Source organism: Pseudomonas sp. ML2-2023-6, from assembly GCF_037055265.1.
In the GTDB taxonomy this organism is placed as follows: domain Bacteria; phylum Pseudomonadota; class Gammaproteobacteria; order Pseudomonadales; family Pseudomonadaceae; genus Aquipseudomonas; species Aquipseudomonas kulmbachensis.
In genome coordinates this window covers 297,890-354,325 of sequence record NZ_CP146347.1, presented here as the reverse complement: position 1 = coordinate 354,325, position 56,436 = coordinate 297,890, and the positions used below count along the sequence as shown (strand labels likewise).

Here is a 56,436-nt window from a genome sequence, read left to right as displayed (position 1 = left end):
AAAGACATGGAATAAGCGCGATTCCTGTAGCCGCTGCCGTAGGCTGCGATAAGGACCGAAGGGCCTTCAGATTCTGGGGTTGCCTGCAGCCCATCGCAGCCTTCGGCAGCGGCTACACACGCTGTCTGCGCTGCTCTCTACGGAAATATCAAAGTGATCAAACAAAAAAAAGTCCAGTGGCCCTGGCACGTATTGACCGTGCTGGTGCTCATCGGTCTGGCGGGTGCGCTGTATTACGCCACCTCGCTGATGTCTTACGAATGGCGCTGGAACCGCGTCCCGCAGTACTTCGCCTATCAAGCCGAAGAAGCCCAGCGGGCGACTGAAGCCTCGACCGTGATTGAGTTGGTGCGCAAAGGCGATACTGCCGAAGTCGTACTGCGTGGCGAAGATGGCAAAGAGCAACGCGTGACTGTCGCCGACAACAGCCTGCAGTTGGCTGAAGGCGATGATGTTGCTGAAGGCGATGTGATTGGTGTTAACTGCCATTGGGCCGCCGGGCCGCTGCTCTGGGGCTTGTGGACCACGGTTTGGCTGTCGTTGGTGTCAGGCGTACTGGGTTTGATCATCGGGCTGGCCACGGGCCTGTGCCGACTGTCGAATAACCCGACCCTGCGCGATCTCTCGACCCTGTACGTCGAACTGGTGCGCGGCACGCCGCTGCTGGTACAGATTTTCATCTTCTACTTCTTCATCGGCACTGTACTCAACCTGTCCCGCGAATTTGCCGGTATTGCCGCGCTGTCGTTGTTCACCGGTGCGTACGTGGCTGAAATCATTCGTTCGGGTGTGCAGTCCATCGCTCGCGGGCAAAACGAAGCGGCTCGCTCGCTGGGCCTCAACAGCAGCCAATCGATGCGCCATGTGGTGCTGCCGCAAGCGTTCAAGCGTGTACTGCCGCCGTTGGCCGGGCAATTTATCAGCTTGGTCAAGGACACCTCGCTGGTGTCGGTGATTGCGATTACCGAGTTGCTCAAGAGCGGCCGTGAAGTCATCACCACCTCGTTTTCGCCGTTCGAGATTCTGTTCTGCGTAGCGGGCCTGTACCTGTTGATCAACCTGCCGCTGTCGCATTTCGCCAGCCGGCTTGAGCGGAGGCTCGCGCAAAGTGATTGAAGTTCGCGAACTGGTAAAAGTCTTCGACACCCGCGGGCATATTGTTCGCGCCGTGGACAACGTCAGCACCACTGTCGCCCAGGGCGAAGTACTGGTGGTGATCGGCCCCTCGGGCTCTGGCAAGTCGACCTTTCTGCGCTGCCTTAACGGCTTGGAAGATTTCGACTCAGGCTCGGTCAGCATCGACGGCCTGGATCTGGCCAACCCCAAAACCGATGTGAACGCCTATCGGCGTGAAGTCGGCATGGTGTTTCAGCATTTCAACCTGTTCCCGCACATGACCGTACTGGAAAATCTGTGCCTGGCGCAGAAGGTGGTACGCAAGCGTGGCAAGGCCGAGCGCGAAGCCAAGGCCCGGGCGTTGCTGGAGAAGGTCGGTATCGGGCAGAAGGCCAACGAGTACCCGTCGCGCCTCTCGGGCGGTCAGCAACAGCGCGTGGCGATTGCCCGTGCGCTGGCGATGGAGCCCAAGGTGATGCTGTTTGACGAGCCCACTTCGGCGCTGGACCCGGAAATGGTCGGCGAAGTCCTGGACGTGATGAAGACCCTGGCCCGCGAAGGCATGACCATGGTCTGCGTGACCCACGAAATGGGCTTTGCCCGCGAAGTGGCGAACCGCGTGCTGTTCTTCGACCACGGCAAACTGCTGGAAGACTCCGCCCCGGAAGACTTCTTCAACTCGCCTAAAGACCTGCGCGCCCAGGCGTTTTTGCGCCAGGTGCTTTGACGGCAGCTACAAGCAGAAGCAGAAGCAGATCTGCTTCTGCTCTGAACTTGCCACTTGCAGCTGCTGTTAAACCTTAAACCGCCCCACCAACGTCTGCAAATGTGTACCCAGGCGCGCCAGCTCAACGCTGGAGGCCGCCGTTTCTTCACTGGCGGCGGCGGTTTGCTCTGATACATCTCGCACATTCAACACGCTGCGGTTGATCTCTTCTGCCACCGCGCTCTGCTGTTCGGCAGCCGCTGCAATCTGTTGGTTCATGCCCTGAATGGTCGACACTGTACGGGTGATGTTGCCCAGTGACTCGCCTGCGCGGCGGGTCAGTTCAACGCTGTTGTCCGTCAGGGCGCGACTGTTGTCCATACTGCTGGACACCTGCTGAGTGCCGCTTTGCAGGCCGGCAATCAGCTCTTCGATCTCTTCCGTGGATTTTTGCGTGCGCTGCGCCAGGCTGCGTACTTCGTCGGCCACCACCGCAAACCCGCGACCGGCTTCTCCAGCCCGTGCAGCTTCGATGGCAGCGTTCAGCGCCAGCAGGTTGGTTTGCTGGGCAACGGACTTGATCACGTCGAGCACGCTGCCAATTTTGTCGCTTTCACGCTTGAGATGGCCCATGGCATCGGTGGAATGGCCGACCTCAATCGCCAGCTTCTCGATCTGGGCGATGGCCTGCGCAACCACGCTGTCGCCTTCGCGGGCCTGCTGGTCGGCAGCAATTGCAGCTTCAGAGGCTTCTTCGGCGTTGCGCGCCACTTCCTGTACGGTCGCCGCCATTTCATGCATGGCGGTGGCGACCTGATCTGTCTCGACTTTCTGACTGTTGACCCCGGCACTGGTCTGCTCGGTGACCGCCGAGAGTTCTTCGGCGGCGCTGGCGATTTGCGTCACGCCGTCACTGATTCCGCCAATCAACTCGCGCAGGCCTGCGGTCATCCGTTGTATGGCTTGCTGTAGCTGCCCCAGTTCGTCGCGACGGTCGGTTTGATGGTCGTGGGTCAGGTCGCCTGCCGCGATTCGCTCAACGGTTTTCAGCGTGCGTTGCAGCGGGATAACGATCTGGCGAGTAATGGCCCAGGCCGCAATGATGCCCAGTACCAGTGCCAGCAACGTACAGCCGATCAGCAGGGTGGTGGCCTGCCGGCTGTCAGCGTCGCGCTTGGCTGTTTGCAGAGCCGAGAGTTTTTGGCTCTGCTCGATCAGGACAGTGCCCTGGCGGTGCATGCGCTCAATGGCTTGTTCACTGGCTTGAGTGCCTTGAATCAGGTCGGCGAAGGCGCGTTTGTACTCGGCCACGGCGTTGAGTTGCTGTTCGACCAGTGTCAGCTCGTCGGGAGCTACCAGCTGTTTGCGTGCTCGCTCCAGGCCGTTGTCCAGTTCGCTCAGTTGGTGAGTGACTTCGGCTAGGGTGTTTTCGCCGGGTTGGCGTTCATATTCAAGGCGGGCAATACGCAGGTCTTTGGTCAGGCCGATGATTTTCGAAATATTGGCCAGCTTGTCACCCTGGTCGATGACGGACACCAGACCATTCCAGCCCGTTGCGGTGATCAGCAAGGTCAGCATCAGCACCAGCCCGAAGCCCAGACTGAGTTTACGATTGACGCTTATATTGCCGAGCCGTTGGGCCAGCCGATGGAACATGGTGATACTCCTTTATTGACCGAGTTACGTAACGGTCTTCATGGGTTATCAGGGCATCGGCGCGCAGGGGGATAACTGAAGTGCGCAGGTTGAATGTGTGACGAACGTCAAGAACCTGTAGCCGCTGCCGCAGGCTGCGATGGGCGCGCGGAGCGACCCTGATTTTCAGGCGAGAAGCGAAGGTCCTGCGGACCTTATCGCAGCCTGCGCCAGCGGCTACAGGTTTGGGGAGGTCAGAACAATCGGGCGAGAAGGGCGGTGACGGCGGTTTCGACCCGCAGGATGCGCGCGCCCAGTTGCACCGGCTGCAAGCCTGACTTGGCCAGCAAATCGATTTCGTAAGGGATCCAGCCACCTTCCGGGCCGATGGCCAGTGTGACCGCTTCGTCCAGCCCGCGCGGGCAGGCCGGGTAATCGCCCGGATGACCGACCAGGCCCAGGGTGCCTTCGACCAGCGCAGGCAGGCGGTCTTCGACAAACGGCTTGAAGCGTTTTTCGATGACGATCTCAGGCAGTACGCTGTCGCGTGATTGCTCCAGGCCCAGAATCAATTGTTCACGAATGGCTTCGGGTTCCAGAAACGGGGTCTGCCAGAAGCTTTTCTCTACCCGGTAACTGTTGACCAGAATGACCTTCGGCACGCCCATCGAGGCCACGGTTTGTAGCACGCGGCGCAGCATTTTTGGGCGCGGCAAGGCCAGCAACAGGGTCAGTGGCAGTTTGGCCGGTGGCGGCTGGTCCAGGCTGTGGATAACCAGCTCGGCTTCTTGTGCTTCAAGGCGCACCAGCTCGGCGCTGCCCATCAACCCGCCAATCCGGCCGACGCGCAGGCTGTCGCCGACGACGGCACGGTGAACTTCCTGCATGTGAGTCAGGCGCCGATCGCGCAGGATCACGCGGTCGGCGGCAATGAAATCAGCCTCTTCGAGGAGCAGCAGGTTCACGCTTGTGGCGCTGGCGGTTGGGCGTCGTTGTCAGCCGATTGTTCGTCCGGGTGTTCGCCGCGTTTGTTCTTGCTGACCAAACTGCCAAAAATAATGCCGATTTCAAACAGCATCCACATCGGGATGGCGAGCAAGGTTTGCGAGAAGATGTCGGGCGGAGTCAGGATCATGCCGACTACGAAGCAGCCGATGATCACGTACGGGCGAATCTTGCGCAGGTATTTGACGTCGACGATGCCAATCCAGACGAGCAATACCACGGCCACCGGGATTTCAAAGGCCACGCCAAAGGCAAAAAACAGGGTCATGACGAAATCAAGGTAGCTGCTGATATCGGTCATCATCGCGACGCCTTCCGGGGTAGCAGCGGCGAAGAACTTGAACACCAGCGGGAACACCAGGAAGTAGGCGAAGGCCATGCCTGCGTAAAACAGGAAGATGCTGGAGACCAGCAGCGGCACGGCTATGCGCTTCTCGTGCTTGTACAGACCGGGAGCGATAAACCCCCAGATCTGGTGCAGGATTACCGGAATTGCAATAAACAGCGAGACCATCATGGTCAGCTTGAGGGGCGTGAGGAACGGCGAGGCCACGTCGGTGGCGATCATCGTCGCGCCTACCGGCAGGTATTCACGCAACGGCGTGGAGACCAGGGTGTAGATTTGCTGGGTAAAGGCGAACAACCCGGCAAAGATGATGAAAATCGCCGCGATGCAGCGCAACAGGCGGGTGCGCAGCTCGGTGAGATGCGAAACCAGCGGCATTGGCTGGTCGTGATCAGGCTTATCGCTCATGCGCTTAAGGGGCTCGCGGTGGCAGGGTAGGGTCGTGTGGCGCTGCCGGTTGAGGCGCAGGGTCTTTGCTCAGGCTAACGGGGGCAGTGTTCGCAGGCTCGACAGGCGCAACTGTTGGCTCGGTCGGGGTCAGCGGCTTCACGGCGTCCTGCAGAGGGGCCAGGATCTTCTTGGCTTCCTCTTCCATCGACAGGATATGTTCGTTGTGCAGCTGCCGACGTATTTCGTCGGCGCCGATTTCACGTTCAACTTCCTGTTTGATCGCATTGAAACTGCGTTTCAAGCGCCCGATCCACAGGCCCGCCGTGCGCGCAGCACCTGGCAGTCGCTCGGGGCCGAGCACCAGCAGGGCCACAAGGCCAACGAGCAGCAGTTCACTGAAGCTGATACCGAACATTAGTTTTGGCTCACACGTCTTTGCGGGTCGGCTCTTCGACTTTTTGTGCCTGCACGTCAATGGTGTGCGGCTCGTTCAGGGTCGAAGTGGTGTGTGGTTGTGGTGCAGCAGTTGGCTGCGCAGGCGGAACCACGGGCTCGGCAGGTTTTTCGTCGTCGTTCATGGCCTTGCGAAAGCCTTTGATCGATTCACCGACATCGGTGCCCAGATTTTTCAGTTTTTTGGTGCCGAAGACCAGGACTACGACTACCAGAATGACGATCCAGTGTTTCCAGTCAAAAATGCCCATGATGTGTTCCTTAGCAAAAGTGATTTAGGCGGACGGCCGGGAGGCTTTTTCCACGTGGCCGGAGGTGCCGATACGCCGCTCCAGTTCATCCAGTACTGCCTGAGGATGCTGCCCCAACTGGGCCAGCATGATCATGCTATGGAACCATAGATCGGCTGTTTCGTAGATAACATCGCTGCAATCACCGCTGATGGCGGCGTCTTTGGCGGCGATGATGGTTTCGATCGACTCTTCGCCGACTTTTTCCAGAATCTTGTTCAAGCCCTTGTGGTACAGGCTGGCGACATAGGAGCTGTCGGGAGTTGCGCCTTTGCGTGCTTCGAGCACTTGGGCTACGCGGCTCAAGGTGTCAGTCATGGGAGTGCCCTGCGTGGTAAATGGCGTGCGGATCTTTGAGCACCGGGTCGACGGTTTTCCACTCAGCGTTTTCGTACACGCGGTAGAAGCAGCTCTGGCGACCGGTATGGCAGGCGATATCACCGATTTGTTCGACCATCAGGATGATCACATCGGCATCGCAGTCCAGGCGCATTTCATGCAGCTTTTGCACGTGGCCGGACTCTTCGCCCTTGCGCCACAGCTTGCCACGCGAACGTGACCAGTAAATGGCACGGTTCTCGGCGGCAGTCAGGCTCAATGCCTCGCGGTTCATCCAGGCCATCATCAGCACGCGCCCGGTCTTGTGGTCCTGGGCAATCGCCGGCACCAGGCCGTCGTTGTCCCATTTGATCTCGTCCAGCCAGTCTTTCATGTTCGACTCCGACAACCTGCCTCAACCCTGTGGCTGAGGCCTGGTGAATTCACAGTTTGCCAGCCTCTTCCGGAGCTGGCTATCGGCGCACGATCAGATACAAGCCTACGGCCAGCATGATTCCTGCTGGCCAGTAGCCCGCAGTGTGCAGGGGGCCGAGGCTGGCCAGCAAGGCCCCTGCGGCCAGATGCCCGGCACCGATCAGGCGCAGGAACCAGCCATCACGGGATTCGCGCACGATCAATTGTTTGTTATTGGCATGGGGTTGCGACATGCGTTCGAGCAAGTCGCGAGTCATGCCGGCCAAATGCGGGATCTGCTCGACCTGGCTGTGCAGGTTGCGCAGCAGGGTTTTAGGGCTAACGCGCTCACGCATCCAGCGCTCGAGGAACGGCTGGGCGGTGTTCCACAGATCGAGGTCGGGGTACAGTTGGCGCCCCAGGCCTTCGATATTGAGCAGGGTTTTTTGCAGCAACACCAACTGCGGCTGGACTTCCATATTGAAGCGTCGAGCCGTCTGGAACAGGCGCATCAGCACCTGGCCAAAGGAAATTTCCTTGAGTGGTTTCTCGAAAATTGGTTCGCACACGGTACGGATAGCGGCTTCAAACTCGTTGAGTTTGGTATGCGCTGGCACCCAGCCTGAATCAATGTGCAACTGCGCCACACGGCGGTAGTCACGCTTGAAAAAAGCGAACAGGTTGCGTGCCAGGTAGTCCTGATCCTCGGGGGTCAGGCTGCCGACGATGCCGCAGTCGATGGCGATATATTGCGGAGCCCACGGATTGACGGTGCTGACAAAGATGTTGCCGGGGTGCATGTCGGCGTGAAAGAAGCTGTCGCGGAACACTTGGGTGAAGAAAATCTCCACGCCGCGCTCGGCCAGCATCTTCATATCCGTGCGCTGATCCGCAAGGGCCTCCAGGTCGGTGACCTGAATCCCGTAGATGCGTTCCATCACCAGCACTTTGGGGCGGCACCAGTCCCAGTAGATCTGCGGCACGTACATCAGCGGCGAGCCTTCGAAGTTGCGCTTGAGCTGGCTCGCATTGGCCGCCTCGCGCAACAGGTCGAGTTCGTCGTAAATGGTTTTTTCGTAGTCTGTGACTACGTCCACCGGGTGCAGCAGGCGGGCGTCAGCGCTCAGGCGCTCGGCGGTACGGGCCAGAATAAACAGCCAGGCCAGGTCAGAACCGATGATCGGCTTGAGCCCGGGGCGCACAACCTTGACCACTACTTCTTCGCCGGTCTTGAGCTTGGCCGAGTGAACCTGAGCCACCGACGCTGAGGCCAGCGGTTCGATGTCGAAACGGCTGAACACTTCGCTGATTTTGGCACCGAGCTGCTCTTCGATCAGCTTGACCGCCACTTGCGGGTCGAACGGCGGTACTCGGTCTTGCAGCAGCATCAGCTCATCGGCGATGTCGGCGGGCAGCAGGTCGCGGCGAGTTGAAAGGATCTGGCCGAACTTGATAAAAATCGGCCCCAGATCCTGCAACGCCAGACGCAGGGCCGCGCCGCGGCTCAGCTCCAGTTTTTTACGCGGGAACCAGCGCCACGGCAGTGCGTAGCGCAGGGACAGCATCCACCAGGGCAAAGGCAGGGCGAACAGCAGGTCATCCAGTCGGTAGCGAATGACGACGCGCTGGATACGAAACAAACGGCGTATGGCAAGCAGCTTCATGCGTTATCGCTGGAATTGAGGGATCGGGAAAGGCGCTCAAAGCGCGCCTCAAGGCGATCCAGGTCGAGTTTGAGTTGGTCGAGTTCGTCAAAGCGCGCTTGCGCTTCGTGTTCGCCGACCAAGGTGCGGGCTTCTTCGCTCAGGTATTCGGCCAGATTTTGATTGAGGCTGGCGAATCCTTGCTGATACCAGTTGGCGCGGCTGCGCAGGTGACCACCGATCAATGCCGTGGCCACTGGCCCGATCCAGTTCGAGAGTTCGTACTCCCAATCCAGTTCCAGGTCTTGCAGCACCGCTGCCAGCTCCATCAGCACCGCGCTGTCGCCTTCAAGCTCGACTTCAGGGCTGTGCAACACGGCGCTTTTGTCCTTGCTCAAGGCCAGACGCAGCAGGCTGGTGGCGGGTGCACGCAAGGTGCAGTCAGGTTCGGCCGCCCATTGGCTGGCCAGCAGCAGGCCTTCATCGCTGGGCAAAATAAACAGGCGCAGCGAGGGGCTCGCGCATTCGACGGCAATCAACTTGCCGGTCAAGGGACGCAAGCGCGCCAGAGCCGTGCTGTCCAGCCGCAAAACGCGGTTGATGCCGTTTTCGACGCTGGCGAGAAGGCCGCGCAGCAACATCAGGGCTTGATGCCGCGGTGTAGAGCGACGATGCCCGAAGTCATGTTGTGATAGGTCACGCGGTCAAAACCGGCCTCGACCATCATCGACTTCAGTGTCTCTTGGTCAGGGTGCATGCGGATCGATTCGGCCAGGTAGCGATAGCTCTCCGGGTCGTTGAGGATCAGCTTGCCCACCAGTGGCATAAAGGCGAACGAATAAGTGTCGTAGACCTTGGACATCAGTGCGTTGGTCGGCTTGGAGAACTCCAGCACCAACAGACGGCCACCCGGCTTGAGCACGCGCAGCATGGAGCGCAGGGCGTCTTCCTTGTGGGTCACGTTGCGCAGACCGAAGGCGATGGTCACGCAATCGAAATGGTTGTCCGGGAACGGCAGCTTTTCAGCGTCGGCCTGAACGAACTCGATATTGCCGGCCACGCCTTTGTCCAGCAGGCGGTCACGACCGACCTTGAGCATCGAGGCGTTGATGTCGGCCAGCACCACTTGGCCGGTCGGGCCAACCAGATGGGAAAACTTGCGGGCCAGGTCGCCAGTGCCGCCAGCGATGTCCAGCACCTTGTTGCCAGGGCGTACGCCAGACAGCTCGATAGTGAAACGCTTCCACAGACGGTGCATACCGCCCGACAGAACGTCGTTCATCAGGTCATATTTACCGGCTACAGAGTGGAAAACCTCGGCGACTTTCTCGGCCTTTTGGCTTTCCGGTACGTTTTTGAAGCCGAAGTGAGTGGTGGGTTCGGCATCGCTGCCTTTGCGCTGATCAGTCATATCGCTGTCACCAAAAGAGAATGCTGGCCATTCTAATCCCGGTGGCCGGCTTTGTCTTGGCGAGGGTGAATGTATAGTGGCGGCTTTATTTATCAGGAGCGACGCCATGGCGCGTATCAGCGTTGAACGTACCCATAACCTTGGCCTTGAGGCCGCACGTGAAAAAGCTCAGCCATTGGTCGAGAAGCTGGCCAGCCAGTACGGCCTGACCCCTACCTGGGCTGGCGACACCGTGAAATTGAAGCGCTCGGGCGTAAACGGCACCCTGGAAATCGGCGAGAAAACCGTCAAGGTCGATGTGGAACTGGGAATGTTGATGTCCGCGATGAGCGGCATGATCCAGTCGGAAATCGAACGGTCGCTGGACAAAGCACTGTCGTGACCTTCTTGCGGCTCGTGCAGCAGGCTAATTCGCTATGAGCCGCCTTGATACAAGGCGGTTTAGCGTCTAAACCTGATGCAGGTGAGCACGTTGTTCATCTTGATGATTCGACGCCCTTGCTCACTGGCGTCGCAACTGAACATTGAGGGAAACACGATGGCTGCTAAAAAGTCGACGACCAAAGAAAGCAACTCATGGGTAGGCAAGGTTGAAGAGTACTCACGTAAAATCTGGCTGGCAGGTTTGGGTGTGTATTCCAAGATTGATACGGACGGCAGCAAGCTGTTCGACACCCTGGTCAAAGATGGCGAAAAAGCCGAAAAGCTGGCCAAGGACGCGGGCCACAAAGTGGCTGAGGGTGTTAAGGCGTCGACCTCATCCGCGCGTTCTCGGGTTGAAGACGTGAAGGATTTGGCATTGGGCAAGTGGAGCGAGTTCGAAGAAGCTTTCGATAAGCGTCTCACCAGCGCCATTTCACGCTTGGGTGTCCCCAGTCGTGAAGAAGTCAAAGCGTTACACGCCCAAGTGGACGTATTGACCAAGCATATTGAAAAACTGACTGCGGCCGCTGCAAAAGTCACTGCGACCAAACCACCTGTAGCGAGCAAGCCTGCAGCGGTCAAGGTTGCGGCAAAACCTGCAGCAGCCAAGCCAGTTGCGAAACCAGCGTCCAAGGCTGTAGCTGCGAAGCCTGCGGCAAAACCTGCAGCCAAGCCAGTAGCAGCCAAAAAGCCCGCAGCTCCGAAAAAGCCTGCAGCACCTAAAAAACCGGCCGTAGCCAAGGCCCCTGTAGTAACTGCGCCACCGGCGTCGGTGACGACAACGTCATGACTGCTTTGTGAGCAAGCCCGGCTCCCACGGAGAGCATCTGCGGGAGCCCGACTGCGTTACAACATCAGTTTGACGACCGACACCGAAGGGTCGCGCGACTTGCCGGCCTTTTTCAGCTCGGCCAGATAGTCAGCCCATAATTCTTCCTGGCGCACGCCAAGCTGGTGGAGGTATTCCCAAGTAAACAGGCCGCTGTCGTGACCGTCATCGAAGGTCAGTTTTAGCGCGTACTGGCCTGCGGGCTCTACCTTGCTCAAGCCGACATTGATTTTGCCGAATTGCAGGATCGGATTGCCGTGACCCTGGACTTCTGCGGAGGGGGAATGCACGCGCAAAAACTCGGCAGGCAGCTCGTATTGCTCGCCGGACGGGTATTTAAGAGTGAGGGTTTTCGAGGCTTTGTGCAGGTTGATGGCGCTGGGGATCATGGTCGTAACCTTTGGTCATCGCACAAACAGTGTAGCCGCTGCCACAGGCTGCGATCACCAACGTAGTTGGCGCAAGATCCGGAGATCGTTGAAGGCCTTCGCCTTATCGCAGCCTGCGGCAGCGGCCACAGGTGTTCGGTTTACAAGATGTAGCGCGAGAGGTCTTCGTTCTCGGCCAGTTCGCCCAGGTGGCTGTTCACGTATTCGGCGTCGATACGAATCGGCTCTTCATTCTGTGTGCTGGCAATATCACCGGCACTGAAAGATACCTCTTCAAGCAAACGCTCAAGCAGCGTGTGCAGGCGGCGAGCACCGATGTTCTCGGTTTTTTCGTTCACTTGCCAGGCGATTTCAGCCAGACGCTTGATGCCTTCGGGCAGGAACTCGATGTTCAGGCCTTCGGTTTTCAGCAGCTCGCGGTATTGCTCGGTCAACGAAGCGTGTGGCTCGCTGAGGATGCGCTCGAAGTCGCCAGGGGTCAGGGCCTTGAGCTCGACACGAATTGGCAGGCGGCCTTGCAGCTCAGGCACCAGATCGCTTGGTTTGCTCAGGTGGAACGCACCGGAGGCAATAAACAGGATGTGGTCGGTCTTGACCATGCCCAGCTTGGTATTGACCGTGCAACCCTCGATCAGCGGCAGCAGGTCGCGCTGTACACCTTCGCGGGACACATCGGCGCCGCCGACATTGCCGCGTTTGGCAACCTTGTCGATTTCGTCGATAAACACGATGCCGTGCTGCTCGACCGCTTCCAGGGCCTTGGCCTTGAGCTCTTCGTCATTGACCAGGCGACCGGCTTCTTCGTCACGCACCATTTTCAGTGCTTCTTTGACTTTCAGTTTGCGGCTCTTGCGCTTGCCTTTGCCCATGTTGGCAAACAGGCTTTGCAGCTGGTTGGTCATTTCTTCCATGCCTGGCGGCGCGGAGATATCGACGCCAACAGCATCGGCGACTTCGATTTCAATTTCCTTGTCATCCAGCTGGCCTTCACGCAGGCGCTTGCGGAACAGCTGGCGCGTGTTGGAATCCTGCGGGGTGGCGGCTTCTTCGCCGAACGTGCGGGCAGGTGGCAGCAGGGCGTCGAGGATACGCTCTTCAGCGGCGTCTTCAGCGCGGTGGCGAACTTTTACGATTTCCTGCTCGCGCAGCAGCTTGATCGCAGCGTCAGCCAGATCACGAATGATCGACTCGACGTCACGGCCTACGTAGCCGACTTCGGTGAACTTGGTCGCTTCAACCTTGATGAACGGCGCGTTAGCCAGCTTGGCCAGGCGACGGGCGATTTCGGTTTTACCGACACCGGTTGGGCCGATCATCAGAATGTTTTTTGGCGTCACTTCAACGCGCAGTTCTTCGGGCAGTTGCATCCGGCGCCAGCGGTTACGCAGCGCGATGGCGACGGCGCGCTTGGCGTCGTCCTGGCCGATGATGTGGCGATTGAGCTCGTGGACAATTTCGCGGGGAGTCATGGACATGATAATTGGCGTTCCTCTAGCTGAAGTAAGGTTCACAAACGGGCTGGCGGGCCAGCCTGGCAGGCGTCTTACTCAGCGAGGTCCTGCTCCTCAATAGTGATGTTGTGGTTGGTGAATACGCAAATGTCGCCAGCGATACCGAGTGCGGTTTCGGCGATTTCGCGGGCCGACAGGTCGGTTTTCATCAGCAGGGCGCGAGCCGCTGCCTGGGCGAATGCACCGCCCGAACCCATGGCGATCAAGCCGTCTTCTGGCTCAACCACGTCACCGTTACCGGTGATGATCAGGGAGGCGTCTTTGTTGGCAACGGCCAACATGGCTTCCAGGCGGCTCAGCGAGCGGTCGGTACGCCATTCTTTGGCCAACTCGACAGCGGCGCGAACCAGATGGCCTTGATGCTTTTCAAGCTGGCCTTCAAAACGTTCGAACAGGGTAAATGCATCAGCGGTTGCACCGGCGAAACCGGCGATAACCTGGCCGTGATAGAGGCGGCGGACTTTTTTCGCGTTGCCTTTCATCACGGTATTGCCAAGAGAAACCTGGCCGTCGCCAGCCATAACGACTTTGCCGTGGCGGCGTACTGAAACGATGGTGGTCAAGGGAGAGTCTCCACGCAGCGGGGCGAAAATGCCTGATGGAAATACATATGGGGGTTGTAGCGGATTTTTCAACAGCGGGAAGGGAATGGGGATGAACGGGGAGGAGGGATCTGGTGGGGGTGTTGTGGGAGCGAGCCTGCTCGCGACGAGGTTTTCCTGTTGAATCGCGGTGATGTCATCGCGAGCAAGCTCGCTCCCACAGAGGCTGTATTGCCCGTGGGAGCGGCTGTTATCAGCGCCGCTGTTGCAACAACAAGTTATTGAACCCGCCGCCCGCCAATTGCTTTTGGGCCACAGTCAGTTGGTCGCGGTTGCTGAACGGCCCTACGAGAACCCGGTACCAGGTTTCGTCTTTTACCGTACCGGCTTCAACCGTAGCGGTCTGGCCCAACAGGATGATCTGTGCCCGCACCTTTTCAGCATCGGCCTGTTTGCGGAACGAGCCCGCTTGCAGGAAGAACCTGGTCACCGGTGCCGCTTTGACGACCGGAGGTGCAGGTGGAGGGGTGAGGCCGTTCAACGCAGCCTGAGCACGTACCGTGTCGATTTTGGCAGCTTCAGCCGGAGTGACCGGTGCCAGCGGCGCGGTTTGCGGCGTTGGCAGGGTCTTCTCGGGCACGGCTTCTGGCGGCACGATCACTTCAGACTCGGGCAGCAGGGTATAGAAGTCGTACTTGGGCTTGACCGGTTGGGTTGGGCTCGGCGCTGTTTTGTTGGCTTCAGCCGCTTTCGTGGCTTTGAGCTGCTCTTGCTTGACCCGTTTGACGTCGTCGCCCTGGCCAGGCTCGAGCTTCATCAGAAACACGATAAATGCGCCCACGGTCAGGCCGATGGCCATCCATAGCCAGCCCGGAATCGGTTTTTTAGCCGGTGCCTGATAGCGACTGGCGCCGCGCTTGGGTGCAGGTTTTTTCTTCGCGGCCAACTTACATGCGCTCCAGAGTTTCCAGACCCAGCAGTTCCAGGCCTTGCTTGAGAGTACGGCCAGCCAAGGCGGCCAGACGCAAGCGGCTTTGTTTTTGCGCTTCGTCTTCTGCACTCAGGATCGGGCAGTTCTCGTAAAAGCTGGAGAACAGACCGGCCACTTCGTACAGATAGGTGCAGAGGGTGTGCGGTGTGCCTTTTTCAGCCACGTTGTTCAGCACTTCACCGAACTGCGCCAGTTTTGCTGCCAGCTCTTGCTCTTGCGGTGCTTCAAGCACGATCTGCCCTTGCACCTCTTCAAAGCCCTTGCCCAGCTTGCGGAACACGCCCGCGACGCGGGTGTAGGCATACAGCAGGTAAGGTGCGGTATTGCCTTCAAAGTTCAACATCAGGTCGAAGTTGAAGCTGTAGTCGCTGGTGCGGTGCTTGGACAGGTCGGCGTATTTCACCGCGCCAATCCCGACAACTTTGGCAATGGCGCGCAACTCTTCTTCTGCCAACTCCGGGTTTTTCTCTTTCACCAGGGTGTAGGCGCGTTCTTTGGCTTCGTTGAGCAGGTCGATCAGTTTGACCGTACCGCCATCACGGGTCTTGAATGGACGGCCATCGGCGCCGTTCATGGTGCCGAAGCCCATGTGTTCCATTTCCATCGGATGGGTGACGAAGCCAGCCTTGCGGGCCACTGCAAACACTTGCTGGAAGTGCAGAGCCTGACGTTGATCGACGAAGTACAAGGCGCGATCAGCTTTCAATACACCACTGCGATAGCGGATAGCCGCGAGGTCGGTGGTGGCATACAGATAGCCACCGTCAGCTTTAACGATGATGACCGGCAGCGGCTCGCCTTCGGCGTTCTTGAACTCGTCAAGGAACACGCACTGGGCGCCGTTGCTCTCGACCAGCATGCCTTTGGCCTTGAGGTCGTTGACTACGTTGATCAGGTCGTCGTTGTAGGCGCTTTCGCCCATCACGTCGGCCATGGTCAGTTTGACGTTCAACTGCTCGTAAATTTTCTGGCAGTGCGACAGCGAGATGTCCTTGAATTTGGTCCATAGCGCCAGGCAGTCAGGGTCGCCAGCTTGCAGCTTGACCACCAGACTACGGGCGCGATCGGCGAATTCCGGCGACTCGTCAAAGCGTTTTTTGGCTGCGCGGTAGAAGTTCTCGAGGTCAGACAGCTCGTCGCTGGTGATCGGGTTTTCTTCCAGGTAGGCCATCAGCATGCCGAACTGGGTGCCCCAGTCGCCCACGTGGTTCTGACGAATCACCTCATCGCCGAGAAATTCCAGTACCCGTGCTACGCCGTCGCCAATGATGGTGGAGCGCAAGTGGCCCACGTGCATCTCTTTGGCCAGGTTGGGTGCCGACATGTCGACCACGGTACGCATGGCCGGGGCCGCTTTGCGCACGCCGATTTTCGGGTCGGCCAGTGCTGCGTCCAGGCGCGCGGCCAGGGCCTGGGTGTTCTGGAAGAAGTTCAGGAAGCCGGGACCTGCGATCTCGGTCTTGCTGATTTGCTCATCGGCCGGCAGGGCGGCGATGATCTTTTCAGCCAGATCGCGGGGCTTCATGCCTGCAGGCTTGGCCAGCATCATGGCGATGTTGCTGGCGAAGTCACCGTGGGTTTTGTCACGGGCGTTTTCCACCTGAATCGCTGGCGTCAGGCCTTCAGGCAACACACCTTCTGTGACGAGTTGAGCTAGGGCTTGTTGAATCAGCAGGCGAATGGTGTCTTTCATGGTCTTCTCTTTCGACCGCAAGCGCGGTAGCGCTTCAGTGCGCAGGTGGAAAAACTGGGCATTATCCGTTGCCGGGCGGGCCTTGCCAACCTTAGCAGGCAGGTTATGGATATGTGGTGTACGGTTATTTCCTAATATTCTCCAAATCTGTGGGAGCGGGCTTGCTCGCGATAGCATCATCGCGGTCTTCCAGAGACAGTGCGTCGTCTGCATCGCGAGCAAGCCCGCTCCCACAGGGGATATTTGGTGCCTTAATAAAGGTCTACCGGGTCAACGTCCAGCGACCAACGTACCTGGCGACCGCTGGGCATTTGCTCAAGGGCTAGCAGCCATTGGCTGAGCAAACGATGTAGCGGCGCGCGGGCGCTGGCTTGCAGCAATAACTGCGCGCGATAGCGTCCGGCGCGGCGCTCCATCGGTGCGGGCACCGGGCCGAGCAGTTCGATGCCACCCAGGTTCAATTCGCCCAGCAGGCGTTCAGCCTCGCTGCAGGCTTCGTCCAGGAAACCTTCCGCTTGCCCGGGTTTATGGGCTTCGGCACGCAATAGCGCCAAATGCGCGAAAGGCGGCAGCCCAGCGGCCCGGCGCTCGCTCAAGGCCTGTTCGGCAAAGGCGAAGTAACCCTGTTCAGTCAGTTGGATCAGCAGCGGATGGTCGGCCAGATGGGTCTGGATAATCACCTTGCCCGGCTCTTCAGCGCGACCGGCACGGCCTGCGACCTGAACGATCAACTGGGCCATGCGCTCGCTGGCGCGGAAGTCGCCGGAGAACAAGCCGCCATCGGCATCCAGAATCGATACCAGCGTCACCCGGGGGAAGTGATGGCCTTTGGCGAGCATTTGCGTACCGATCAGAATGCACGGCTGACCCTTTTGGATCGTGGCAAACAGCTGGTTCATCGCGTCTTTGCGCGAAGTACTGTCGCGATCAACCCGCAGTACCGGGTAGTCGGGGAACAAAATCCCTAGCCGCTCTTCTGCGCGCTCAGTTCCTGCGCCCACTGGCCGCAAATCAACCTTGCCACATTGCGGGCAGTTGCGAGGCACGCGCTCGACGTAGCCGCAGTGATGGCAGCGCAGCTCGCCGGAGCGCTGATGGACGGTCATGCGCGCATCGCAACGCTGGCACTCCGACATCCAGCCGCAGTCATGGCACAGTAAGGTGGGCGCAAAGCCGCGACGGTTCAGAAACACCAAAACTTGTTGGCCCGCTGCGAGGGTCTGGCCGATGGCTTGTTGCATTGGCCCCGAAATCCCGCTGTCCAACGGACGGCTTTTTACATCCAACCGCAGGAAGCGTGGTTGTTTGGCCCCGCCTGCGCGTTCATTCAAGCGCAGTAGGCCGTAGCGGCCGGTGTAGGCGTTGTGCAGGCTTTCGAGAGATGGAGTGGCAGATCCCAGGACTATAGGGATGTTCTCCTGACGGGCGCGAACCAGAGCGAGGTCGCGGGCGTGGTAGCGCAAACCTTCCTGCTGTTTATAAGAACCGTCATGTTCTTCATCGATGATGATCAGTCCCGGGTTTTTCATCGGGGTGAACAGTGCCGAGCGGGTGCCAATAATAATGTCGGCTTCGCCGTCCCGTGCGGCCAGCCAGCTTTCGAGACGCTCGCGGTCGTTAACCGCTGAATGCACCAGCGCGATGCGCGCATTGAAACGCTGTTCGAAGCGGGCCAGGGTTTGCGGGCCCAGGTTGATTTCAGGGATCAACACCAGTGCCTGCTTGCCCGCCTGCAGGGTTTCGCGGATCAGTTGCAAATACACTTCGGTCTTGCCGCTGCCGGTCACTCCGGCCAGCAAGAAAGCATGGAAGTGGTCAAAACCTGCGCGAATCGCCTCGTAGGCGGCACGTTGTTCGTTGTTAAGCGGCAACTCGGGCTGGGCCAGCCAGTGCTCATGGCGCTCGCTCGGCGCGTGGCGGCGGATTTCCACCGTCACCAGTTCCTTGGCCAACAGCAGGTCGAGGCTGTCCTTGCTCAGCATCAACTTGCTTAGCAGTTGGTGCGCCACGCCGTGTGGGTGCTGGGCGAGGGTGGCCAGCGCTTCACGCTGGCGCGGTGCGCGGGCGATGCGCGGGTCGTCGAGCCTGGCGCCGGGGGCGATCTGCCAGAACCGTTCCTGGCGCGTCTCGGCCAGTTCGCCCTGACGCAGCAGCACCGGCAGTGCCCAGCTCAGGGTGTCGCCCAGGCTGTGTTGGTAGTACTGCGAGGTCCACAGGCACAGCTTGAAGAGCGAGGGCGGTAGGGGGGGCGTGGTGTCGAGCAGCGCGATCGCAGGCTTAAGCTTGTCGGCCGGGACCTCGCTGTGATCGACCACTTCGACCAGAATGCCGATCATCTCGCGTCGTCCGAACGGCACCCGCAAGCGCATGCCAGGCTGTAATTGACTGCGCAGCACGCCAGCAGGCGCCCGGTAATCAAACAGGCGGCGCAAAGGGGAAGGCAGGGCAAGGCGCAAAATGGCGTCGGGCACGCGGGGCTCTCAAGTGATGAACGGCAAAGATGGCCCGGAGCCTAGCAGACAACGCGTCCCGGGACTTAAAGGCAGGTCAATGAATAATGAAAGAAATAGGGTGGAGCATGCTTGGCCGCTTGCGTCAATGCAAAGGTCTGGTATTATCGGCGCCCTAATTTTACGTGCGGTATTCAACAATGGTGTTGAGTGGCGGCACGCTAGCCCGAGGAATACCCCATGAAAGCCGATATCCATCCAGCGTACGAAACAATCCTGGTAACTTGCAGCTGCGGCAACAAGTTCGAAACTCGTTCGAACCTGTGCAAGCCACTGGGCACCGACGTATGCAACGAGTGCCACCCGTTCTACACCGGTAAGCAGAAGACTCTGGACATTGGCGGTCGTGTTGATCGCTTCAAGACTCGTTTTGGTGCTTTCGGCGCTAAAGCAGCAGCTCCAGCAGCAGAAGCAGAAAAAGCAGCCGAGTAAGGCTGATGACCTTGGGCAGCCTTTTTGGTCTGGCCAGGTTATTGAAAAAGGCGTCCCTCGCGGGCGCCTTTTTTATACCTGCGATTTGGCTTTCGGGGGCACTCGCCGCGCCGCTTTGCCCCGCTCCGGGGGCGCTGACCTATGCTTCGGTGGCGCACGTGTCCGATGGTGACACGCTGCGCCTCGAAGATGGACGCAGTGTGCGCATGATCGGTCTCAACGCGCCGGAGACGGGCAAGAAGGGCCAGTCTGCCGAGCCCTTCGCGGAGGCTGCGCGCAAGCGCCTGCAGACGCTGGTGGCGCAGAGTAATGGCCGTGTCGGGCTGCTCGCGGGCAAGCAGGCTCAGGATCGCTATGGCCGCACCCTGGCCCATGTGTTTGGTGCCGATGGCAGCAACCTTGAAGCCCAATTGCTCGCAGATGGGCTGGGGTACCAAGTGGCGATAGCACCGAATGTCGCATTGCTCGATTGTCAGCAAGCGGCGGAGCGCAGTGCCCGGGCGGCTGGCCTGGGGCTCTGGCGCCAATCGCCAGTGCTTGCAGCGCAACAAATCAGCCGTTCCGGCTTTGCCCTGGTGGGCGGTACGGTCAGTAAGGTGCAGCGCAATCGCGGCGGGCTTTGGATCGATCTGCAGGGTGGTTTGGTATTGCGCATTGCACCCAATCAACTGGCCAATTTCGATCAAAAATCCCTCGCCGGTCTGCAAGGCGCGCAAGTTGAGGCCAGAGGCTGGGTGCTGGACCGCTCGCGGCGCGGAGGGCTAAAGGCTGGGCAGGCGCGCTGGATGTTGCCTTTGACTCATCCGGGAATGTTAAAAGTCGCTGCGCATTAAAAATTGTAGACAATTTTAATCGCATATTGTGAACACTCTAGCCCTTATGGGGCGCGGCTCTTGGCCCAAAGTCGTAAGGCAAAGCCCTTGACACTGCTGACTGGTCAGTCTTGTCGGGACTTTGCGACACGCGTATGCTCGGCGATTCGTCTGTCCAACAGCAAAAAAGCGGAATGCCCACATGTCTGATTTGAAAACCGCCGCTCTCGAATACCATGCCCAGCCCCGTCCAGGGAAACTGAGTGTCGAGCTCACCAAACCTACCGCTACAGCCCGCGATCTAGCGCTGGCTTACAGCCCGGGTGTAGCCGAACCAGTGCGCGAAATCGCCCGCGACCCTGAACTTGCCTACAAATACACTGGCAAAGGCAACCTGGTAGCCGTGATTTCCGATGGCACCGCTATTCTGGGCTTGGGTAACCTCGGCCCATTGGCCTCCAAGCCTGTTATGGAAGGCAAAGGCGTGTTGTTCAAGCGCTTTGCCGGTATCGATGTATTCGATATCGAAGTTGACTCCGAGAGCCCACAGGCTTTCATCGACACCGTAAAACGCATTTCTATTACCTTCGGCGGCATCAACCTCGAAGACATCAAGGCACCTGAGTGCTTTGAGATCGAACGTGCTCTGATCGAGCAGTGCGATATCCCTGTATTCCACGATGACCAGCACGGCACCGCTATCGTGACCGCGGCTGGCATGATCAACGCCCTGGAAATCGCTGGTAAAACCCTGGCTGACGCCAAGATCGTTTGCCTGGGCGCCGGTGCTGCAGCCATCTCCTGCATGAAATTGCTGGTGAGCATGGGCGCAACCATCGAAAACATTTACATGGTTGACCGTACCGGCGTGATCCACTCTGGCCGTGACGACCTGAACCAGTACAAGGCGGTATTCGCCCACGCAACCGAGAAGCGCACCCTGGCTGACGCCATGGACGGCGCGGACGTGTTTGTTGGTCTGTCGGGTCCTAACCTGCTGAGCGCTGAAAACCTGCTGCGTATGGCGCCTAACCCGATCGTGTTCGCGTGCTCGAACCCTGATCCGGAAATCTCCCCGGAACTGGCTCACGCTACCCGTAACGACGTGATCATGGCCACTGGCCGTTCGGACTACCCGAACCAGGTCAACAACGTACTGGGCTTCCCGTTCATCTTCCGTGGTGCTCTGGACGTTCGCGCCAAGCGCATCAACGAAGAAATGAAAATCGCAGCGGCCAACGCACTGCGTGAACTGGCCAAACTGCCAGTGCCACAAGAAGTGTGTGATGCCTACGGCGGTATCAAGCTGGAATTCGGTCGTGAGTACATCATCCCGAAACCAATGGACGCCCGTTTGATCACCCTGATCTCCGATGCCGTGGCCAAAGCCGCTATCGAGACAGGTGTAGCAACTCTGCCGTACCCGAAAAACTACCCGCTGAAAAGCGTGGATGACGTCTTCAACGGTTAATTCCGTATAGCGTCAAAACAAAGCCCTGGCACTGAAAAGTGCCGGGGCTTTTTAGTTTTCGGTGGGATGAGGTCTAAAAATTAATACACATATTCAGAAGAATCTCAGACACATTTAGGAATTGTCTTACATTCATTCCTACAGCTAGCGGTTAGTTTTATCCCCTTGTCTGGGGAGGCTTTGTCCTGAAGTGTGCCCTCAGTGCCTACAGGAATCACCGATGCTCACACCCTCTCGCCAGAAGCATATAAGTCGTACCAGTTTTCAATTGGTTGACGAACAGGGAGCAGGCGAGCCGTATGCCGGGCTGGCCTACGACCTTGTAGACGGTGAAGGAGGCACGCACAGCGGTCATCTGGATGGCGTTGGCCGCGGTGAGGTTGGCAACCTGATCGGCCCCGTTGGCGTCATGTTCAGGCAGTTACATGACGGTAGCCGTGCGGTCTATGCGCGATTACTGGATCGCCCGCACTACCCGCTCAAAATCACCGAGCTTCAGGTCAGGGCCGAGCACACTCGATACCTCAACAAAGGGGGTGTTCGCACGCAGGACAAGCCGGTGTGCATCGATACCGAAACTGACTTCTATCAGGTTGAAGTACGGGATTTGGTCGAGCATGTGTCGCACTTGCCGCCAGCGCTCGATTGCCATTTTGCGCCGCCGCCAAGCCCGTTTGGCGTGTGTCTGGCCAGCGGTCGTCATACGTTGTTGCAAGTCCGCCCCTTACGAGCTTTGCGCCCGCTGCTGTCAACCGACTCACAGTATTGCGCGCTTAATCTCTACCAGTTGGCGTTGCTGGCTACCTTGAGCGATTGCCCCTTTGGTGGCGCCCAAGGCAGGCCGCGTGTGACAACTGCGGATGCGCAACTGAGTATGGGGGATTGGCCGGTCAGCCCAGGGCAAGCCAAGTCCTACTACCCGCTTTATGAAGACGTGGCGTATTCCAGTCGCTTGGAAATCGTGCCGTTTGATCCAGCGTTGTATCCGGCCAATGACCCGCTATCAACAGCAGCACAGGAGACCCCGGCCTCTATTCATTTCAGCGGTGAGATTCGTTTTGGGACAAAAGGCACCGAGATGCAAATCTTTGTGACCCACAACGAGGAAGTCATATTGATTGCCGTTCGTGGCATCTGCCCCTGGTCCGAGTTCTCGGGGGGTGCGGATGCACTTCAAGTGCCCTTTGCAGAGGGGGAGGGCAAGGTGCATAGCGGGTTTTACGACGCTGCCAGGCAGGCTTATGACTTTGCTGGCGCTTACCTGGACAAATTCTACGCCGGGCAAAAAGTCCTGGTTTGTGGTCATAGCCAGGGTGGGGCCGTTGGCTTGCTTCTTTCACAAATGCTGCGTCTGCGCCGGGATTACGATGTACTGCTCTATACCTATGGTGCGCCTCGTGCAGCGGACGCGACTTTTGTCAGCGCGGCGCATGGTCTGGTGCACCAGCGCATGGTTAACCACAACGACCCGATTCCCAGTGTTCCGGGGAGCTGGATGAACAACCGGTTGACGGCGTACTGCGCCGTCACGATGTTCACCTTTACCCATGTGCCCGCAGGGTTTGGGGTGTTTGTGGCGGGTTTGAGTCATTTGTTCGGCGAGCCGTACCAGCATCACGGCACCTTGCGCCACTTTATGCCGGTGGAGTTCGGTCATGGGCAGGTCTCGCACCTCATCTGGGGGCCTCTCAGTGAAACCATCACCCAGCAGGCATTAAGCCATGCGGTGTTCGAGCAAAAAGCTGCTGTGCCGGAACCGGACGGGCTTCTTGGGCAGTTGGTCGACGTAGGTCAGCAGTTTATGGTCGACAGTTATATTCCCAGTTGCTGGGCAGTGCTGCGACGAAGCCAGCAAGCGCTCACGTTCCGGCGTTCGCTGGTAACAGAGCGGGAGGTGTTATTCGTTGATCAGGCGCTTGAGCACATCGCGCAACAACTGCGCACTCGCTATCGCGAACAGATGACGTGCACGGGCTGCAGTTTTGAAGAGCAGGTGCGAGTAATGAACTTGCTGATGCGGGAGATGAGCAGCGTCGACAAGACCCGAAAGCAGTTATACAAGCTGAGGTTTACGGTGCCCAGCCTGGCAGATGTGTATGGCCGGTTTGCGCTGCAGCCTGAGGTCTTGGCTGAAAGCCTGATGCGCTGGGAGGCCCACAGCGAAAGCACCCGAATGGATCAACTGGCGATGGCGCCGGTTGATGAGTTGCTCGAAGACAGCCTGCCCATGGAATATATGCTCGCCTTGGAAGCAAGCTGCCAGTTGCACTGCAACTGACAGCTTGTCGGACTCTTGGTTAGAAGAGGTCGATAGGTGCGCCATCATCGGCCGGCAGCGGGCTACCCGGCGCTACGCTGTTGCCCAGCTCGCTGTTGGTCGGTGGCGTGTCTTCGCTCTTGAACAACTCGAAGTAGGCGCCAGGCGTGCCGGGTGAAGCAATACGGCCGCTGGTAGGGTCGATCCGCAGGCTGAGGATGCCTTCGGGCTCGGCCTGGGTGTGAGCAGGTTTGCCTTTGAGCGCACCGCCCATGTAGGTCATCCAGATCGGCAGGGCCACAGTACCGCCGTACTCGCGACGACCCAGGCTTTCGGGTTGGTCGAAGCCGGTCCAAACGGTGGTCACGTAATCGGCGTTGTAGCCGGAGAACCACGCATCCTTGGATTCGTTGGTAGTACCGGTTTTACCTGCCAGGTCGGTGCGGCCCAGCGCCAGAGCGCGACGGCCGGTACCTAGCTTGATTACGTCCTGCAGCATGCTGGTGAGAATGTAGGTGGTGCGACCGTCGACAATGCGCTCGGCTACCGCTTGTGTCTCTACGGTAGGCAGGCCGGGTGCAGCGTTGATGGTGTCGATGGTCAGCGCTGCAGCTTCTGGTGGCACGTCTTTGCTGGCGCCTTTAGGCACGCTTGGCGGGTTGGCCACGAACAGCGTGTCGCCGTTGCGGCTTTCGATCTTGTCGATCAAGTACGGCGTGATTTTGTACCCGCCGTTGGCGAACGTGCTCCAGCCGGTGGCAATCTCCATCGGGGTCAAGGTTGCAGTACCCAGGGCCAGCGACAGATTGCGTGGCAGGTCCTGCTTGTTGAAACCGAACTTGCTGATGTAGTCGATGGTGCGATCGACGCCCAGGCTTTGCAGCAAGCGGATAGAGACCAGGTTACGTGACTTGTATAGCGCTTCACGTACACGGATCGGGCCGAGGAAGGTGTTGGTGTCGTTCTTCGGGCGCCAGACCTTGTCCAGATACTCGTCGACAAACACGATCGGCGCATCGTTGACCAGGGTGGCGGCGGTGTAGCCGTTGTCCAGGGCGGCGCTATAAATGAACGGTTTGAAGCTTGAGCCGGGTTGGCGTTTGGCCTGCATCGCACGGTTGTAGTTGCTCTGCTCGAACGCGAAACCTCCGACCAGCGAGCGAATGGCGCCGTTGTCCGGGTCAAGCGATACCAGTGCGCCTTGTACCGTGGGCACTTGGCTGAACTTGTAGCTGCCATCGGTTTGCGGTTGTACGCGAATCAGGTCGCCGACTTGCACGACATCCGAAGGCTGTTTGGGCATTGGGCCCATGCTGTTGGTATTGAGGAACTTGCGCGCCCATTTCATGGTGTTCCACGAAACGTGGGCTTCGCCGGAGCGGGTCAGTACCTGCAGGCCGTCCTTGTCGACCTGGGTCACGATTGCCGGTTCCAGGCCGCTGATCGGCCGTTGCTTGGTCAGTTCGTGAGTCCATACAGCCAGGGTCTTGCCGGTAAAGCGCGACTCCGGGCCACGGTAGCCGTGGCGCTGGTCGTAGGCAATCAGGCCTTCATGAACAGCAGTGTTGGCCAGCTCCTGGAGGTTGCTTGGCACTGTGGTGGTGACGCGGAAACCTTCGGTATAAGCCTCGCTGCCGTAGCGTCCGACCATCTCGGCGCGGGCCATTTCAGCGATGTAAGGAGCGCTGACTTCGGGGGTTGGCACGTGGTAGCTGGCGTCGACAGGCTCTGCGATGGCGGCTTCGTAGCTGGCCTGGTCAATCTTGCCCAGCTTGTACATGCGGCCCAGGATCCAGTCGCGACGTTCTTTGCTGCGCACCGGGTTGGCCAGCGGGTTAAAGCGCGAAGGGGCCTTGGGCAGACCGGCAATCATTGCCATCTGCGCCAGGCTGATGTCGCGGATCGACTTGCCGTAGTAAACCTGTGCCGCGGACTCGATACCGTAAGCGCGGTTGCCCAGGTAAATCTTGTTCACATACAACTCAAGGATTTCGTCCTTGGTCAGCTCACGTTCGATTTCCAGGGCCAGCAGGATTTCGTTGGTTTTGCGTGAAAAGCTCCGCTCGCTGGAGAGGAAATAGTTCTTCGCCACCTGCATGGTGATGGTGCTACCGCCTGATTGTATGTGTCCGCTTTTTACCAACTGGGTAGCGGCACGCATCAGGCTACTGGGATCGACCCCGTAATGATTGGCGAAGTTGTCATCTTCCGCGGAGAGCAGGGCATTGATGAAATTGGGCGGAATGTCGGCGAATTTGATCGGTGAGCGGCGCATTTCGCCAAACTCCGCGATCAATTTTCCGTCGCTGGTATAGACCCGCAAAGGAATCTGCAACTGGATGCTTCTCAACGACTCTACGGACGGCAAGCCAGGACTAAGATAGAGAAACGCGCCGCTCAACACGAGCAACAGCCCGCAGAATATGGCAACGAAAGACCACCCGAAAAACTTCAGCAGACGAATCAAGGCTTTTGGATTTCCAGATTAAGAAATGGGTTTGCACGTCAGGGTAGTGCGCAGTTGCGCCGGGTCGACGATACGGAAAAAAACGCCCGGCATTATAAGCATTTTTCGCTCATGAACGTCATGAGCCGCATGTCAGAACAGGTTTTGAACGGATCTCATTTTTTACCCTCCGTAAGTTACGGATTGCATTAGGGAAAACAAAAGTGCCCGGATTATTTCCTCAAGTACGCCATCGGTACGTAGGTATCGATATCAGCCCGCAAGCGATCAAGTTCGTCGAACTGAGCCGTTCGCAGGGTGCGTTCAAGCTGCAAGCCTATGCCATTGAACCGCTGCCAGCCGGGCTTGCGGATGATCAGACCGGCGCTGAGCCGAAAAGTGTCGTGCAAGTGCTGCTCAAGGCGCTGGCAGAAGCTGCAGTGGTGGCGCGTGATGCGGCAGTGGCGATCCCCGACGGGCGGCTCATCTGTAAAACCCTTGAGGTAGAGGCGGGCTTGAGCGAAGTCGAACTTGAACTGCATGTACGTCTTGAGGCTGAGCAATACGTGCCTTATGCCCTTGAAGACGTGGCGCTGGATTTCGAGGTTCAAGGCAATTCATCGAGTCATCCCGCACGGGTTAACGTGCACATGGTGGCGTGCCGTCAGGAGGCACTTGAGTGGTATCGGTCGGTCTTGAGTGATGTTGGATTGAACCTGCGAGTGGTTGCTGTCCAATCCCATGCCATGGCCCGCGGTGTGGACGCCATGGTCTCTGGGCTGGCATTGCAGGGGGCGGTGGCGGTGGTCGACTGTGCGACCCACACAACTCAGCTGAGCATTGTGCAACAGGGCGAGGTGATCTACTCCAGCGAGCTGCTTTTTGGGCATGCCACTGCCGGGGTGCAAGCATTCCAAAGCACGCTCGTTCAACACCTGGAGCGCGGGCTTGAGCTGTTTGTCGAGTCCGGTATTAAAGGGGTGGTCAGCATGATTGTGCTGGCTGGCGAGGCAGTATCGAGTCCGGGGACAAGTCAGTGGGTCGAGGATCGGCTTGGCGTGCCGACACGCACCGCCAATCCCTTTTTGGCCATGAGCCTTAACCCCGCGCTCGCACCTGAAACCTTGCTTTGTCATGCCCCGGTGCTGTTGACTGCCTGCGGTCTGGCCTTGAGAGGGTTTGATTGATGGCAAAAATCAATTTGCTGCCCTGGCGCGCGTTGTTGCGTGAAAGGCGGCGCAAGCGGTTTTTGATGGTGTTGGCGGTCTTGTCGGTGGTGGCAGTGGCCGGAGTGTTTGCGGCTGACCATTTTATCGACGGTCTGGTAGAGCAGCAGCTGGAGCGCAATGATCTGATCCGCAGCGCCACGTTTCAGCTGGACGGTCGTGCGGAGCAAATCGACCAGTTGAAGGTGCGACGCGAGCAGTTGCTTGAGCGCATGCAAACAATCGGGATGCTGCAGAGCAGTCGCTCGAGCAGCGGGATCATTTTGGAGCAGCTAGCACGCAGTTTGCCGGATGGCGTGCATTTCACCGACGTGAAAATGACAGAGGGCAACATTGTGATCACCGGGGTTGCCCAGTCCAACAACCTGGTCGCGCAACTGATGCGAAATCTGGATGCTTCGCATTGGCTGGAAACCCCTGAACTGATCGACGTCAAGGCAGGTCCTGCTCATGATGGGGAACATGTGCGGCAGTTTCAGTTGACGGTGCGTGAAGCGCGGCATACGCCTGCTGGCGGTCAGCTGTGAACGCTGCTGACTGGCTGATGAGCTTGCGCAGTATCGACCTGCGGGAACTGGATTTTGCAAGCGTGGGTGCGTGGTCCTCACGCCGCAAAACTGCTGTGGCGCTGCTGTGGTTGAGCCTGTTGCTGGTGCTGGGCTACCTCCTGTTCCTGCTGTCGTCGACTACCCGACTGCAACAGCAGGCTGAGGCTCAAGTCGCACTCAAAACTGCGTTTGAATCCAGGGTTGCACAGGTTGCGAACCTGGATGCCTATGTAATTCAACTGCACGATCTGGAAGCTGCTTTTAGCGCAATGCTGAAACAATTGCCTGCTCAGGCTCAGGTGCCCGGTTTGCTTGATCAGGTTTCGCAACTGGGCAAGGCAAATGGTCTGCTCATTGAACGTATCCAGTGGTTGCCCGAAGTACTCCAGCCGTTTTATGCCGAGTTGCCGCTACAGATGACCCTCGCTGGTGGCTATCACGAGTTGGGGCTCTTCGTCAGTGCCATGGCGAGCTTGCCGCGCATTGTCACCCTGCATGACTTCGCGCTTGCGCCGCTCAATGGTACTGGGGACGGCCAACTGCGTATGACACTGCTGGCCAGGACCTACCGCACCCACGATCAAGGACTGATCCCATGAGTGTTTGCGTTCGACTATTGGGCATCGGATTGCTGGCCGGGTTAGCCGGGTGTGATGGCGTACAGGATACGGTCGAACTCAAGAGGTATTTGCAGGCCGCGCAGGCGCTTCCGGGCAGCACCATAGTTCCTGTTCCCGGTGTCAAAGCTCCGCAGGTGTTTACGTACGAGGCGATGGCACTGCGTAACCCTTTTCAGGCTGCGCCTGGGGGTGGCGCTGGCAGTTGGCAGGTAAGCCTTGCCGGAGATGAGCTTGACGTTGGCCGGGCTAGGCAATTTCTGGAGGGTTTCGACCTTGAGCAATTCGAGATGGTCGGGACGCTGTCCAATGATCTGCAGGCTAACGCTCTGCTGCGGGCCAATGGCGTCATTCACCGGTTGAAAGTAGGCGATTATCTGGGCCGAAACAACGGTCAGATTGCCTCGATTGAAGCGACTTTCGTTGAAGTGTTTGAAGTGATTTCTGATGGTCAGGGCGGTTGGCTGGAAAGATCCCTGACTATCCCTTTGAAGCTGCAGTCTTAACGGATTAAACACCATGAAAAGGATTTTACCGGTCTGCGTACTGGCGCTATGGAGTGCGCTGAATTCGCAGTCAACACTGGCGCTGGTACAGGCCGCCCCCTCCTCAGTCGCCACGAACCCGCCGTATGTGGGCGAGAAAATGTCCCTGAACTTTCAGAATGTGGAAGTACGCACAGTGCTTCAGCTACTGGCAGATTTTACCGGGTTTAACCTGGTGGTCAGCGACGCCGTGCAAGGCAGCATTACGCTCAACTTGCAGGATGTACCGTGGGATCAGGCGCTGGATCTGGTACTTGAAAGCAAGGATTTGGGTAAACGCCTTGAGGGCAATGTGTTGCGCATAGCGCCTGCTGAGCACCTCGCGGCCCGCGCGCAGCATGACCTTGCGCCTTTGCGTCGAGAGCTGGTGCAGGTCAATTACGCCAAGGCGGTAGATCTCGTCAGGTTGTTCCAGTCGGTGACCGCCACTCAGCCCGGTATCAACGGGCAGGGCACGATCACGGTGGATGAGCGCACCAATAACATCATTGCCTTTGAGTCGGGCGAGCGGCTGGATGAGTTACGGCGCATCGTGGCCCAACTGGATGTGCCAGTACGTCAGGTGATGATCGAGGCCAGGATTGTTGAGGCGGGCGTGGACTTCGAGAAAAGCCTGGGAGTGAGTTGGGGCGGGACCTTACGCAGAGGCGGTAACTGGAATGCTGGCGGCATTACCCGGTCTGCTGCGTCAGGGGGTGCGCCTGACAACATGAATGCGCCCTTTGTGGACCTGGGGGTTTCGGGCAATACCTCGGGATTGGGCATTGCCTTTATCACCAACAACGTACTGTTGGACCTGGAGCTGACGGCCATGGAAAAAACCGGCAATGGCGAAATCATCTCTCAGCCCAAAGTGGTTACTTCAGACAAAGAGACCGCCAAAATCCTTAAAGGCACCGAAATCCCCTATCAGGAGACCAGCGCAAGCGGGGCCACCTCGGTGTCGTTCAAGGAAGCGTCGCTGTCGCTGGAGGTGACGCCGCAAATCACCCCGGACAATAGCGTCATCATGGATGTCATCGTGACCAAGGATGAGCCCGATTACATGAACAGGATCCAGGATGTGCCACCAATCAAGAAGAACGAAGTCAGGGCCAAGGTGCTGGTCAAGGACGGTGAAACCATCGTGATTGGGGGAGTGTTCTCAAATACTCAAAGCAAAGTAATAGATAAAGTGCCATTTTTAGGCGATCTGCCGTATGTTGGCCAACTTTTCCGTAAAGACGTTGTCCTGGAAAAAAAATCCGAACTGCTGGTGTTCCTGACTCCGCGTATCATGAACAACCAGGCGATTGCTGTGAGTCATTGATTCTGTGCGAAATTTGATTCTTGTTGGGCCAATGGGGGCTGGAAAAAGCACCATCGGACGTTTGCTGGCCAAAGAGCTGCACCTGCCGTTCAAAGATTCCGATAAGGAAATTGAAGTGCGCACGGGTGCCAATATCCCGTGGATCTTCGATAAAGAAGGTGAACCGGGCTTCCGCGATCGTGAAACAGCCATGATCGTCGAGCTATGCCATGAAAATGGCATTGTGCTGGCGACCGGTGGTGGCGCGGTGATGCGTCCGCAAAACCGTCAGGCGCTCCGCAATGGCGGGCGCGTGGTGTACTTGCATGCCTCTATCGAACAGCAGGTTGCTCGTACCTCGCGGGACCGCAACCGGCCTCTGTTGCGCAACGCCAACCCGGAAAAAATCCTGCGTGATCTGTTGGCCCTGCGTGATCCGCTTTATCGAGAAATCGCCGATCTGGTGGTCGAAACCGATGAGCGGCCGCCGCGCATGGTGGTTCTGGATATTCTCGAGCGTCTGGCGCAGCTTTCTCCCCGGTAGCCGCTGACGAGGGACGAGGCTGCGACTACCAGGTACTGCGCAGGCCATTAAAGTGCGATACGAAATGCGCTATTCTCGGCGCCGGGCATGCATTTTACGGTATGCCATCACTTGATAATTGCGAAGCAGGCCGCCAGCGTCCTGCTTCAACGCGGGGATTCATGCAGACAGTGAAGGTTGATCTAGGCGAGCGTAGCTACCCGATTCATATTGGCGAAGGTTTGTTGGATCAGCCGCAGTTGCTGGCCCCGCACATCGCTGGTCGCCAAGTGGCGATTGTGACCAACTCAACGGTCGCGCCACTCTATCTTGAGCGTCTGACTCGCAGCCTCGCGCAGTTCTCGGTCGTACCGATTATCTTGCCTGATGGCGAATCGTTCAAAAATTGGGAAACCCTGCAGCTGATTTTCGATGGCCTGCTGACGGCGCGCCACGATCGACGCACCACCGTGATTGCACTGGGCGGCGGCGTGGTGGGTGACATGGCCGGTTTTGCCGCAGCCTGTTATCAGCGCGGTGTTGATTTCATCCAAGTGCCGACTACCTTGCTGTCCCAGGTCGATTCGTCGGTGGGCGGTAAAACCGGGATCAACCACCCGCTGGGTAAAAACATGATCGGTGCTTTCTATCAGCCCAACCTGGTGCTGATAGATACCCAGACCCTCAACACCCTCCCTGCCCGCGAACTGTCTGCGGGGCTGGCCGAAGTTATCAAGTACGGCCTGATTTGCGATGAGCCGTTCCTGACCTGGCTTGAAGACAACATGGACGCGCTGCGTGCGCTGGATCAGGTCGCCCTGACTGCCGCCATTCAACGCTCGTGCGCGGCCAAGGCTGAAGTGGTCGGCGCCGATGAGCGCGAGACGGGCGTGCGTGCCACCCTCAACCTCGGCCATACCTTTGGCCATGCCATCGAAACTCATATGGGTTACGGCGTATGGCTGCATGGCGAAGCCGTGGCAGCCGGCACCGTGATGGCGCTGGAAATGTCCGCCCGTTTGGGCTGGATCAGCGATGCAGAGCGTGATCGCGGAATTAGGATCTTTCAGCGTGCCGGCTTGCCTGTAGTGCCGCCCACCGAAATGACGCCAGCCGACTTCATGCAACACATGGCAGTTGATAAAAAAGTGATCGACGGTCGTATTCGGCTGGTGCTGTTGCGCCACATGGGCGAAGCCACAGTGACTGACGATTATCCACAAGAGGTTCTACAAGCCACGCTGGGTGCGGATTACCGCGCGCTGGCTCAGCTTAAAGGTTAATAAGATCCTGATGACTAGTTTGCATGCCGACGAGGCGTTCCTCGGTCACTTCCAGCTCAACCACGACCCCTTTGCACCACGGGTTCCGGGTTTCAAATTTTTCCCTGCCCAGCGCAAGCCGGTGCTTGGGCAATTGCACCACCTTGCCCGCTACAGCCAGTTGCTTTTAGTCGTTGCCGGCCCTGAAGGCAGCGGCAAGACTTTGCTGCGTCAGGCGTTGGTGGCAAGTACCAACAAGCAGTCGGTACAGAGCGTTGTGGTCTCGGCGCGAGGGGCTGGCAATGCTGCCGGTATCTTGCAGCAGGTGGCACAAACGCTGAACGTTGCGCGACCCGATGTGGGTTCCATTCTGGCGCAAGTGGTGCAATTGGCGCTGACCGGGCAAGAAGTCTACTTGCTGGTCGATGACGCCGAGCAGTTGGACGAGTCCGCGCTGCAAGCATTGTTGGCGCTGGCTGCGGGTGCGCCTGAAGGCCGTCCGCATGTGTTCCTGTTCGGTGAGCCGTCAATGATTGCCGGGCTTGAGGAACTGAGCGCTGATGAAGAGCGCTTCCATGTAATCGATTTGCAGCCCTATACCCTTGATGAAACCCGCGAGTATCTGGCTCAGCGTCTCGAAGGTGCCGGGGCTGGAATCGAACTCTTTAGCGCTCAGCAGATCTCAGATATACACGAGAGCTCCGAAGGCTGGCCTGGCACTATCAACCAGGTTGCCCGCGATGCGATGATCGAAGCCATGATTGCCAGCCGCTCAGCGGTCAAGCGTCCAAGTATGGGGTTCAAAATGCCGAAGAAACACGTATTGGCCATTGGTGCAGTAGTGGTAGTGGCCGTAGCTGCTGCCTTTTTGATTCCGGGTCGCAGCAAGGCGCCTACCGCGCCAGGTGCTGAACAAACACAATTGGGGCAAGCCTCGCCGAATAGCGGTGGCAAACCGTCGGTTGATTTCGCAGGCTCTTCCCAGCCGATGCCATTGCCGCTGGTTGGGCAATCGCAGCCGGTCATGCGCGGCCCGCTGGCAGAAGCAGCCGGTGGGATCGCGGAAGGCGATGATGGCGGTGTGCCTGCGGTCGACGGCGGCGTTGCTTCGCCACCTACCGTGACCACCACTGCGCCACCGGTTGGCGTGCCATCGGGCCCTGCGCCTGTGGCAGCACCGCGTCCAACCCCAGCACCCACCGTTGCTGTGGCCAAGCCTGCTCCGGTCGCCAAACCTGCCCCAGCCCCGGCCGCCAAGCCTGTGGTCAAGCCTGTCGAGAAGCCGGTCACCCTGGCCAAGGCCGCACCGGGCGGCAGCTGGTACTCCAGCCAGCCTGCCAACAACTATGTGGTGCAGATCGTAGGCACCAGCTCTGAAGCGTCTGCGCAAAATGTCGCTAAAGAACTGGGCGGTGAAGCTCGCTACTTCAAGAAATCCTTGAATGGCAAGCCGCTGTACGTTGTCACCTACGGCAACTTCCCAAGCCATGCCGCAGCAACTGCGGCAATCAAGAACTTGCCAGCGAAGACACAGGCTGGTAAACCTTGGCCTCGCACTGTCGCCAGCGTTCAACAAGAACTGGCTGCAGCTCGCTGATGATCCGGTGACCTTACCCAGGTCGCCTTTCCAGCACTCCAACATTCCTGCTAGAGCATGCGGCTTTTGAGCCGTGTGCCTTGTGGTGTCTGCGCCGCGCGACGGTCAACATCAAAAAATGTTTTGACTAGCACGGCTAATCGCTTTAAACATTCACAAACGCGACATTAAATTTCATTTAATCGGCGCTAAATTTGTGAGCCTTTATGGCGGTGTGTAGAATGACCACCCTTTTGCCCCTGCCAAGCTGGCGTACGTTCAGCGTGGGGAGCAAGTGGTTGAATTAAAAGAAATTTGCCCCTTTTTGGGGCAGCCTGGTGAGAAAGTGTCTATGAAAGCAGGTCTGTACCACCCCGATGAATTCAAGGATAACTGTGGTTTCGGCCTGATTGCCCATATGCAGGGCGAACCTAGTCATACCCTCCTGCAAACCGCCATTGAAGCCCTGACCTGCATGACCCACCGCGGTGGGATCAACGCAGACGGCAAGACCGGTGACGGTTGTGGCCTGCTGATTCAAAAGCCTGATGTGTTCTTGCGCGCAACCGCCAAGGAACAGTTCGGCGCAGATTTGCCCAAGCAATACGCGGTCGGCATGGTGTTTTTCAACCAGGACCCGATCAAGGCCGAAGCGGCCCGCACTAACATGAACAGCGAAATCCTGGCGGCTGGCCTGCAATTGGTGGGCTGGCGCAAGGTGCCAATCGATACCAGCGTTCTGGGCCGTCTGGCACTGGAGCGTTTGCCGCAGATCGAGCAAGTGTTTATCGCAGGCGATGGCCTGAGCGATCAGGACATGGCGATCAAACTGTTCAGCGCCCGCCGCCGTTCTTCGGTGAGCAACGCGGCTGACACCGATCACTACATCTGCAGCTTTTCCCACAAGACCATCATTTATAAAGGCCTGATGATGCCGGCGGATCTCACCGCCTTCTATCCGGACCTGAGCGATGAGCGCCTGCAAACCGCAATCTGCGTGTTCCACCAGCGCTTCTCCACCAACACCCTGCCGAAGTGGCCGCTGGCTCAGCCATTCCGCTTTCTCGCCCACAACGGCGAGATCAACACCATCACCGGCAACCGCAACTGGGCCCAGGCCCGTCGCACCAAGTTTGCCAACGACCTGATCGGCGACCTCGACGAGCTCGGGCCGCTGGTTAACCGTGTGGGTTCCGACTCCTCCAGCATGGACAACATGCTGGAGCTGATGGTCACCGGCGGTATCGACCTGTTCCGTGGCGTGCGCATGCTGATTCCACCTGCGTGGCAGAACGTTGAAACCATGGACCCCGATCTGCGGGCGTTCTATGAGTACAACTCCATGCACATGGAGCCGTGGGACGGCCCGGCTGGCGTAGTAATGACCGACGGTCGTTACGCGGTCTGCCTGCTCGACCGTAACGGCTTGCGCCCGGCGCGTTGGGTGACAACCACCAATGGCTACATCACCATCGCTTCGGAAATCGGCGTATGGGACTACAAGCCTGAAGACGTGATCGCCAAAGGCCGTGTCGGCCCTGGCCAGATCCTCGCCGTGGACACCGAAACCGGTCAGGTACTGGACACCGACTCCATCGACAACCGCTTGAAGTCGCGCCACCCGTACAAACAGTGGCTGCGCAAGAATGCCCTGCGCATCCAGGCCACCATCGACGACCATGACCACGGTTCGGCGTTTTACGACGTTGATCAGCTCAAGCAATACATGAAGATGTATCAGGTCACGTTCGAAGAGCGCGACCAGGTGCTGCGCCCGTTGGGTGAGCAAGGTTACGAAGCCGTAGGCTCGATGGGTGACGACACGCCAATGGCCGTGCTGTCCCAGCGCGTACGTACGCCATATGACTACTTCCGCCAGCAGTTCGCGCAGGTGACCAACCCGCCGATCGACCCGCTGCGTGAAGCTATCGTCATGTCGCTGGAGATCTGCCTCGGTGCCGAGCGCAACATTTTCCAGGAGTCGCCGGAGCACGCCTCCCGTGTGATTCTCAGTTCGCCAGTGATCTCGCCTGCCAAGTGGCGCTCGCTGATGAACCTCGACCTGCCGGGTTTTGAGCGTCAGATCATCGACCTCAACTACGACGAAAGCGTCGGCCTTGAAGCGGCCGTGCGTAATATCGCCGATCAGGCCGAAGAGGCTGCACGCGCTGGCCGTACCCAGATCGTGCTGAGTGACCGTCATATCGCGCCGGGCAAGCTGCCGGTTCACGCCTCGCTGGCTGTGGGCGCTGTGCATCACCGTCTGACCGAGAAAGGCCTGCGTTGCGACAGCAACATCCTGGTCGAAACCGCGACCGCCCGTGACCCGCATCACTTTGCGGTGCTGATCGGTTTCGGTGCCTCGGCGGTGTACCCGTTCCTGGCCTACGAAGTGCTGGGCGACCTGATCCGTACCGGTGAAGTGCTGGGCGACCTCTATGAGGTGTTCAAGAACTACCGCAAAGGCATCACCAAAGGCCTGCTCAAGATCCTGTCGAAGATGGGCATCTCGACCATTGCCTCGTACCGCGGTGCGCAGCTGTTCGAAGCCATCGGCCTGTCCGAAGAAATTTGCGACCTGAGCTTCCGTGGCGTGCCAAGCCGCATCAAGGGTGCCCGTTTCGTTGACCTTGAAGCCGAGCAAAAACTGCTGGCGGCCGAAGCCTGGAGCGCGCGCAAGCCGATCCAGCAAGGCGGCCTGCTCAAGTATGTGCACGGTGGCGAATACCACGCCTACAACCCGGACGTGGTAGCTACCCTACAAGCCGCTGTGCAGCAGGGCGACTACAGCAAGTTCAAGGAATACACCGCTCTGGTCGACAAGCGCCCGGTGTCGATGATCCGCGACCTGTTCAAGGTCAAGACCCTCGATACGCCGCTGTCCATCGACGACATCGAACCGCTGGACTCGATCCTCAAGCGTTTCGACTCGGCTGGTATCTCGTTGGGCGCACTGTCGCCAGAAGCCCACGAAGCCCTGGCCGAAGCCATGAACCGTTTGGGCGCACGCTCCAACTCCGGTGAAGGCGGCGAAGACCCTGCGCGTTACGGCACCATCAAAAGCTCGAAAATCAAGCAAGTGGCCACTGGCCGTTTCGGTGTAACCCCGGAATACCTGGTCAACGCCGAAGTGCTGCAAATCAAGGTGGCCCAAGGCGCCAAGCCGGGCGAGGGCGGGCAACTGCCAGGCGGCAAGGTCAACGGTCTGATCGCCAAGCTGCGTTATGCCGTACCCGGCGTGACCCTGATTTCGCCACCGCCGCACCACGACATCTATTCCATCGAAGACTTGTCGCAGCTGATCTTTGACCTCAAACAGGTCAATCCGAAAGCGCTGGTATCGGTGAAGCTGGTAGCTGAAGCGGGCGTAGGCACCATCGCTGCTGGCGTGGCCAAGGCCTATGCCGACCTGATCACCATCTCCGGCTATGACGGCGGCACTGGCGCATCGCCATTGACCTCCATCAAGTACGCGGGCGCACCGTGGGAGCTGGGCCTGGCTGAAACCCACCAGACCCTGCGCGGCAACGACCTGCGCGGCAAAGTGCGGGTACAGACCGACGGCGGCCTGAAAACCGGCCTCGACGTGATCAAGGCGGCGATCCTGGGTGCTGAAAGCTTCGGTTTCGGGACTGCACCGATGATTGCGCTGGGTTGCAAATATCTGCGTATTTGCCACCTCAATAACTGCGCTACCGGCGTTGCGACCCAGAACGAATCGCTGCGTAAAAACCACTACATCGGCACCGTCGACATGGTGGTCAACTTCTTCACCTACGTGGCCGAAGAAACTCGCGAATGGCTGGCCAAGCTGGGCGTGCGCACTCTCGAAGAGCTGATCGGGCGTACCGACCTGCTGGAAATTCTGCAGGGCGAAACCGCCAAACAGCACAACCTGGACCTGACGCCCCTGCTGGGCAGCGACCATATCCCGGCCGACAAGCCACAGTTCTGCCAAGTAGAGCGCAACCCGCCATTCGACAAAGGCCTGCTGGCCGAGAAGATGGTCGAGCTGGCGACTTCAGCCATCAACGACATGAGCGGTGCCGAGTTCTCGCTCGATATCTGCAACTGCGACCGTTCGATCGGTGCCCGTATCTCGGGTGAAATCGCCCGTGCCCACGGCAACCAGGGCATGGCCAAAGCACCGATCACGTTCCGCTTCAAAGGCACTGCAGGTCAGAGCTTTGGTGTGTGGAACGCCGGTGGTTTGAACATGTACCTGCAAGGCGATGCCAACGACTACGTAGGCAAAGGCATGACTGGTGGCAAGCTGGTGATAGTGCCGCCAACAGGCAGCATTTACAAAACCCAGGACAGCGCGATTGTCGGCAACACCTGCCTGTACGGCGCAACCGGCGGCAAATTGTTTGCGGCTGGTACGGCGGGTGAGCGTTTCGCAGTGCGTAACTCCGGTGCTCACACCGTGGTTGAAGGCACAGGCGATCACTGCTGCGAATACATGACAGGCGGTTTCGTCTGCGTATTGGGCAAAACCGGTTACAACTTCGGCTCGGGCATGACCGGCGGTTTCGCCTACGTGCTGGATCAGGACAACACTTTCGTCGACAAGGTTAACCACGAACTGGTGGAAATCCAGCGGATCAGTGGCGAAGCGATGGAGGCCTACCGTAATCACCTGCAACACGTGCTGGACGAATACGTTGAGGAAACCAACAGCGAGTGGGGTCGCAACCTCTCGGAAAACCTCGATGACTACCTGCGTCGGTTCTGGATGGTCAAGCCTAAGGCTGCCAGCTTGAAATCGTTGCTTTCCAGCATCCGTGCCAACCCGCAGTGATATGCGCCTGAAAAGTTTGATGAGGTTTTAACCATGGCTGAACGTCTGAGTAACGACTTCCAGTTCATCGATGTCGGGCGCAAAGATCCGAAGAAGAAACTGTTACGTCAACGCAAAAAAGAGTTCGTGGAAATTTACGAACCCTTCAAACCCCAGCAGTCTGCCGATCAGGCTCACCGCTGCCTGGGTTGCGGCAACCCGTACTGTGAATGGAAATGCCCTGTGCATAACTTCATTCCCAACTGGCTCAAGCTGGTGGCCGAGGGCAATATCCTCGCTGCCGCTGAGCTGTCGCACCAGACCAACACCCTTCCCGAAGTGTGTGGCCGGGTGTGCCCGCAAGACCGCTTGTGCGAGGGTGCTTGCACCCTGAACGACGGTTTTGGCGCAGTGACCATCGGCTCGGTCGAGAAATACATCACCGATACCGCGTTCGCTATGGGCTGGCGCCCGGACATGTCCAAGGTGGTGCCGACCGGCAAACGTGTGGCGATCATCGGCGCGGGCCCTGCGGGCCTGGGCTGTGCCGACGTGCTGGTACGTGGCGGCGTGACCCCGGTGGTCTTCGACAAGAACCCGGAAATCGGCGGTCTGCTGACCTTCGGCATCCCGGAGTTCAAGCTGGAAAAAACCGTACTGAGCCACCGTCGCGAAGTGTTCACCGGCATGGGTATCGAGTTCCGTCTCAATACCGAAATCGGCAAGGACATCAGCATGGAACAGCTGCTGGCCGAATACGACGCGGTCTTTATGGGCATGGGCACCTACACCTACATGAAAGGTGGTTTTGCCGGTGAAGACCTGCCGGGCGTGCACGATGCGCTGGATTTCCTGATCGCCAACGTCAACCGCAATCTGGGCTTTGAAAAGTCGCCGGAAGACTTCGTCGACATGAAAGGCAAAAAAATTGTGGTGCTCGGTGGTGGCGACACGGCCATGGACTGCAACCGCACTTCGATTCGTCAGGGCGCCAAATCGGTGACCTGTGCCTATCGTCGTGACGAAGCCAACATGCCGGGCTCGCGTAAAGAGGTGAAAAACGCCAAGGAAGAGGGCGTTAAATTCCTCTACAACCGTCAGCCGATCGCCATTGTTGGTGAAGGCAAGGTTGAAGGCGTGAAGGTTGTCGAGACCCGTCTCGGCGAACCGGATGCCCGTGGCCGTCGTAGCCCGGAGCCGATTCCGGGTTCCGAAGAGATCATCGCGGCAGACGCCGTGATCATCGCGTTTGGCTTTCGTCCGAGCCCGGCGTCATGGTTCGACCAGTTCGAGATCCAGACCGACAGCCAGGGCCGCGTGATTGCGCCCGAGCAGTCGCAGTTCAAGCACCAGACCAGCCACCCGAAGATTTTTGCCGGTGGTGACATGGTGCGCGGATCTGACCTGGTGGTAACCGCGATCTTCGAAGGCCGTACTGCGGCTGAAGGGATCATGGATTACCTGGGCGTCTAGCCCAATCCCCCTGTGGGAGCGGGCTTGCCCGCGATGGGATCAACTCGGTCTGCTGATCAATCGAGTTATCTGTATCGCGAGCAAGCCCGCTCCCACAGTTGTTTCACGGTGTTGCCAAATACGGCGTTACACCGCGACAAATCGCCCCGATAGATAAAAGGCACGGCACTTGCCGTGCCTTTTGCGTCCGTCTCTGAGAAAATGCCCCCACTTTTTTCACGGATGCTGACATGACTGTTCTCAAGAATGACCGTTTCCTTCGCGCTTTGCTCAAGCAACCCGTAGACGTAACGCCTGTCTGGATGATGCGTCAGGCCGGTCGCTACCTGCCGGAGTACCGTGCCAGCCGCGCCAAGGCCGGCGATTTCATGAGCCTGTGCAAGAACGCCGAATTCGCCTGTGAAGTCACCATGCAGCCTCTGGACCGCTTCCCGCAGCTGGATGCGGCCATCCTGTTCTCCGATATCCTGACCATCCCCGATGCCATGGGCCAAGGCCTGTACTTCGAAACTGGTGAAGGTCCACGCTTCAAAAAAGTCGTCAGTACCTTGGCCGACATCGAAGCGCTGCCGATTCCTGATCCACAAAAAGACCTTGGCTACGTGATGAACGCAGTCAGCACCATCCGCAAGGAACTCAATGGTCGCGTGCCGCTGATCGGCTTCTCCGGCAGCCCGTGGACTTTGGCCACCTACATGGTCGAAGGCGGCTCGTCCAAGGACTTCCGCAAAACCAAGGCCATGCTCTACGACACTCCGCAAGCCATGCACTTGCTGCTCGACAAGCTGGCGCAGTCGGTGACCTCGTACCTCAACGGCCAGATCCTGGCCGGTGCGCAAGCGGTACAAATTTTCGATACCTGGGGCGGTAATCTGTCGTCGGCGGCCTATCAGGAATTCTCCCTGGCCTATATGCGCAAAATCGTCAGCGGCCTGATCCGCGAGCACGAAGGTCGCAAAGTGCCGGTCATTCTGTTCACCAAAAACGGCGGCCTGTGGCTTGAAAGCATTGCCGACGTTGGCGCTGACGCGTTGGGCCTGGACTGGACCTGCGACCTGGGCGAAGCCCGCAAGCGTGTGGGCAGCAAGGTTGCGCTGCAAGGCAACATGGACCCGACCGTGCTCTACGCCAACCCGGAAGCGATCCGCACCGAGGTCAAGCGCATCCTGGCCAGCTACGGCAACGGTTCGGGCCATGTGTTCAACCTGGGTCACGGCATCACCCCGGAAGTGAAGCCTGAACATGCTGGCGCCTTTATCAGCGCCGTGCATGAATTTTCGGGGCAATATCACCAGTAATCTGGCGGTATAAAAAAAGCCCGGTTCTCATTCACGAGAACCGGGCTTTTTTGTGGGCGATCAGGCGTTTTTGCTATTGCCTGGCAACACGGGCAATTTGGCCAGGTGCAGCGCCACCAGCAGCGCAACCACCAGCAAACCGCCGATAAACAGGCCGATACCGTTCCAGCCCGCAAGGTGCCAAAAAACGCCGCCCAAGGTCCCGGCCACACTCGACCCAGCGTAATAACTGAACAGGTACAACGACGAGGCCTGCCCCTTGGCCTTGGTCGCGCGGCGGCCAATCCAGCTACTGGCCACCGAGTGCGCGCCGAAGAAGCCGAAGGTGAACAGCAGCATGCCGATCACCACGAAGGCGATGGGTTCGAGCATGGTCAGTGCGATCCCTGCCAGCATCAGCACAATCACTGCCCACAGCACTTTGCGTCGTCCCAGTCGGTCGGCCAGCGCGCCAATCTGCGCCGAGCTGTAAATACCCGACAGATAGACAATCGACAGCAAGCCGACCACGGCCTGATTCATGTTGTATGGATCGGCCAGCAGACGATAACCGATGTAGTTGAACAGCGTCACAAAGCTGCCCATCAGCAAGAACGCTTCCAGAAACAGCCACGGCAAACCGGCATCGCGAAAGTGCATGGTGAAACCGTCCAGCAGGCTGCGCGGGTTCATGGCCCGTGGGCGGAAGTTGCGCGATTCGGGCAGGATTTTCACAAACACCATAGCTGCGACCAGCGCCAGAGCGCCGATCACCAACATCGCCGTGTGCCAACTCACAAAGTCGATCAACACACCGCTGATCAAGCGTCCGCTCATCCCGCCAATCGCGTTACCGCCGATGTACAAACCCATCGCCAGGCCGATGTGTTGCGGGTGAATCTCCTCACTCAAGTAAGTCATCGCCACTGCCGCCAGGCCGCTGAGCGACAAGCCCACTAGCGCCCGTGTAATCAGCACTCCTTCCCAGGTAGGCATCATCGCGCTGAGCAAGGTAAACGCAGCAGCGGAAAACAGCGCAAACACCATCACTGGCTTGCGCCCGAAGGCATCGGAAATCGGCCCGGTAATCAGTAAGCCAATAGCCAACATCGCCGTGGCCACCGACAGAATCAGACTGCTTTGCGCCGCGTTGATTCCGTATTCATGGGACAGCACCGGCATCATGGGTTGCACGCAATACAGCAGCGCAAAGGTCGCAAAGCCGCCCGAGAACAGCGCCAGCACCGTGCGCATAAACATCGGCGTGCCTTTCTCGATAAACACGTCATTGAGTTGAGCGACAACATCATCCAGCGCCGAAGGCGGGATTTCGTGGGCGAGTGGGGCAACAGCAGTTTTCACGAGGGACCTCAAAAAAGCGTAAAGCCGAGCGGCAATGGCAAAAGAATATAGGTGGCTAACGATTCTTTCCAATATATTGTTCGACCTGTTTGATAGGTTTTACGACTTAATGGAGTCTCTATGGAACTGCGCCATTTGCGCTACTTCATTGCCGTCGCCGAAGAGCTGCACTTTGGCCGCGCCGCCCAATTGCTGGGCATCTCGCAACCCCCGCTAAGCCAGCAGATTCAGGCGCTGGAGCAGGAACTGGGGGCGCGGCTTTTCGACCGTACCAACCGACGGGTTGAACTCAGCGAAGCGGGGCGGTTGTTTCTGGAAGAGGCGCGTCTGGTGTTGGCTCAGGTCGACAAAGCTGCCGATGTGGCGCGCCGTGCGCAATTGGGCGAGTTGGGCGAGTTGAAGATCGGCTTCACCTCATCGGCGCCGTTCAACTCCAGCATTCCCCAGGCGATCTTTGCGTTCCGTCAGGCCTTCCCGGCGGTGCATCTGAACCTCAAGGAAATGAGCAGCCGCGAAGTCGCCGAAGGCTTGGTGGATGAAAGCATCGAAGTCGGAATTATGCGTCCACTGGTGTTGCCTGAGTCGTTGAGCTCCGTGGAGTTGTTTCGTGAGCCGCTGGTGGCGGTGATTCGTGCCGATCACCCATTGGCCGAAGGCAGCGAGCAAGGCTTGCAACTGGCGGCGTTGGCGGACGAGCCGTTTGTGTTCTTTGCGCGCAGTTATGGCAGCGGGCTGTATGCGCAGTTGCTGAGCCTGGCACGGGCGGCGGGTTTCAGCCCGCATATGTCGCAGGAGGCGGGCGAGGCCATGACCATTATCGGTCTGGTATCGGCGGGTTTGGGTGTGTCGGTGCTACCGGCGTCGTTCCAGCATATGCGTATCAAGGGCGTGGTCTATCGGCCGCTGCTTGACCCGGACGCCAACACGGCAGTGTGGTTGGTACAGCGCAAGGGCAACAACTCACCGATGGCAAATGCGTTTGCGCAGTTGCTGACGCGTAAAACCGTGGCAAGGGTCTAGCCGGTGCGGCTTTTATGGAATTGGCTTTTGTGGGAGCGGGCCTGCCCGCGATTCAGGTGACCCGGTTAATCAGGCATACCGCGTTGATGCCATCGCGAGCAGGCTCGCTCCCACCATTGATACTGCGTTTACCCGGCCAACAACTTATCCACAGATGTTTTGACCTGCCCAATCAAATGCACCACCGACAGCGCCACATCGCGGTTAAGGCCGTGCAAGTTATCGGCCGACGCATACGCCGTGGCAATGGCGCAACGCAGCAGTTCTTCGGTGTGTTCGATGGTTTGTTCGTATTCGGGTGTGTGAGTCATGGCGCAGTTCCTTAGTTGATTAAGAGCTGACGCCATTTGCTTGCACACAAAGAGGGTGGCAGCTGTACGCGGGTGTGCAAGACCGGTCGAAAGGAACTGAATCCCGGCAGGCCAGAAGACCTCCCACGTACAGCCGCCATAAAACAGAGTTTTTAGGCAGTGATAATCCATGTTCCTAACTCGATTCGGACTTGCACGTCCGGTCACCCATGGGGGATGACGTACCGGAGGCTAGCGATCGAAAGAGACAGGCGCAAGGCCCAAGGATTCTCTAGGAATCGTCCTGCGAATGAAAGGGATCGCTCTCGCGCAGTGGCACCGATGGCTGATTTAACAAAATGGGATTTCTGACGAAAGGGAGTGTAATCAGCTGATTCTTGAGGTGTAGCCTTAGGTTTACCTTTTGCGAATGATTGAAATTATTCGCAGTTCAACATTTTCTCGTTGGCTTTCAGACGTGCCCGACCGTCGAGCACGAGCGCGTATTTCGGTCAGGATTGATCGAATGGCTGAAGGACATTTGGGGGATACAAAGTCGATTGGAGCTGGGCTAAAAGAAGCACGAATCGATTACGGCCCTGGTTACCGGCTGTACTTTATGCAGCATGGTCATCAATGGATCGTTTTATTGTGCGCTGGAGACAAAAGCAGTCAAGTCCGTGATATCAAACAAGCTCGGTTGATTGCCAAAGCGTATAAGGAGAATGACTTGTGACTGAAAAATTCACGCGTTGGGACAGCACCGAATTCCTCAAGACTGAAGAAGATATTGGGTACTACCTTCAAGCTTGTATGGACGAAGCTGGGGATGACCCTGCCTTTATCGCCAAGGCGCTTGGGAAGGTTGCCAAGGCGCGTGAGACTCTGAGGATCCTGGGCAACCAGCCATCGCAGAGCCGGACAGACACCGTGCGATGACAAGCCAGTCTGTTTGCAAACAAGGCGCCGAAAGGCGCCTTTGTCATTTCTGGCGTTTGAACGTTGTGGCTTACAACGGTTTTGCCAACGCTGATTCCGACAACTGGCGGGCTGTGCGTTCATTCTGGTGATCTTTCAACTCACGCACGATGCCTTTGTCCAGCAGGCGTACCCAGCGGATGTAGTTCTTGTGGATCTTGCCGTCCTTGTAGTCCAGGCCGCTGCTGTCGCGGTAGGCGATCTGGTAATGGTTGGCGCTGTACGGAATGTCGATTTCGGCGTGGTATTGCTCGCGCACGGTAATTTGCGCCTGCACCAGCTGCGGGGTGATTTTTTGCACTGTCCAGCCACGTGCCACCAGGGTTTTGACAATGGCCTGTTGCATCTGTGCACGGTCGCTCTGGATCGAGGCGTGCAGCGTGCGATCCGGGGTGAGCATGCGTTTGCTGCTGCACGACACGGTGGTCAGCAACGCCAGGGCAATCAGGGTAACGCGTAGCAAGTAAGTCATGGTGGGATCCTGGAAGTGTTACGACCAGCGACGGAAGATCAACGATGTGTTGACCCCGCCGAAGGCAAAGTTGTTGTTCATCACGTAATCGTTGTGCATCACGCGAAACGCGTCACGCAGGTAATCCAGCTCGCCGCAACGCGGGTCGATTTCATCCAGATTGTGCGTGGGTACATAACGGTCGCGGTTCATCATCTCGATGCTGAACCACGATTCCAGCGCGCCACAGGCGCCCAGGGTGTGGCCCAGAAAGCTCTTCTGCGAGCTGATGGGCATGTGTTTGCCAAACAGCTCGCTGGTGGCCAGGGTTTCGGCAATGTCGCCCTGTTCGGTAGCGGTGCCATGGCCATTCACATAGCCGATGGCCTGGGCGTTGATCCCCGCGTCCTCCAGCGCCAGTTCCATCGCCCGGCGCATGGTGCTGACTTCCGGGCGGGTGGTGTGCTGGCCGTCGGCATTGCTGCCGAAACCGACAATTTCCGCGTGGATATGGGCGCCGCGGGCCAGTGCGTGTTCCAGTTCTTCAAGTACCAGCATGCCGCCGCCTTCACCGATCACCAGGCCGTCGCGGCCGCTGTCGTAGGGGCGCGGGCTGGTGTGGGGTGCGTCGTTTTTCAGGCTGGTGGCGTACAGCGCATCGAACACCATCGCTTCGGTAGGGCACAGCTCTTCTGCACCACCGGCCAGCATAAGAGGCAAGCGTCCGAACTTGATGGCCTCGTAGGCATAGCCGATGCCCTGGCTACCGCTGGTGCAGGCGCTGGAGGTCGGAATCAAACGCCCGGTCAGGCCAAAAAATATGCTGATATTGGCCGCTGTGGTGTGCGGCATCATGCGCACATAACTATTGGCGTTGAGGCCGTCTGCCACCGAGTTGAGCAGCATGTTACCGAAGGCCTTGATATCTTCGGTGCTGCCCGTGGACGAGCCGCAGGCCACGCCCATGCGGCCGTCGCGAATGATCGGGTTGCCCAGCAGACCGGCGTCTTGCAAGGCCAGTTCCGCTGCGCCCACGGCCATGCGTGAGACGCGGCCCATGCTGCGCAGTTGCTTGCGGGTCCAGTGTGCGGGCACCGCAAAATCATCAACCGGTCCGGCCAGCCGGGTGTTGAGTTCGGTGAAGCGATCCCACTCGTCCATGCGCCGGATGCCGCTGCGCCCAGCCACGAAGTTGGCCTCGATACTGGCCCAGTCACTGCCCAGCGAGGTGATACCGGCCATGCCGGTGACGACAACGCGCTTCATCAGCACAGGCCTCCATTGACGGCCAGCACCTGACGCGTGATGTAACCCGCTTCGGCCGACATCAAAAAGTTAACCGCCCCGGCGACTTCCTCCGGGGTGCCCATGCGTTGGGCTGGAATCATTTTCATCAGTTCTTCTACCGGTACGTTTTCGTCGAGCATGGCGGTGTCGATCAGACCGGGTGCCACGCAGTTGACGGTGATTTTGCGTTTGCCCAGCTCGATGGCCAGGGCCTTGGCGGCACCGATCAAACCGGCTTTGGAGGCGCTGTAGTTGACCTGCCCGCGATTACCGATCAGCCCCGATACCGAGGTGATGCACACAATGCGACCGGCAGCACGGCGACGGATCATCGGCATCATCACCGGGTGCAGGACGTTGTAGAAACCGTCGAGGTTGGTGCGCATCACCACGTCCCAATCGTCTTCGCTCAGGGCCGGGAACGCGCCGTCGCGGGTCAGCCCGGCGTTGAGCACTACACCGTAATAAGCGCCGTGGGTTTCAACATCGGCCTCCAGAATGGATCTGCACTGGGCGCGATCCGATACATCGAATTGCAGCACGCGAGCGCTACGGCCCAAGGCCTGAACCTGGGCCATGACCGCGTCGGCTTCGCTGCGGCCACTGCGGCAATGCAGCACCAGATCAAAACCGGCCTGTGCCAGACGCAAGGCAATGGCGCGGCCAATGCCACGGCTGGAACCTGTGACCAAAACGGACTCAGTCATGGCGGGTCTCCTGGGATACTTGAGCAAGATAGTTTTCGGCCTGAGGTGGGCGGAACACGTTCAGGCGGGCGCTGGCATGAATGCCGGCGCCGGTGAGGTGGCACTCGAACACGCCCATGCCGTTGTCGTCTTCCAGCGAGCGCAGCGCGTGGATATGCAGTTCGCTGCCCAACGGGAAGTGTTCGACATTGCATTCAAATTTACGCGTGCCGAGCAAGAAACCCAGCTCCACGGGACGGCCTTGCACGCGGGCGCGGCAACCGGCATACGCCGCCACGCTCTGGGCCATCAGCTCAATACCGACCCACGCGGGCAGGCTGCCGTCTTCACGGTTGAACAAACCGCCTGCACGCACAGTGAGGCGGGTTTGAATCTGTTCTTGATCAAACGCCAGCACCTGATCGATCAGGATCATGTCACCAGCGTGGGGCAGCAATTCGGCGAGCGGCCAATCAATCATGGGGCGTCTCCGATAATCAGGCTGACGTTATTGCCGCCGAAGGCAAACGAGTTGCTCATCAGGCAGCGTTGCGGGGTCGGGGCGAGGGTCTGGCCGGGGGTTACCCAGTTAAGCGCGGGCAGTGCCGGGTCGGGTTGGCCATCCCAAACGTGTGGCGCCAGGGCATCACCGTGGTTCAGGCTGAGCCAGCAAAAGGCGGTTTCCAGTGCGCCTGCCGCACCCAGGGTGTGACCGGTCATGGGCTTGGTTGACGAGCATGGCACGCCTTCGGGGAAGACCAGGGTCACGGCGTGGCTTTCCATCGCGTCGTTGTGCTGGGTGGCAGTGCCATGCAGGTTCAGGTAGCCGATTTGCTTCGGCTGCACACCCGCACGGCTCAAGGCCTTGTGCATGGCTTGGGCGGCGCCGCGCCCGCTGGGTTCCGGGGCCGAAATGTGGTGGGCATCACTGCTGGCGCCCGCGCCGAGCAAGGCGATGCAGTGGCTGCTGGCGGGTTGCTTGCTCATCACGAACAGGGCGGCCGCTTCGCCGATATTGATGCCGTGACGGTTCGCCGAAAACGGATTGCAGCGCTCATCGGACACCGCTTCGAGCGCAGAGAAGCCGTTGAGCGTCAACTTGCACAGCGTATCGACACCGCCGCATAGCACGACGTCGCACAGGTTCATGTCCAGCAGCCGCTGGGCGCTCATCAGGGCGCGGGCGCTGGAGGTGCAAGCGGTGGAAATCACGTAGGCCGGGCCGCTGATGTTCAGCCATTCGGCCAGGAATGTAGCCGGTGCGCTGAGCTCTTGTTGCTGATAGTCGTAATCAGCGGGGAATTGCTGATGTTGCAGATAGTGAGCAATGCCACGGCTGGCTTCATCGATACCTGAGGTGCTGGTGCCCAGTACGACGGCGATGCGCTCGCGGCCGAAGGTCTGAATCGCCTGTTCGATATCGCCTTGAATCTGTAATGCGGCTTCGAGCAACAACTGGTTATTGCGGCTGCTGTGTTGGGTAAGCGTGGCCGGGATTGCTACCAGATCACCGCTTACCGCACCCATGGTCAGTGCGCGCTCGGGCACCCAGCCGCTTTGCTGCTGCATGCCCGAGCAGTCACCGGCAAACAGCTTGCGGGCAACTTCTTGCGAGCCACGGCCCAGCGCACAGACCACGCCAAGGGCATTGAGGTAAGCAGTCATGGGGCGGCCTCCAGCGGGCTGACCGTGTAATGCAGGTTGTTTTTCATATCGATGCGAAACACCTGGGGTTGCAGGTAGTGCACTTGCCAGCGTTGTTCCATAAATCGCAGATCAGACGCAGTTTTTGCCTGTGGATAATTATTCGTCAATTCAGCCCCAGGGGTTAGCGCAAACAATAGTGCGGCGAACAGCTCGCGGGCCTCGGGGTTGGGCGGCAACAGACCGTCGGCGTGCCAGTTGGCGCCTTGCAGCAACTGACGTGCCAGTGGAATCCCCAGCGGGTCCATCAATGACCAGCGCAACCCGGCACTCTCCTGCTGGATCACCAGCAACCAGTCCTGACGCTGATCGGCCTGTTCGCGCTGGATATGCAACTGCATGGGCAAGGCCAGGGTTGGCGTGTGCTTGGGCAGCGGCAGGCTGGTGCAACCGCTGAGTAACAGGAGCAAGACTATCCACAGAGCGACGCCGATCCTTGTAGCCGCTGCCGCAGGCTTCGATAAGGGCCGAAGGGCCTTCAAAAAAACGGGCCTGCTTCGCACGCCATCGCAGCCTGTGGCAGCGGCTACAGAGATCGCATTCATCATGGTTTAGTGCCTTGCTGGGGCTTGCGCGCTACCACATTAACCAAGGTTTCTTGGCGTTGCCCTACCGGTTTTGGCTTAAGCAAGCCCAAACGCTCGAGCAGGCCGAAATCCTTGGAGCGGCTCCACCACAGGTACGGGTACGAGACGTTCCGCGCTTCAAATTCGAAGCCCTGGTCACGGATCATTTCCAGGTATTGCTCCGCGCTTTTCTGCACGTGCATGGGGTGGCGGAACAGCCAGCGAATCACCCACGTGTCGATATAGGCCTCGGTGGACTCGGCAAACAGCAGGTAACCACCGGGCTTGAGTACTCGGTGAAACTCGGCCAGCGCCCGGTCCTGCTGTACCAAATGGTGAAAGGTCTGGTGGCAGAACAGGATGTCGACGCTTGCGTCCGGTATATCAAGTTCGGCGCAATCGCTGCCGATCAGCTCGATGTCTATGCCCTGACGCTTGGCTTCTTCGCCGCTCAGTTGCAGGCTCAGCGGATCGGCATCCAGCCCAATCAAACGCTTGGGGGCGAAGGTTTTGTGCAGGTACTGGAACGATTTGCCCTGGCCGCAACCGGCATCCAGAATCACTGGCGCCGATGGCAGCGGGTCGCTGAACAAGCTGCGCAGGTCATTGATCGCCACCCGCAGCACATGGTGCTGCCAGGTGTGACTACGTAAAAACCAGAACCCCAGGCGGGTTTCTTCTACGTAGGTATCGCTCAAAGGTTTCATGCGGACTCCGTGGCGCAGATGTCCGACAGCATTCGCAAACGGCGCTTGGGTTCGCTGACAAACGGGTTGTTTTCATCCCAGGCATAGCCCGCCAGAATCGAGCTGATCATGCGGCGAATGTGTGGCGAGCTGTCAGGGTGGTAGATCACGTCCTGGAAGGTGCCGGCGTACCAGCCTTCGACGTAGCAGCGGAAAGTATCGACCCCACGCTTGAGCGGCTCGGCAAACTCGGTTTGCCAGTCTACGGCTTCACCTTGCAACTGACGGTGCAGCACGCCAGCGGCCATGCTGGCCGAGCGCATGGCGATGGTCACGCCTGAGGAGAACACCGGGTCGAGGAACTCGGCGGCATTGCCCAACAGCGCAAAGCCCGGCCCGTGCAGGGTTTTGACGTTGGCCGAGTAGCCGCCGATGGTGCGCGCCGGGGTGTCCCACACGGCCTTGGCCAGCACCCGTTGCAGGCTTGGGGTTTCGTCGATAAAGCTGCGCAGGCACTCGTCGAGGTTTTCGCTGCGGCCCTCAAAATGCTCCGCCGCCGCGACCACGCCCACCGAGCAGCGGCCATTGCTGAACGGGATGCTCCAGAACCAGATATCGCGCTGGGTCGGGTGGGTGGTAATTAGGATCTTGTTGCGATCAAAGCCTTCGCAATCAATACGGTCTTCAACGTGGGTAAATATCGCCTGACGCACCGGGAAGTTCGAAGGTGCCTCAAGGTCGAGTAAACGCGGGAGCACACGGCCATAACCGCTGGCGTCGAGGATAAAATCAGTTTCGACCTGATAGCGGCTGCCGTCTTCGCGCTCAACTTCCAACACCGGCTTGGCCCGCAAGACATCGGTGGCGATTACGGTCTCACCGTAGCGGATTTCAACCCCCTGCAAGGCGGCCTGATCGGCCAGCAGCTTATCGAAGTCGGCGCGTTGTACTTGAAAGGTGGTGGGTTTGCCGTTGCTGAACGTGTCACCAAAATCGAAGGCGCTGTACTGCTCGCCCCAAGCAAAAGCGGCGCCGTTTTTCAGCTGAAAACCAGCGGCTTGCACGGCTTCCAGCATGCCTGCTTCTTCGATGAAATCGAGGCAGTGCGACAACAGGCTCTCGCCGATGGAAAAACGCGGGAAGTGCTGGCGCTCGATGATCAACACATCGTGACCCTTGCGTTTGAGCAAGGCCGAGGCGATGGCGCCAGACGGCCCGGCACCAATCACCACAACCTGACGACGTTCCATTTCCATTACTGACACAGAGGCTCCTTGCCGGGGATTACAGCCGACTTCAAAAGGGGTTTATTCATGCCCGCCAGCGCCGGTAACAGCGTGGCGATCAGGCCCATCAGCATCAGTGCGAAGTACAGCGCCGGGCTGATGAGCTGTTGTTGCAGGAGCAGGTTGAGGAACACTATTTCACTCAACCCGCGAATATTCAGTAACAGGCTTTCACGCCATTTGCTGGCCCCTGCAAAGGACGGCGTGGCCCAGCTCAACCCGAGCCAGTTACCCAGCAGTTTGCTGGCCATCGGCAACAGCAACAGCGCGGCCATCTGCAGCACGCTGATCTCGCTCAGGGCACTGTGCACATCGATCTGCACTATGCCGAACGTGAGGATCAGCGGCACCGCAAGGTGGGTTTGCAGGCGTTCCAGCCATAGGGCTTTTAACGGCATCACCAAGGGCATCTTGAGCCAGGCCATGCAGATCAGGTAGCCAACGCCGAAAATCAGCGCGTTAAGGCGGTAATGTTCGGCCACCACCAGCAAGGCGAAAAAGCTCAGGCTGTAGCACAGCGGCTGGCGAATGCGCAGGGTTCGCAGAAGCAGCGGCAGCAAGGCCCCGGCAATGGGCAGCAGCAAACTGTTGAAGTCGAGGCTGCCCTGGGCCAGCCCAAACAGGCTCCAGCACGTCAGGTCGATCAGGATCGCGCTTTGCACCAAGCGGCGGGTGGCGGCAGGCGGGTAGTCAATGTGGCGCAAGTACAAGTACAACACCGGGATTGCGGTGATGGCAAAGACCAGGCCCACGGCCAGTGAGCTTAACCAAGGTTGTTCCGGCAGCAACCACACGGCGCAGGCCAGCCCGCAGGCGAAGGGTACGACAAAGCTGGGCAGGGCGATTTTCACGCTTTGACGATCAATGCGCAGATCGATCACGTCGCTCAAGATGGTGCCGAGCAACAGGGCGAAACTCAGGCTGTAGAAACTTTTAAGCCACACTGGCGTGACCAGTTGCGCGCCGCTGAGCTGCCAGTGCGGTTCGATCCAGAACAGCATCAGCAGCGGCAAGCCGATGGACGCCAGCAGCAACTGGCTGACAATCGGGATCACGCCAAAGTGACGGCCCACCCGGGTCGCCACGGCAAACAGGGCCAGGGCGAGCAACCAGAATACGATGGTCATCATTGGCTGTGCTCCTGCTTGCCCGCCCAAGGCGCGAGGATAAAACTGAACGCCAACCCAAGACTGACCGACAGGCCGAAGTTGCTGACCGCAGGCGTGCTCGACACCGCCAGCAGGCCGAACGAAAGCCAGGTAGTCAGCGCCGCCAGCAGGGTGCCGAGCAGGCTCACGGCGGCACCGCCGATCTGCTCGCGCATCAGGATCGCGTAGTCGACACTGATCGCTGTCACCAGCAGCAGGCCAAACAGGCTGAACAGCGTCAGCGGCTGGCCCAACCAACCGAGGCTGGCAAGGCTGCACAGAGCGGCCAGCAGGGGCAGAGCGACGATGCGCAGCGCCCCGCCAACACCGAACGGCGCGACCAATAACAATACGATCAAGGCGCAGGACAGCAGCTTCAATTCGGCGGCGCTGATTTGCGTGGCGGCGAACACCTTGTTCAAATCGCCCAAGCGGTCGACCAGTTGTACGCCTGGCAGGTTTTGCGCCTGCTCGCGCAGCAGGCTGGCATTGCTCAAGCCTTGCAGGCTGACCATTGCCGCGACGCCAGCATCATTTTTACCCAGCCAGAGTGCACGCCAAGGCTCGGCCAACGGCCCTTTCAGCGCGTCATCGATATGTTGTTCGGGCAACGCCTGCAATTGCACCAGCTCGTTTTTCAGTGCGGCCTCGGGTACACCCAGCTCCAGCAGCGGTTGCCAGTGTTGCGCCAGTTGGGTCAGCGCATCGCGCAGTCGTTGTTGCTCGCTGGGCAGGCTGACCAACTGGTTCAGCGCCAGGTAACCTTGCAATTTTCCGGTGTGCACCAACTGATCCAGACGCTCACCAAGGGCGGCTTGGCGCTCCAGCAATTGCTGCTCGTTGTCGGCGCGCACCAGGAAGAACTGGCTGGTGGGCTGATAGCCGGTAATCCGTGCAATGGCCTGTGCCTCGGCGAGCAATTGCGGCGGGGCGCCGACCCATTGGCGGATGTCGTTCTTGCTGGTCAGTTGCCACAAACCAGCTGCGCAAAACGCCAGCAGCAGAGCCAGCAAAGCAGGGGTTGGGATGCGTTCGAGCAAGGCTTCGCGCACGTTGAGCAACCATTGTGCAATACGCAGCGGCCATTGCGCAGGGCGCAGTTCCACGCCTTTGAGCAACGCGGGCAGCAGGCACACGGCGCTCAGATACGCACCGACCAAACCGGCAGCGGAGAAAATGGCGATTTGGGTCAACGCCGGAAACGGGGTAAAGGCCAGGGCCAGATAGCCGATGCAACTGGTGGCCAGGCTCAGGCTCAGGCCGGGCAAGGTCAGGCGCAGGGCGGGCCAACTGCGCCAGGGTTTCAGGCTCCAGCTCTTGGACAGGTAATGCAGCGGGTAATCCACCGCCACACCGATCAGGCTGGAGCCCAGCACCAGCGTCATCACATGCATGCTGCCAAAGAACGCGACGCAGGCCACGGCACCAAACAGCATGCCGACCAACACGGGTACAAACGCCAGCAGCACCCGCCAGCGCCGAAACGCCAGCAGCAACAGCAGCAGGATTCCCGCTGTGGCCCCGCCGCCGACCCAGGTGATTTCACGGGTGGCCTGCTGTTGCCCGCTGGCCGCGTAGAGCAAACCGCTGGCTGCGAGCAATTGCACATTGTCGGGTGCGACTTGCGCACGGCTGTGCTCAAGCAGTTCGGCAACCCGCAGCGGCAGCTTCATATCGAAGGCATTGCCTTGGGTGCGGGCGCGCAGCAGCACCCAGCTTTTGCCGTCGGCATCGGCGATCAGGGCGCCGCTGCCAATATCGAGTTGCACAGCGCCGCGTTGCGGCTGGCTGTTCTGGATGCGCCCGGTCAGGCCCAGCCAGTCATCCTGGCTGGGCACCAGGCTGAAGCCGGTGAAGGGGTCGAACAGCGCCTGTACGCGCTGTTGGACAAAAGCATCGGGGTGTTCGATCAGTTGCGTGCGGTCGGCTGCAGAGAGCATCGCCAGCCGCCCGCGCAGCAGTTGTTCGCGCAGGCCCGCAAGGTCGGCCTGCAGGTTCCACTGCACCTTCTCGAACAGGCCGCTGGCTTGCCACTGCTGGCCCAATTGCTCCGCTGCAGCGATGGCTTGCTGACGATCGGCACTGCCCACCAGCACCAGCATTTCGCGGTTCAGGGGTTCTTGCATGCGCTGTTCGGCGCTTAGCTCCAGTGCGTCGGGCGAATCCCCGGGCACCAGTTCCATCAGGTTGGCCGACAGTGGTGCGCCGTGACGCCATTGCCACCCGGCGAGCGCGAGCACAGCCAGCAGCAGGATCAAAAAGCCACGGGGCAACCAGTGTTCACTGCGCAAAATCGTGCTGCTCCGCGCTACTCAAGGGTTGGTTGCTGACGCTGTTTTGCATCTTCAGCAGGGTGCTGTCGCCCTGGGTTTCTTGCAGCTCGATGCGTTGCACCAGTTCGCCACCGTCAATGTTGATCTGCTTGAACACTTGCTTAAGCAGCAGCGAGCGCGGAGTCAGGGTGAGCTTCCAGTGCTCGGGTTCGCCTTGCAGTTGCAGGTCAAAATCGCGCTGCAGGCCGCTGCTGTCGCCTTGCAGCACAGCCAGAAACAAACGGTTCTGTTCGGCCCCGGCGCTTTTGCCGGGGAGCATTTGCCAGCTCGTACCGTTGCGCCGGGCGATGCCAAGGGCGGTGATGCGGTAATCCTGTTGCAGCGGGGTTTTCAGTTGCCAGAGCAGACCGTGGTCCTTGGCCAGCACAAAGGTGCCGGTGCTGGTCAGCGGCCTGGGCAGGGCGCGCAGGTGTTTTTCCTGGATGAAGTCGCCGTGAATGACCTGAGGTTTGGCCAGTTGCTCGCTCAGTTGTTGCAGGTCGAAGGCGTGAGCGAACGGGGTGACGCCGAGCAAAACCAACAACACGGCCCCCCTGTAGCCGCTGCCGCAGGCGGCGATAAGGGCCGAAGGACCTTCGGTTTTGAAGAAGCGCGATCCCTTCGGGCTCGATCGCAGCCTGCGGCAGCGGCTACTGAGATTATTAAACACACTCATGCCAGCACCCTGGCCACAGCTTCGGTAAAGCACCTTGGCGACGCCAACTGCATTTCCTTGCTGGCGATCTCAACCGCCACCTGCACCGTCACGGCCCGGGTCAGCCGTTCGCCCGTGATCAGATCAGTAATCAGATAGTTGATTTTCAGGCGGTTCTCCCACTCCACCAGGCTGGCGCGCACGTTGATACGCTGGCCAAACGTCGCCCCGCGTACATAACGCAGTTGCATGTCGATTACCGGCCACGCGTAGCCCGCATCGAGCATCTGCGTGTAGTTGTGGCCGATATGGTCGAGCAGCGCGCAACGCGCCACTTCGAGGTATTTGACGTAATGGCCGTGCCACACCACGTGCATGGTGTCGATGTCGAAAAACGGCACCACTACTTCGGTATCAACGTGCAAAACGCCTTTGCTACGCATGCAGCCTCCAGTGTTGTTGGGCGATCCGGCTCAGGCACAACCGCAACTCGGCTTCCAGGGCACGGTCTTCGATCACTGGCGCAAAGTCCTTGGCCAGTTCGGCGTGCATCTGCGCCAGTGCGGGCGGCAACGGGCGGGCGTCTTCGGCGCGGCTGCGCAACCACACACCCTGGTTGGCCGCCAGCAAGGTGGCAGCGGCGACCTGTTCGGTCAGTTCCAGCACGCGGATTGCATCGCGGGCAGCGATGGTGCCCATGCTCACTTTGTCCTGGTTGTGGCACTCGGTGGAGCGCGAAAACACGCTGGCCGGCATGGTGTTTTTCAACGCCTCGGCGGTCCAGGCGCTGGTGCCGATCTGCACCGCTTTAAAGCCGTGATTGAGCATCGCCCGTTCAGCGGTAGCGCCCGACAGGT

At 59.0% G+C, this 56,436-nt stretch carries 54 protein-coding genes and 1 pseudogene (2 of these 55 only partly in view); 23 read left to right on the top strand and 32 right to left on the bottom strand.

What is annotated here, in order from left to right; all coding sequences use genetic code 11:
* From V6L79_RS01495 to V6L79_RS01485, 3 genes are all read left to right on the top strand, one after another.
* On the top strand, positions 1-15 hold the end of the coding sequence (locus tag V6L79_RS01495; protein ID WP_261740099.1) for a transporter substrate-binding domain-containing protein. Its footprint begins 783 nt before the window's first position; 15 of the gene's 798 nt are visible here — the last part of the coding sequence; its start codon lies beyond the left edge, outside the window; the stop codon is at positions 13-15.
* A gap of 141 nt (positions 16-156) precedes the next feature.
* Positions 157-1,116, top strand: coding sequence for an amino acid ABC transporter permease (locus V6L79_RS01490; RefSeq protein WP_405046638.1), 960 nt, complete (start codon positions 157-159; stop codon positions 1,114-1,116).
* Positions 1,109-1,843 (top strand): amino acid ABC transporter ATP-binding protein, encoded by a 735-nt coding sequence (locus V6L79_RS01485; RefSeq protein WP_261740097.1) that lies wholly within the window; start codon positions 1,109-1,111, stop codon positions 1,841-1,843. Before V6L79_RS01490 ends, V6L79_RS01485 begins: the two co-directional genes overlap by 8 nt.
* 66 nt (positions 1,844-1,909) lie before the next feature.
* Here the strand turns inward: V6L79_RS01485 and V6L79_RS01480 are convergent, their stop codons facing one another.
* The 10 genes from V6L79_RS01480 to ubiE all read right to left on the bottom strand — a co-directional run bounded on the left by V6L79_RS01480 (position 1,910) and on the right by ubiE (position 9,727).
* Positions 1,910-3,478 carry a methyl-accepting chemotaxis protein gene (locus V6L79_RS01480; RefSeq protein WP_261740096.1) on the bottom strand — a complete coding sequence of 523 codons (1,569 nt, stop codon included), beginning with the start codon at positions 3,476-3,478 and terminating at the stop codon, positions 1,910-1,912.
* Between the two features lie 233 nt (positions 3,479-3,711).
* Entirely contained in the window at positions 3,712-4,422 is a 711-nt protein-coding gene (locus tag V6L79_RS01475; RefSeq protein WP_261740095.1) for a 16S rRNA (uracil(1498)-N(3))-methyltransferase, read from the bottom strand.
* The gene (gene tatC / locus V6L79_RS01470) at positions 4,419-5,216 is read right to left on the bottom strand and encodes a twin-arginine translocase subunit TatC (protein ID WP_261740094.1); all 798 of its coding nucleotides are present in this window, start codon (positions 5,214-5,216) and stop codon (positions 4,419-4,421) included. Before tatC ends, V6L79_RS01475 begins: the two co-directional genes overlap by 4 nt.
* Positions 5,217-5,220: 4 nt before the next feature.
* A complete protein-coding gene (tatB, locus tag V6L79_RS01465; protein ID WP_261740093.1) occupies positions 5,221-5,613 on the bottom strand; it encodes a Sec-independent protein translocase protein TatB in 393 nt (130 codons plus the stop codon).
* Between the two features lie 10 nt (positions 5,614-5,623).
* Positions 5,624-5,902, bottom strand: a complete 279-nt coding sequence (locus V6L79_RS01460; RefSeq protein ID WP_019825245.1) for a twin-arginine translocase TatA/TatE family subunit — start codon at positions 5,900-5,902, stop codon at positions 5,624-5,626.
* A gap of 24 nt (positions 5,903-5,926) precedes the next feature.
* The gene (locus tag V6L79_RS01455; RefSeq protein ID WP_016783168.1) at positions 5,927-6,259 is read right to left on the bottom strand and encodes a phosphoribosyl-ATP diphosphatase; all 333 of its coding nucleotides are present in this window, start codon (positions 6,257-6,259) and stop codon (positions 5,927-5,929) included.
* Positions 6,252-6,653, bottom strand: coding sequence for a phosphoribosyl-AMP cyclohydrolase (gene hisI / locus V6L79_RS01450; RefSeq protein WP_261740092.1), 402 nt, complete (start codon positions 6,651-6,653; stop codon positions 6,252-6,254). Before hisI ends, V6L79_RS01455 begins: the two co-directional genes overlap by 8 nt.
* 79 nt (positions 6,654-6,732) lie before the next feature.
* Complete coding sequence (gene ubiB, locus V6L79_RS01445; RefSeq protein ID WP_321834965.1) at positions 6,733-8,337, bottom strand: ubiquinone biosynthesis regulatory protein kinase UbiB; 1,605 nt, start codon at positions 8,335-8,337, stop codon at positions 6,733-6,735.
* Positions 8,334-8,957: an SCP2 domain-containing protein gene (locus V6L79_RS01440; protein ID WP_261740090.1), complete on the bottom strand. Its 624-nt coding sequence runs from the start codon at positions 8,955-8,957 to the stop codon at positions 8,334-8,336. Before V6L79_RS01440 ends, ubiB begins: the two co-directional genes overlap by 4 nt.
* Complete coding sequence (ubiE, locus tag V6L79_RS01435; protein WP_261740089.1) at positions 8,957-9,727, bottom strand: bifunctional demethylmenaquinone methyltransferase/2-methoxy-6-polyprenyl-1,4-benzoquinol methylase UbiE; 771 nt, start codon at positions 9,725-9,727, stop codon at positions 8,957-8,959. Before ubiE ends, V6L79_RS01440 begins: the two co-directional genes overlap by 1 nt.
* Positions 9,728-9,833: 106 nt before the next feature.
* Between ubiE and V6L79_RS01430 the strand changes: the two genes are divergently transcribed.
* Both V6L79_RS01430 and V6L79_RS01425 read left to right on the top strand, forming a co-directional pair.
* Entirely contained in the window at positions 9,834-10,109 is a 276-nt protein-coding gene (locus V6L79_RS01430; protein WP_261740088.1) for a polyhydroxyalkanoic acid system family protein, read from the top strand.
* Positions 10,110-10,265: 156 nt separating this feature from the next.
* Positions 10,266-10,940, top strand: a complete 675-nt coding sequence (locus tag V6L79_RS01425) for a phasin family protein (RefSeq protein WP_338579720.1) — start codon at positions 10,266-10,268, stop codon at positions 10,938-10,940.
* Between the two features lie 56 nt (positions 10,941-10,996).
* Here the strand turns inward: V6L79_RS01425 and V6L79_RS01420 are convergent, their stop codons facing one another.
* From V6L79_RS01420 to V6L79_RS01395, 6 genes are all read right to left on the bottom strand, one after another.
* The gene (locus tag V6L79_RS01420) at positions 10,997-11,368 is read right to left on the bottom strand and encodes a DUF971 domain-containing protein (protein ID WP_261740086.1); all 372 of its coding nucleotides are present in this window, start codon (positions 11,366-11,368) and stop codon (positions 10,997-10,999) included.
* A 140-nt stretch (positions 11,369-11,508) separates the two neighbouring features.
* Positions 11,509-12,843: an ATP-dependent protease ATPase subunit HslU gene (gene hslU, locus V6L79_RS01415; RefSeq protein ID WP_261740085.1), complete on the bottom strand. Its 1,335-nt coding sequence runs from the start codon at positions 12,841-12,843 to the stop codon at positions 11,509-11,511.
* Positions 12,844-12,911: 68 nt separating this feature from the next.
* Positions 12,912-13,442, bottom strand: a complete 531-nt coding sequence (gene hslV, locus V6L79_RS01410) for an ATP-dependent protease subunit HslV (protein ID WP_003438754.1) — start codon at positions 13,440-13,442, stop codon at positions 12,912-12,914.
* Between the two features lie 232 nt (positions 13,443-13,674).
* A complete protein-coding gene (locus V6L79_RS01405; protein ID WP_261740084.1) occupies positions 13,675-14,367 on the bottom strand; it encodes an SPOR domain-containing protein in 693 nt (230 codons plus the stop codon).
* Position 14,368: 1 nt separating this feature from the next.
* Complete coding sequence (argS, locus tag V6L79_RS01400; RefSeq protein ID WP_338579719.1) at positions 14,369-16,105, bottom strand: arginine--tRNA ligase; 1,737 nt, start codon at positions 16,103-16,105, stop codon at positions 14,369-14,371.
* Positions 16,106-16,356: 251 nt separating this feature from the next.
* Positions 16,357-18,576 carry a primosomal protein N' gene (locus V6L79_RS01395; protein WP_321834957.1) on the bottom strand — a complete coding sequence of 740 codons (2,220 nt, stop codon included), beginning with the start codon at positions 18,574-18,576 and terminating at the stop codon, positions 16,357-16,359.
* A gap of 219 nt (positions 18,577-18,795) precedes the next feature.
* On the opposite strand from V6L79_RS01395, the gene rpmE reads away from it, so the two are divergent.
* From rpmE to V6L79_RS01375, 4 genes are all read left to right on the top strand, one after another.
* Entirely contained in the window at positions 18,796-19,047 is a 252-nt protein-coding gene (gene rpmE, locus V6L79_RS01390; protein WP_019825265.1) for a 50S ribosomal protein L31, read from the top strand.
* A 5-nt stretch (positions 19,048-19,052) separates the two neighbouring features.
* Complete coding sequence (locus V6L79_RS01385; protein ID WP_338579718.1) at positions 19,053-19,880, top strand: thermonuclease family protein; 828 nt, start codon at positions 19,053-19,055, stop codon at positions 19,878-19,880.
* 181 nt (positions 19,881-20,061) lie between these two features.
* A complete protein-coding gene (locus tag V6L79_RS01380; RefSeq protein ID WP_261740080.1) occupies positions 20,062-21,330 on the top strand; it encodes a malic enzyme-like NAD(P)-binding protein in 1,269 nt (422 codons plus the stop codon).
* 220 nt (positions 21,331-21,550) lie between these two features.
* Positions 21,551-23,608 carry a lipase family protein gene (locus V6L79_RS01375; RefSeq protein ID WP_338579717.1) on the top strand — a complete coding sequence of 686 codons (2,058 nt, stop codon included), beginning with the start codon at positions 21,551-21,553 and terminating at the stop codon, positions 23,606-23,608.
* A gap of 19 nt (positions 23,609-23,627) precedes the next feature.
* Here V6L79_RS01375 and V6L79_RS01370 read toward each other — a convergent pair whose 3' ends face one another.
* Positions 23,628-26,051: a penicillin-binding protein 1A gene (locus V6L79_RS01370; protein ID WP_395247092.1), complete on the bottom strand. Its 2,424-nt coding sequence runs from the start codon at positions 26,049-26,051 to the stop codon at positions 23,628-23,630.
* Positions 26,052-26,257: 206 nt separating this feature from the next.
* On the opposite strand from V6L79_RS01370, the gene pilM reads away from it, so the two are divergent.
* The 11 genes from pilM (at position 26,258) to hemE (ending at position 41,169) form a co-directional block, all read left to right on the top strand.
* Positions 26,258-27,220 (top strand): type IV pilus assembly protein PilM, encoded by a 963-nt coding sequence (gene pilM / locus V6L79_RS01365; RefSeq protein ID WP_338579716.1) that lies wholly within the window; start codon positions 26,258-26,260, stop codon positions 27,218-27,220.
* On the top strand, positions 27,220-27,786 hold the full coding sequence (locus V6L79_RS01360) for a PilN domain-containing protein (protein WP_321834950.1): 567 nt from the start codon (positions 27,220-27,222) through the stop codon (positions 27,784-27,786). Before pilM ends, V6L79_RS01360 begins: the two co-directional genes overlap by 1 nt.
* Positions 27,783-28,406: a type 4a pilus biogenesis protein PilO gene (locus V6L79_RS01355; RefSeq protein WP_338579715.1), complete on the top strand. Its 624-nt coding sequence runs from the start codon at positions 27,783-27,785 to the stop codon at positions 28,404-28,406. Before V6L79_RS01360 ends, V6L79_RS01355 begins: the two co-directional genes overlap by 4 nt.
* Entirely contained in the window at positions 28,403-28,930 is a 528-nt protein-coding gene (locus V6L79_RS01350; RefSeq protein ID WP_261740074.1) for a pilus assembly protein PilP, read from the top strand. Before V6L79_RS01355 ends, V6L79_RS01350 begins: the two co-directional genes overlap by 4 nt.
* 13 nt (positions 28,931-28,943) lie before the next feature.
* Positions 28,944-30,278, top strand: a complete 1,335-nt coding sequence (locus tag V6L79_RS01345; protein WP_338579714.1) for a type IV pilus secretin PilQ family protein — start codon at positions 28,944-28,946, stop codon at positions 30,276-30,278.
* Positions 30,279-30,282: 4 nt separating this feature from the next.
* Positions 30,283-30,801 (top strand): shikimate kinase AroK, encoded by a 519-nt coding sequence (aroK, locus tag V6L79_RS01340; RefSeq protein ID WP_261740073.1) that lies wholly within the window; start codon positions 30,283-30,285, stop codon positions 30,799-30,801.
* 161 nt (positions 30,802-30,962) lie between these two features.
* Positions 30,963-32,063 (top strand): 3-dehydroquinate synthase, encoded by a 1,101-nt coding sequence (gene aroB / locus V6L79_RS01335; RefSeq protein WP_261740072.1) that lies wholly within the window; start codon positions 30,963-30,965, stop codon positions 32,061-32,063.
* 10 nt (positions 32,064-32,073) lie between these two features.
* Positions 32,074-33,639, top strand: a complete 1,566-nt coding sequence (locus V6L79_RS01330) for an SPOR domain-containing protein (protein ID WP_261740071.1) — start codon at positions 32,074-32,076, stop codon at positions 33,637-33,639.
* 331 nt (positions 33,640-33,970) lie between these two features.
* Complete coding sequence (gene gltB, locus V6L79_RS01325) at positions 33,971-38,419, top strand: glutamate synthase large subunit (protein ID WP_338579713.1); 4,449 nt, start codon at positions 33,971-33,973, stop codon at positions 38,417-38,419.
* 33 nt (positions 38,420-38,452) lie between these two features.
* The gene (locus V6L79_RS01320; RefSeq protein ID WP_261740069.1) at positions 38,453-39,871 is read left to right on the top strand and encodes an FAD-dependent oxidoreductase; all 1,419 of its coding nucleotides are present in this window, start codon (positions 38,453-38,455) and stop codon (positions 39,869-39,871) included.
* Positions 39,872-40,101: 230 nt separating this feature from the next.
* The gene (gene hemE, locus V6L79_RS01315; protein WP_261740068.1) at positions 40,102-41,169 is read left to right on the top strand and encodes a uroporphyrinogen decarboxylase; all 1,068 of its coding nucleotides are present in this window, start codon (positions 40,102-40,104) and stop codon (positions 41,167-41,169) included.
* 60 nt (positions 41,170-41,229) lie between these two features.
* On the opposite strand, the gene V6L79_RS01310 is transcribed toward hemE, so the two are convergent.
* Complete coding sequence (locus tag V6L79_RS01310) at positions 41,230-42,408, bottom strand: MFS transporter (RefSeq protein WP_405046637.1); 1,179 nt, start codon at positions 42,406-42,408, stop codon at positions 41,230-41,232.
* A gap of 222 nt (positions 42,409-42,630) precedes the next feature.
* Between V6L79_RS01310 and V6L79_RS01305 the strand changes: the two genes are divergently transcribed.
* Complete coding sequence (locus V6L79_RS01305; RefSeq protein ID WP_261740066.1) at positions 42,631-43,530, top strand: LysR family transcriptional regulator; 900 nt, start codon at positions 42,631-42,633, stop codon at positions 43,528-43,530.
* 128 nt (positions 43,531-43,658) lie between these two features.
* Here the strand turns inward: V6L79_RS01305 and V6L79_RS01300 are convergent, their stop codons facing one another.
* Positions 43,659-43,841: a DUF6124 family protein gene (locus V6L79_RS01300; RefSeq protein WP_261740065.1), complete on the bottom strand. Its 183-nt coding sequence runs from the start codon at positions 43,839-43,841 to the stop codon at positions 43,659-43,661.
* Between the two features lie 409 nt (positions 43,842-44,250).
* On the opposite strand from V6L79_RS01300, the gene V6L79_RS01295 reads away from it, so the two are divergent.
* Together V6L79_RS01295 and V6L79_RS01290 are read left to right on the top strand one after the other, a co-directional pair.
* Positions 44,251-44,556 (top strand): type II toxin-antitoxin system RelE/ParE family toxin, encoded by a 306-nt coding sequence (locus V6L79_RS01295; protein ID WP_261740064.1) that lies wholly within the window; start codon positions 44,251-44,253, stop codon positions 44,554-44,556.
* Positions 44,553-44,699 (top strand): annotated as a pseudogene (locus V6L79_RS01290) (DNA-binding protein); the annotation flags it as partial. The gene V6L79_RS01295 and the pseudogene V6L79_RS01290, both read left to right, overlap by 4 nt.
* Before the next feature lie 130 nt (positions 44,700-44,829).
* On the opposite strand, the gene V6L79_RS01285 reads toward V6L79_RS01290, so the two are convergent.
* From V6L79_RS01285 to hutH, 13 genes are all read right to left on the bottom strand, one after another.
* Entirely contained in the window at positions 44,830-45,270 is a 441-nt protein-coding gene (locus V6L79_RS01285) for a hypothetical protein (RefSeq protein WP_261740062.1), read from the bottom strand.
* A gap of 18 nt (positions 45,271-45,288) precedes the next feature.
* On the bottom strand, positions 45,289-46,515 hold the full coding sequence (locus tag V6L79_RS01280) for a beta-ketoacyl-ACP synthase (RefSeq protein WP_261740061.1): 1,227 nt from the start codon (positions 46,513-46,515) through the stop codon (positions 45,289-45,291).
* The gene (fabG, locus tag V6L79_RS01275) at positions 46,515-47,243 is read right to left on the bottom strand and encodes a 3-oxoacyl-ACP reductase FabG (protein ID WP_338579712.1); all 729 of its coding nucleotides are present in this window, start codon (positions 47,241-47,243) and stop codon (positions 46,515-46,517) included. Before fabG ends, V6L79_RS01280 begins: the two co-directional genes overlap by 1 nt.
* Positions 47,236-47,703, bottom strand: a complete 468-nt coding sequence (locus V6L79_RS01270) for a hotdog family protein (RefSeq protein ID WP_321837294.1) — start codon at positions 47,701-47,703, stop codon at positions 47,236-47,238. The genes fabG and V6L79_RS01270 overlap by 8 nt, the downstream gene beginning before the upstream one ends.
* Positions 47,700-48,887, bottom strand: coding sequence for a beta-ketoacyl-[acyl-carrier-protein] synthase family protein (locus V6L79_RS01265; RefSeq protein ID WP_338579711.1), 1,188 nt, complete (start codon positions 48,885-48,887; stop codon positions 47,700-47,702). The genes V6L79_RS01270 and V6L79_RS01265 overlap by 4 nt, the downstream gene beginning before the upstream one ends.
* Entirely contained in the window at positions 48,884-49,342 is a 459-nt protein-coding gene (locus V6L79_RS01260) for a hypothetical protein (protein WP_321836551.1), read from the bottom strand. The genes V6L79_RS01265 and V6L79_RS01260 overlap by 4 nt, the downstream gene beginning before the upstream one ends.
* Positions 49,343-49,470: 128 nt before the next feature.
* Complete coding sequence (locus tag V6L79_RS01255) at positions 49,471-50,199, bottom strand: class I SAM-dependent methyltransferase (RefSeq protein WP_338579710.1); 729 nt, start codon at positions 50,197-50,199, stop codon at positions 49,471-49,473.
* Entirely contained in the window at positions 50,196-51,443 is a 1,248-nt protein-coding gene (locus tag V6L79_RS01250; protein WP_261740056.1) for an NAD(P)/FAD-dependent oxidoreductase, read from the bottom strand. The genes V6L79_RS01255 and V6L79_RS01250 overlap by 4 nt, the downstream gene beginning before the upstream one ends.
* A complete protein-coding gene (locus V6L79_RS01245) occupies positions 51,434-52,594 on the bottom strand; it encodes a sodium:proton antiporter (RefSeq protein ID WP_321834932.1) in 1,161 nt (386 codons plus the stop codon). Before V6L79_RS01245 ends, V6L79_RS01250 begins: the two co-directional genes overlap by 10 nt.
* Positions 52,591-54,903: a hypothetical protein gene (locus tag V6L79_RS01240; RefSeq protein ID WP_321834930.1), complete on the bottom strand. Its 2,313-nt coding sequence runs from the start codon at positions 54,901-54,903 to the stop codon at positions 52,591-52,593. Before V6L79_RS01240 ends, V6L79_RS01245 begins: the two co-directional genes overlap by 4 nt.
* Positions 54,893-55,600 (bottom strand): outer membrane lipoprotein carrier protein LolA, encoded by a 708-nt coding sequence (locus V6L79_RS01235; RefSeq protein ID WP_338579709.1) that lies wholly within the window; start codon positions 55,598-55,600, stop codon positions 54,893-54,895. The genes V6L79_RS01240 and V6L79_RS01235 overlap by 11 nt, the downstream gene beginning before the upstream one ends.
* Positions 55,597-56,022: a thioesterase family protein gene (locus tag V6L79_RS01230; RefSeq protein ID WP_261740052.1), complete on the bottom strand. Its 426-nt coding sequence runs from the start codon at positions 56,020-56,022 to the stop codon at positions 55,597-55,599. The genes V6L79_RS01235 and V6L79_RS01230 overlap by 4 nt, the downstream gene beginning before the upstream one ends.
* On the bottom strand, positions 56,015-56,436 hold the final stretch of the coding sequence (hutH, locus tag V6L79_RS01225; RefSeq protein ID WP_261740051.1) for a histidine ammonia-lyase. The gene runs 1,123 nt beyond the window's last position; 422 of the gene's 1,545 nt are visible here — the last part of the coding sequence; its start codon lies off the right edge, out of view; its stop codon occupies positions 56,015-56,017. Before hutH ends, V6L79_RS01230 begins: the two co-directional genes overlap by 8 nt.

What these genes read in the sequence shown, in the direction of transcription:
- V6L79_RS01480 (WP_261740096.1), bottom strand. Translation starts at nt 3,478, where the DNA reads ATGTTCCATCGGCTGGCCCAACGGCTCGGCAATATAAGCGTCAATCGT.
- tatC (WP_261740094.1), bottom strand. Translation starts at nt 5,216, where the DNA reads ATGAGCGATAAGCCTGATCACGACCAGCCAATGCCGCTGGTTTCGCAT.
- tatB (WP_261740093.1), bottom strand. Translation starts at nt 5,613, where the DNA reads ATGTTCGGTATCAGCTTCAGTGAACTGCTGCTCGTTGGCCTTGTGGCC.
- V6L79_RS01460 (WP_019825245.1), bottom strand. Translation starts at nt 5,902, where the DNA reads ATGGGCATTTTTGACTGGAAACACTGGATCGTCATTCTGGTAGTCGTA.
- V6L79_RS01455 (WP_016783168.1), bottom strand. Translation starts at nt 6,259, where the DNA reads ATGACTGACACCTTGAGCCGCGTAGCCCAAGTGCTCGAAGCACGCAAA.
- hisI (WP_261740092.1), bottom strand. Translation starts at nt 6,653, where the DNA reads ATGAAAGACTGGCTGGACGAGATCAAATGGGACAACGACGGCCTGGTG.
- ubiB (WP_321834965.1), bottom strand. Translation starts at nt 8,337, where the DNA reads ATGAAGCTGCTTGCCATACGCCGTTTGTTTCGTATCCAGCGCGTCGTC.
- V6L79_RS01440 (WP_261740090.1), bottom strand. Translation starts at nt 8,957, where the DNA reads ATGTTGCTGCGCGGCCTTCTCGCCAGCGTCGAAAACGGCATCAACCGC.
- ubiE (WP_261740089.1), bottom strand. Translation starts at nt 9,727, where the DNA reads ATGACTGATCAGCGCAAAGGCAGCGATGCCGAACCCACCACTCACTTC.
- V6L79_RS01430 (WP_261740088.1), top strand. Translation starts at nt 9,834, where the DNA reads ATGGCGCGTATCAGCGTTGAACGTACCCATAACCTTGGCCTTGAGGCC.
- V6L79_RS01425 (WP_338579720.1), top strand. Translation starts at nt 10,266, where the DNA reads ATGGCTGCTAAAAAGTCGACGACCAAAGAAAGCAACTCATGGGTAGGC.
- V6L79_RS01420 (WP_261740086.1), bottom strand. Translation starts at nt 11,368, where the DNA reads ATGATCCCCAGCGCCATCAACCTGCACAAAGCCTCGAAAACCCTCACT.
- hslU (WP_261740085.1), bottom strand. Translation starts at nt 12,843, where the DNA reads ATGTCCATGACTCCCCGCGAAATTGTCCACGAGCTCAATCGCCACATC.
- argS (WP_338579719.1), bottom strand. Translation starts at nt 16,105, where the DNA reads ATGAAAGACACCATTCGCCTGCTGATTCAACAAGCCCTAGCTCAACTC.
- rpmE (WP_019825265.1), top strand. Translation starts at nt 18,796, where the DNA reads ATGAAAGCCGATATCCATCCAGCGTACGAAACAATCCTGGTAACTTGC.
- V6L79_RS01385 (WP_338579718.1), top strand. Translation starts at nt 19,053, where the DNA reads ATGACCTTGGGCAGCCTTTTTGGTCTGGCCAGGTTATTGAAAAAGGCG.
- V6L79_RS01380 (WP_261740080.1), top strand. Translation starts at nt 20,062, where the DNA reads ATGTCTGATTTGAAAACCGCCGCTCTCGAATACCATGCCCAGCCCCGT.
- V6L79_RS01375 (WP_338579717.1), top strand. Translation starts at nt 21,551, where the DNA reads ATGCTCACACCCTCTCGCCAGAAGCATATAAGTCGTACCAGTTTTCAA.
- V6L79_RS01360 (WP_321834950.1), top strand. Translation starts at nt 27,220, where the DNA reads ATGGCAAAAATCAATTTGCTGCCCTGGCGCGCGTTGTTGCGTGAAAGG.
- V6L79_RS01350 (WP_261740074.1), top strand. Translation starts at nt 28,403, where the DNA reads ATGAGTGTTTGCGTTCGACTATTGGGCATCGGATTGCTGGCCGGGTTA.
- V6L79_RS01345 (WP_338579714.1), top strand. Translation starts at nt 28,944, where the DNA reads ATGAAAAGGATTTTACCGGTCTGCGTACTGGCGCTATGGAGTGCGCTG.
- aroB (WP_261740072.1), top strand. Translation starts at nt 30,963, where the DNA reads ATGCAGACAGTGAAGGTTGATCTAGGCGAGCGTAGCTACCCGATTCAT.
- V6L79_RS01330 (WP_261740071.1), top strand. Translation starts at nt 32,074, where the DNA reads ATGACTAGTTTGCATGCCGACGAGGCGTTCCTCGGTCACTTCCAGCTC.
- gltB (WP_338579713.1), top strand. Translation starts at nt 33,971, where the DNA reads ATGAAAGCAGGTCTGTACCACCCCGATGAATTCAAGGATAACTGTGGT.
- V6L79_RS01320 (WP_261740069.1), top strand. Translation starts at nt 38,453, where the DNA reads ATGGCTGAACGTCTGAGTAACGACTTCCAGTTCATCGATGTCGGGCGC.
- hemE (WP_261740068.1), top strand. Translation starts at nt 40,102, where the DNA reads ATGACTGTTCTCAAGAATGACCGTTTCCTTCGCGCTTTGCTCAAGCAA.
- V6L79_RS01310 (WP_405046637.1), bottom strand. Translation starts at nt 42,408, where the DNA reads ATGTTTATGCGCACGGTGCTGGCGCTGTTCTCGGGCGGCTTTGCGACC.
- V6L79_RS01305 (WP_261740066.1), top strand. Translation starts at nt 42,631, where the DNA reads ATGGAACTGCGCCATTTGCGCTACTTCATTGCCGTCGCCGAAGAGCTG.
- V6L79_RS01300 (WP_261740065.1), bottom strand. Translation starts at nt 43,841, where the DNA reads ATGACTCACACACCCGAATACGAACAAACCATCGAACACACCGAAGAA.
- V6L79_RS01295 (WP_261740064.1), top strand. Translation starts at nt 44,251, where the DNA reads ATGATTGAAATTATTCGCAGTTCAACATTTTCTCGTTGGCTTTCAGAC.
- V6L79_RS01285 (WP_261740062.1), bottom strand. Translation starts at nt 45,270, where the DNA reads ATGACTTACTTGCTACGCGTTACCCTGATTGCCCTGGCGTTGCTGACC.
- V6L79_RS01280 (WP_261740061.1), bottom strand. Translation starts at nt 46,515, where the DNA reads ATGAAGCGCGTTGTCGTCACCGGCATGGCCGGTATCACCTCGCTGGGC.
- fabG (WP_338579712.1), bottom strand. Translation starts at nt 47,243, where the DNA reads ATGACTGAGTCCGTTTTGGTCACAGGTTCCAGCCGTGGCATTGGCCGC.
- V6L79_RS01270 (WP_321837294.1), bottom strand. Translation starts at nt 47,703, where the DNA reads ATGATTGATTGGCCGCTCGCCGAATTGCTGCCCCACGCTGGTGACATG.
- V6L79_RS01265 (WP_338579711.1), bottom strand. Translation starts at nt 48,887, where the DNA reads ATGACTGCTTACCTCAATGCCCTTGGCGTGGTCTGTGCGCTGGGCCGT.
- V6L79_RS01255 (WP_338579710.1), bottom strand. Translation starts at nt 50,199, where the DNA reads ATGAAACCTTTGAGCGATACCTACGTAGAAGAAACCCGCCTGGGGTTC.
- V6L79_RS01245 (WP_321834932.1), bottom strand. Translation starts at nt 52,594, where the DNA reads ATGATGACCATCGTATTCTGGTTGCTCGCCCTGGCCCTGTTTGCCGTG.
- V6L79_RS01235 (WP_338579709.1), bottom strand. Translation starts at nt 55,600, where the DNA reads ATGAGTGTGTTTAATAATCTCAGTAGCCGCTGCCGCAGGCTGCGATCG.
- V6L79_RS01230 (WP_261740052.1), bottom strand. Translation starts at nt 56,022, where the DNA reads ATGCGTAGCAAAGGCGTTTTGCACGTTGATACCGAAGTAGTGGTGCCG.